At 68.5% G+C, this 54910-nt stretch carries 58 protein-coding genes and 5 pseudogenes; 31 read left to right on the top strand and 32 right to left on the bottom strand.

Annotation, left to right across the window (positions count from 1 at the left end; translation table 11 throughout):
- The coding region (locus ACGFI8_RS44045) for a WhiB family transcriptional regulator (protein ID WP_392814059.1) at positions 1 to 191 on the top strand (191 nt) is incomplete at its 5' end.
- A 154-nt stretch (positions 192 to 345) separates the two neighbouring features.
- On the opposite strand, the pseudogene ACGFI8_RS44040 reads toward ACGFI8_RS44045, so the two are convergent.
- Positions 346 to 1002: pseudogene (locus tag ACGFI8_RS44040) on the bottom strand (ISNCY family transposase); the annotation flags it as partial.
- 184 nt (positions 1003 to 1186) lie between these two features.
- Here ACGFI8_RS44040 and ACGFI8_RS44035 point away from each other — a divergent pair.
- Positions 1187 to 1381, top strand: a complete 195-nt coding sequence (locus tag ACGFI8_RS44035) for a hypothetical protein (RefSeq protein ID WP_392814056.1) — start codon at positions 1187 to 1189, stop codon at positions 1379 to 1381.
- Between the two features lie 211 nt (positions 1382 to 1592).
- Here the strand turns inward: ACGFI8_RS44035 and ACGFI8_RS44030 are convergent, their stop codons facing one another.
- From ACGFI8_RS44030 to ACGFI8_RS44020, 3 genes are all read right to left on the bottom strand, one after another.
- Positions 1593 to 2078: a hypothetical protein gene (locus tag ACGFI8_RS44030; protein ID WP_392814053.1), complete on the bottom strand. Its 486-nt coding sequence runs from the start codon at positions 2076 to 2078 to the stop codon at positions 1593 to 1595.
- A gap of 395 nt (positions 2079 to 2473) precedes the next feature.
- On the bottom strand, positions 2474 to 3979 hold the full coding sequence (locus tag ACGFI8_RS44025; protein ID WP_392814051.1) for an FAD-dependent oxidoreductase: 1506 nt from the start codon (positions 3977 to 3979) through the stop codon (positions 2474 to 2476).
- Complete coding sequence (locus ACGFI8_RS44020) at positions 3976 to 4389, bottom strand: hypothetical protein (RefSeq protein WP_392814049.1); 414 nt, start codon at positions 4387 to 4389, stop codon at positions 3976 to 3978. Before ACGFI8_RS44020 ends, ACGFI8_RS44025 begins: the two co-directional genes overlap by 4 nt.
- Before the next feature lie 366 nt (positions 4390 to 4755).
- Here ACGFI8_RS44020 and ACGFI8_RS44015 point away from each other — a divergent pair, with 366 nt between their 5' ends.
- Positions 4756 to 5385 (top strand): VOC family protein, encoded by a 630-nt coding sequence (locus tag ACGFI8_RS44015; protein WP_392814046.1) that lies wholly within the window; start codon positions 4756 to 4758, stop codon positions 5383 to 5385.
- A gap of 183 nt (positions 5386 to 5568) precedes the next feature.
- Here the strand turns inward: ACGFI8_RS44015 and ACGFI8_RS44010 are convergent.
- Together ACGFI8_RS44010 and ACGFI8_RS44005 are read right to left on the bottom strand one after the other, a co-directional pair.
- A pseudogene (locus tag ACGFI8_RS44010) lies at positions 5569 to 5700 on the bottom strand (fumarylacetoacetate hydrolase family protein); the annotation flags it as partial.
- A 172-nt stretch (positions 5701 to 5872) separates the two neighbouring features.
- Positions 5873 to 6139 (bottom strand): hypothetical protein, encoded by a 267-nt coding sequence (locus ACGFI8_RS44005; RefSeq protein WP_392814043.1) that lies wholly within the window; start codon positions 6137 to 6139, stop codon positions 5873 to 5875.
- A 530-nt stretch (positions 6140 to 6669) separates the two neighbouring features.
- On the opposite strand from ACGFI8_RS44005, the gene ACGFI8_RS44000 reads away from it, so the two are divergent.
- Together ACGFI8_RS44000 and ACGFI8_RS43995 are read left to right on the top strand one after the other, a co-directional pair.
- On the top strand, positions 6670 to 9366 hold the full coding sequence (locus ACGFI8_RS44000; RefSeq protein ID WP_392814041.1) for an AAA family ATPase: 2697 nt from the start codon (positions 6670 to 6672) through the stop codon (positions 9364 to 9366).
- 54 nt (positions 9367 to 9420) lie between these two features.
- Positions 9421 to 9546: a hypothetical protein gene (locus ACGFI8_RS43995; protein ID WP_392814038.1), complete on the top strand. Its 126-nt coding sequence runs from the start codon at positions 9421 to 9423 to the stop codon at positions 9544 to 9546.
- 7 nt (positions 9547 to 9553) lie between these two features.
- Here ACGFI8_RS43995 and ACGFI8_RS43990 read toward each other — a convergent pair whose 3' ends face one another.
- Entirely contained in the window at positions 9554 to 9889 is a 336-nt protein-coding gene (locus ACGFI8_RS43990) for a hypothetical protein (RefSeq protein ID WP_392814035.1), read from the bottom strand.
- A 229-nt stretch (positions 9890 to 10118) separates the two neighbouring features.
- On the opposite strand from ACGFI8_RS43990, the gene ACGFI8_RS43985 reads away from it, so the two are divergent.
- The 4 genes from ACGFI8_RS43985 to ACGFI8_RS43970 all read left to right on the top strand — a co-directional run bounded on the left by ACGFI8_RS43985 (position 10119) and on the right by ACGFI8_RS43970 (position 14388).
- On the top strand, positions 10119 to 11591 hold the full coding sequence (locus ACGFI8_RS43985; RefSeq protein ID WP_392814033.1) for an amidase: 1473 nt from the start codon (positions 10119 to 10121) through the stop codon (positions 11589 to 11591).
- An 841-nt stretch (positions 11592 to 12432) separates the two neighbouring features.
- A complete protein-coding gene (locus tag ACGFI8_RS43980) occupies positions 12433 to 12618 on the top strand; it encodes a hypothetical protein (RefSeq protein ID WP_392814030.1) in 186 nt (61 codons plus the stop codon).
- 118 nt (positions 12619 to 12736) lie between these two features.
- Positions 12737 to 13285, top strand: a complete 549-nt coding sequence (locus ACGFI8_RS43975; RefSeq protein ID WP_392814027.1) for a hypothetical protein — start codon at positions 12737 to 12739, stop codon at positions 13283 to 13285.
- Positions 13286 to 13503: 218 nt separating this feature from the next.
- A complete protein-coding gene (locus tag ACGFI8_RS43970) occupies positions 13504 to 14388 on the top strand; it encodes a hypothetical protein (RefSeq protein WP_392814024.1) in 885 nt (294 codons plus the stop codon).
- On the opposite strand, the gene ACGFI8_RS43965 is transcribed toward ACGFI8_RS43970, so the two are convergent.
- From ACGFI8_RS43965 to ACGFI8_RS43955, 3 genes are read right to left on the bottom strand one after another with little or no spacing between them, the layout of a single operon-like run.
- The gene (locus tag ACGFI8_RS43965) at positions 14288 to 15217 is read right to left on the bottom strand and encodes an IS4 family transposase (RefSeq protein WP_392814022.1); all 930 of its coding nucleotides are present in this window, start codon (positions 15215 to 15217) and stop codon (positions 14288 to 14290) included. The two genes, ACGFI8_RS43970 and ACGFI8_RS43965, sit on opposite strands and share 101 nt — an antisense overlap.
- Positions 15178 to 15765 carry an IS630 family transposase gene (locus tag ACGFI8_RS43960; RefSeq protein WP_392814020.1) on the bottom strand — a complete coding sequence of 196 codons (588 nt, stop codon included), beginning with the start codon at positions 15763 to 15765 and terminating at the stop codon, positions 15178 to 15180. Before ACGFI8_RS43960 ends, ACGFI8_RS43965 begins: the two co-directional genes overlap by 40 nt.
- Positions 15666 to 16181, bottom strand: a complete 516-nt coding sequence (locus ACGFI8_RS43955) for a winged helix-turn-helix domain-containing protein (protein ID WP_392814017.1) — start codon at positions 16179 to 16181, stop codon at positions 15666 to 15668. The genes ACGFI8_RS43960 and ACGFI8_RS43955 overlap by 100 nt, the downstream gene beginning before the upstream one ends.
- A 262-nt stretch (positions 16182 to 16443) precedes the next feature.
- Here ACGFI8_RS43955 and ACGFI8_RS43950 point away from each other — a divergent pair, with 262 nt between their 5' ends.
- Positions 16444 to 17895 (top strand): NF041680 family putative transposase, encoded by a 1452-nt coding sequence (locus ACGFI8_RS43950; protein WP_392814014.1) that lies wholly within the window; start codon positions 16444 to 16446, stop codon positions 17893 to 17895.
- Positions 17896 to 18028: 133 nt separating this feature from the next.
- On the opposite strand, the gene ACGFI8_RS43945 is transcribed toward ACGFI8_RS43950, so the two are convergent.
- Positions 18029 to 18703, bottom strand: coding sequence for a GntR family transcriptional regulator (locus ACGFI8_RS43945; RefSeq protein ID WP_392814012.1), 675 nt, complete (start codon positions 18701 to 18703; stop codon positions 18029 to 18031).
- 185 nt (positions 18704 to 18888) lie between these two features.
- On the opposite strand from ACGFI8_RS43945, the gene ACGFI8_RS43940 reads away from it, so the two are divergent.
- The 7 genes and pseudogenes from ACGFI8_RS43940 to ACGFI8_RS43910 all read left to right on the top strand — a co-directional run bounded on the left by ACGFI8_RS43940 (position 18889) and on the right by ACGFI8_RS43910 (position 28401).
- On the top strand, positions 18889 to 21675 hold the full coding sequence (locus ACGFI8_RS43940) for an AAA family ATPase (protein ID WP_392814009.1): 2787 nt from the start codon (positions 18889 to 18891) through the stop codon (positions 21673 to 21675).
- 762 nt (positions 21676 to 22437) lie between these two features.
- Entirely contained in the window at positions 22438 to 23952 is a 1515-nt protein-coding gene (locus ACGFI8_RS43935; RefSeq protein ID WP_392814006.1) for a recombinase family protein, read from the top strand.
- A 758-nt stretch (positions 23953 to 24710) separates the two neighbouring features.
- Positions 24711 to 25907 (top strand): hypothetical protein, encoded by a 1197-nt coding sequence (locus ACGFI8_RS43930; protein WP_392814004.1) that lies wholly within the window; start codon positions 24711 to 24713, stop codon positions 25905 to 25907.
- A 116-nt stretch (positions 25908 to 26023) separates the two neighbouring features.
- Positions 26024 to 26476, top strand: a complete 453-nt coding sequence (locus ACGFI8_RS43925; protein ID WP_392814003.1) for a hypothetical protein — start codon at positions 26024 to 26026, stop codon at positions 26474 to 26476.
- Between the two features lie 361 nt (positions 26477 to 26837).
- The gene (locus ACGFI8_RS43920; RefSeq protein WP_392814001.1) at positions 26838 to 27347 is read left to right on the top strand and encodes a hypothetical protein; all 510 of its coding nucleotides are present in this window, start codon (positions 26838 to 26840) and stop codon (positions 27345 to 27347) included.
- 245 nt (positions 27348 to 27592) lie between these two features.
- Positions 27593 to 27931, top strand: a pseudogene (locus tag ACGFI8_RS43915) (IS6 family transposase); the annotation flags it as partial.
- Between the two features lie 290 nt (positions 27932 to 28221).
- A complete protein-coding gene (locus ACGFI8_RS43910; RefSeq protein WP_392814068.1) occupies positions 28222 to 28401 on the top strand; it encodes a hypothetical protein in 180 nt (59 codons plus the stop codon).
- A gap of 237 nt (positions 28402 to 28638) precedes the next feature.
- On the opposite strand, the pseudogene ACGFI8_RS43905 reads toward ACGFI8_RS43910, so the two are convergent.
- Positions 28639 to 29046, bottom strand: a pseudogene (locus ACGFI8_RS43905) (hypothetical protein); the annotation flags it as partial.
- Between the two features lie 63 nt (positions 29047 to 29109).
- On the opposite strand from ACGFI8_RS43905, the gene ACGFI8_RS43900 reads away from it, so the two are divergent.
- The gene (locus ACGFI8_RS43900) at positions 29110 to 29799 is read left to right on the top strand and encodes an IS6 family transposase (RefSeq protein WP_392814066.1); all 690 of its coding nucleotides are present in this window, start codon (positions 29110 to 29112) and stop codon (positions 29797 to 29799) included.
- A 414-nt stretch (positions 29800 to 30213) separates the two neighbouring features.
- On the opposite strand, the gene ACGFI8_RS43895 is transcribed toward ACGFI8_RS43900, so the two are convergent.
- Positions 30214 to 30516 carry a DUF4193 domain-containing protein gene (locus ACGFI8_RS43895; protein ID WP_392813998.1) on the bottom strand — a complete coding sequence of 101 codons (303 nt, stop codon included), beginning with the start codon at positions 30514 to 30516 and terminating at the stop codon, positions 30214 to 30216.
- Between the two features lie 675 nt (positions 30517 to 31191).
- Between ACGFI8_RS43895 and ACGFI8_RS43890 the strand changes: the two genes are divergently transcribed.
- The gene (locus tag ACGFI8_RS43890) at positions 31192 to 31416 is read left to right on the top strand and encodes a hypothetical protein (protein ID WP_392813996.1); all 225 of its coding nucleotides are present in this window, start codon (positions 31192 to 31194) and stop codon (positions 31414 to 31416) included.
- Between the two features lie 803 nt (positions 31417 to 32219).
- Here ACGFI8_RS43890 and ACGFI8_RS43885 read toward each other — a convergent pair.
- The 3 genes from ACGFI8_RS43885 to ACGFI8_RS43875 are packed head-to-tail and all read right to left on the bottom strand — an operon-like array spanning position 32220 to position 33645.
- The gene (locus tag ACGFI8_RS43885; RefSeq protein ID WP_392813994.1) at positions 32220 to 32453 is read right to left on the bottom strand and encodes an integrase; all 234 of its coding nucleotides are present in this window, start codon (positions 32451 to 32453) and stop codon (positions 32220 to 32222) included.
- Positions 32426 to 32731: a hypothetical protein gene (locus ACGFI8_RS43880; RefSeq protein WP_392813992.1), complete on the bottom strand. Its 306-nt coding sequence runs from the start codon at positions 32729 to 32731 to the stop codon at positions 32426 to 32428. The genes ACGFI8_RS43885 and ACGFI8_RS43880 overlap by 28 nt, the downstream gene beginning before the upstream one ends.
- A gap of 53 nt (positions 32732 to 32784) precedes the next feature.
- Positions 32785 to 33645, bottom strand: a complete 861-nt coding sequence (locus tag ACGFI8_RS43875) for a helix-turn-helix transcriptional regulator (protein WP_392813989.1) — start codon at positions 33643 to 33645, stop codon at positions 32785 to 32787.
- Between the two features lie 316 nt (positions 33646 to 33961).
- Between ACGFI8_RS43875 and ACGFI8_RS43870 the strand changes: the two genes are divergently transcribed.
- On the top strand, positions 33962 to 34936 hold the full coding sequence (locus ACGFI8_RS43870) for an SDR family oxidoreductase (protein ID WP_392813986.1): 975 nt from the start codon (positions 33962 to 33964) through the stop codon (positions 34934 to 34936).
- A 109-nt stretch (positions 34937 to 35045) separates the two neighbouring features.
- Here ACGFI8_RS43870 and ACGFI8_RS43865 read toward each other — a convergent pair whose 3' ends face one another.
- Together ACGFI8_RS43865 and ACGFI8_RS43860 are read right to left on the bottom strand one after the other, a co-directional pair.
- Positions 35046 to 35201: a DUF6131 family protein gene (locus tag ACGFI8_RS43865; protein WP_392813983.1), complete on the bottom strand. Its 156-nt coding sequence runs from the start codon at positions 35199 to 35201 to the stop codon at positions 35046 to 35048.
- Positions 35202 to 35683: 482 nt separating this feature from the next.
- On the bottom strand, positions 35684 to 36082 hold the full coding sequence (locus ACGFI8_RS43860; RefSeq protein WP_392813981.1) for a VOC family protein: 399 nt from the start codon (positions 36080 to 36082) through the stop codon (positions 35684 to 35686).
- Positions 36083 to 36182: 100 nt separating this feature from the next.
- Between ACGFI8_RS43860 and ACGFI8_RS43855 the strand changes: the two genes are divergently transcribed.
- On the top strand, positions 36183 to 37157 hold the full coding sequence (locus tag ACGFI8_RS43855; protein ID WP_392813979.1) for a helix-turn-helix transcriptional regulator: 975 nt from the start codon (positions 36183 to 36185) through the stop codon (positions 37155 to 37157).
- Positions 37158 to 37355: 198 nt separating this feature from the next.
- Entirely contained in the window at positions 37356 to 38087 is a 732-nt protein-coding gene (locus ACGFI8_RS43850; RefSeq protein WP_392813977.1) for an ISAs1 family transposase, read from the top strand.
- 272 nt (positions 38088 to 38359) lie between these two features.
- Here the strand turns inward: ACGFI8_RS43850 and ACGFI8_RS43845 are convergent, their stop codons facing one another.
- A complete protein-coding gene (locus ACGFI8_RS43845; RefSeq protein ID WP_392813975.1) occupies positions 38360 to 39244 on the bottom strand; it encodes a S41 family peptidase in 885 nt (294 codons plus the stop codon).
- A gap of 25 nt (positions 39245 to 39269) precedes the next feature.
- On the bottom strand, positions 39270 to 39521 hold the full coding sequence (locus tag ACGFI8_RS43840) for a hypothetical protein (RefSeq protein WP_392813973.1): 252 nt from the start codon (positions 39519 to 39521) through the stop codon (positions 39270 to 39272).
- 398 nt (positions 39522 to 39919) lie between these two features.
- Between ACGFI8_RS43840 and ACGFI8_RS43835 the strand changes: the two genes are divergently transcribed.
- Positions 39920 to 40201, top strand: a complete 282-nt coding sequence (locus tag ACGFI8_RS43835) for a MerR family DNA-binding transcriptional regulator (protein WP_392813970.1) — start codon at positions 39920 to 39922, stop codon at positions 40199 to 40201.
- A gap of 303 nt (positions 40202 to 40504) precedes the next feature.
- Here the strand turns inward: ACGFI8_RS43835 and ACGFI8_RS43830 are convergent, their stop codons facing one another.
- The 3 genes from ACGFI8_RS43830 to ACGFI8_RS43820 are packed head-to-tail and all read right to left on the bottom strand — an operon-like array spanning position 40505 to position 43006.
- Positions 40505 to 42130 (bottom strand): amidase, encoded by a 1626-nt coding sequence (locus ACGFI8_RS43830; protein WP_392813968.1) that lies wholly within the window; start codon positions 42128 to 42130, stop codon positions 40505 to 40507.
- Positions 42127 to 42414, bottom strand: a complete 288-nt coding sequence (locus ACGFI8_RS43825; RefSeq protein ID WP_392814063.1) for a hypothetical protein — start codon at positions 42412 to 42414, stop codon at positions 42127 to 42129. Before ACGFI8_RS43825 ends, ACGFI8_RS43830 begins: the two co-directional genes overlap by 4 nt.
- Positions 42314 to 43006 (bottom strand): hypothetical protein, encoded by a 693-nt coding sequence (locus ACGFI8_RS43820; protein ID WP_392813965.1) that lies wholly within the window; start codon positions 43004 to 43006, stop codon positions 42314 to 42316. The genes ACGFI8_RS43825 and ACGFI8_RS43820 overlap by 101 nt, the downstream gene beginning before the upstream one ends.
- Before the next feature lie 333 nt (positions 43007 to 43339).
- On the opposite strand from ACGFI8_RS43820, the gene ACGFI8_RS43815 reads away from it, so the two are divergent.
- Positions 43340 to 44083: an SDR family oxidoreductase gene (locus tag ACGFI8_RS43815; protein WP_392813962.1), complete on the top strand. Its 744-nt coding sequence runs from the start codon at positions 43340 to 43342 to the stop codon at positions 44081 to 44083.
- A gap of 574 nt (positions 44084 to 44657) precedes the next feature.
- Here ACGFI8_RS43815 and ACGFI8_RS43810 read toward each other — a convergent pair.
- Positions 44658 to 45224 carry a hypothetical protein gene (locus tag ACGFI8_RS43810; RefSeq protein ID WP_392813960.1) on the bottom strand — a complete coding sequence of 189 codons (567 nt, stop codon included), beginning with the start codon at positions 45222 to 45224 and terminating at the stop codon, positions 44658 to 44660.
- Entirely contained in the window at positions 45217 to 45405 is a 189-nt protein-coding gene (locus ACGFI8_RS43805) for a hypothetical protein (protein WP_392813957.1), read from the bottom strand. The genes ACGFI8_RS43810 and ACGFI8_RS43805 overlap by 8 nt, the downstream gene beginning before the upstream one ends.
- A 193-nt stretch (positions 45406 to 45598) precedes the next feature.
- On the opposite strand from ACGFI8_RS43805, the gene ACGFI8_RS43800 reads away from it, so the two are divergent.
- Positions 45599 to 46093 (top strand): DUF1772 domain-containing protein, encoded by a 495-nt coding sequence (locus tag ACGFI8_RS43800; protein WP_392813954.1) that lies wholly within the window; start codon positions 45599 to 45601, stop codon positions 46091 to 46093.
- Positions 46094 to 46671: 578 nt separating this feature from the next.
- Here the strand turns inward: ACGFI8_RS43800 and ACGFI8_RS43795 are convergent.
- On the bottom strand, positions 46672 to 47631 hold the full coding sequence (locus ACGFI8_RS43795; protein WP_392813951.1) for an alpha-amylase family glycosyl hydrolase: 960 nt from the start codon (positions 47629 to 47631) through the stop codon (positions 46672 to 46674).
- A 33-nt stretch (positions 47632 to 47664) separates the two neighbouring features.
- On the bottom strand, positions 47665 to 48246 hold the full coding sequence (locus ACGFI8_RS43790) for a TetR/AcrR family transcriptional regulator (RefSeq protein WP_392814061.1): 582 nt from the start codon (positions 48244 to 48246) through the stop codon (positions 47665 to 47667).
- Positions 48247 to 48339: 93 nt separating this feature from the next.
- Between ACGFI8_RS43790 and ACGFI8_RS43785 the strand changes: the two genes are divergently transcribed.
- The 3 genes from ACGFI8_RS43785 (at position 48340) to ACGFI8_RS43775 (ending at position 50021) form a co-directional block, all read left to right on the top strand.
- Entirely contained in the window at positions 48340 to 48678 is a 339-nt protein-coding gene (locus tag ACGFI8_RS43785; protein ID WP_392813948.1) for a rhodanese-like domain-containing protein, read from the top strand.
- Positions 48679 to 48886: 208 nt separating this feature from the next.
- Complete coding sequence (locus ACGFI8_RS43780; RefSeq protein WP_392813945.1) at positions 48887 to 49432, top strand: hypothetical protein; 546 nt, start codon at positions 48887 to 48889, stop codon at positions 49430 to 49432.
- An 85-nt stretch (positions 49433 to 49517) separates the two neighbouring features.
- Positions 49518 to 50021: a hypothetical protein gene (locus tag ACGFI8_RS43775; protein ID WP_392813943.1), complete on the top strand. Its 504-nt coding sequence runs from the start codon at positions 49518 to 49520 to the stop codon at positions 50019 to 50021.
- A gap of 118 nt (positions 50022 to 50139) precedes the next feature.
- Here ACGFI8_RS43775 and ACGFI8_RS43770 read toward each other — a convergent pair whose 3' ends face one another.
- From ACGFI8_RS43770 to ACGFI8_RS43760, 3 genes are all read right to left on the bottom strand, one after another.
- Positions 50140 to 50544 (bottom strand): NUDIX domain-containing protein, encoded by a 405-nt coding sequence (locus ACGFI8_RS43770; protein WP_259858240.1) that lies wholly within the window; start codon positions 50542 to 50544, stop codon positions 50140 to 50142.
- An 84-nt stretch (positions 50545 to 50628) separates the two neighbouring features.
- A complete protein-coding gene (locus tag ACGFI8_RS43765; protein ID WP_392813940.1) occupies positions 50629 to 50958 on the bottom strand; it encodes a hypothetical protein in 330 nt (109 codons plus the stop codon).
- 103 nt (positions 50959 to 51061) lie between these two features.
- On the bottom strand, positions 51062 to 51538 hold the full coding sequence (locus ACGFI8_RS43760; protein ID WP_392813938.1) for a hypothetical protein: 477 nt from the start codon (positions 51536 to 51538) through the stop codon (positions 51062 to 51064).
- A 74-nt stretch (positions 51539 to 51612) separates the two neighbouring features.
- On the opposite strand from ACGFI8_RS43760, the gene ACGFI8_RS43755 reads away from it, so the two are divergent.
- Together ACGFI8_RS43755 and ACGFI8_RS43750 are read left to right on the top strand one after the other, a co-directional pair.
- On the top strand, positions 51613 to 51918 hold the full coding sequence (locus ACGFI8_RS43755; protein WP_392813935.1) for a hypothetical protein: 306 nt from the start codon (positions 51613 to 51615) through the stop codon (positions 51916 to 51918).
- Between the two features lie 270 nt (positions 51919 to 52188).
- On the top strand, positions 52189 to 52485 hold the full coding sequence (locus ACGFI8_RS43750) for a hypothetical protein (protein WP_392813934.1): 297 nt from the start codon (positions 52189 to 52191) through the stop codon (positions 52483 to 52485).
- Between the two features lie 31 nt (positions 52486 to 52516).
- On the opposite strand, the gene ACGFI8_RS43745 is transcribed toward ACGFI8_RS43750, so the two are convergent.
- Positions 52517 to 52885, bottom strand: coding sequence for a hypothetical protein (locus tag ACGFI8_RS43745; RefSeq protein WP_392813931.1), 369 nt, complete (start codon positions 52883 to 52885; stop codon positions 52517 to 52519).
- A gap of 315 nt (positions 52886 to 53200) precedes the next feature.
- Between ACGFI8_RS43745 and ACGFI8_RS43740 the strand changes: the two genes are divergently transcribed.
- Positions 53201 to 54004 (top strand): class I SAM-dependent methyltransferase, encoded by an 804-nt coding sequence (locus ACGFI8_RS43740; protein ID WP_392813928.1) that lies wholly within the window; start codon positions 53201 to 53203, stop codon positions 54002 to 54004.
- Positions 54005 to 54138: 134 nt separating this feature from the next.
- Here ACGFI8_RS43740 and ACGFI8_RS43735 read toward each other — a convergent pair.
- Positions 54139 to 54910: pseudogene (locus ACGFI8_RS43735) on the bottom strand (hypothetical protein); the annotation flags it as partial.

The raw sequence follows: 54910 nt of genomic DNA, 5'->3' as shown, positions 1-54910 counted from the left end.
TCTATCCGCTGCCGAATGACGAGGTGGCCGCGGCGCGGGCGCTGCTGGTGTGCGCGCAATGTCCTATCCGTGCCAGGTGCCGGCGGTACGCCATAGGTAACCGCGAACCGTACGGCATCTGGGGTGGCATGACCGAGCAGCAACGGGCTGCACTCCTGCGACGCCGTCCCGCCGCCAGTCAGCGCCGTTGACACCCGCGTGTCCTGATTCGTTCCCCCAGCGATGTGTCGCCCGGGTGGCTGAGCCAGCGCCAACCGGGCGAACCGCTAACCCGGTTGTTGCTCGTGGGCCTGGCGGGCGGTGCCGGGTCTGCCTTTGCGGGGTATCGCCACGGTTTCATGCCGGGTAGCCGCGGTCCGTGGCCATCGCACCCGGCGGTCGTCCGGTGCGGTCGGTGATCCGCTCGACCGCGGGCGCCAGTTGCGGGCGGTCCGGTGGGTTGCCTGCCTCGACGGTGTGGTCCAGGACGATGCCGTCCTCATTGTCGACGACCTGCGCCTTGTAGCCGAACTCGACGGGCCTGGCCGGCCTTTCGCGATCGGGCGGGCGTCGGGATCGTGCAGGCTGACCAGGCGGGTCGCCGAGTCGGGCGTACCGCCGGCCAACCGGATCCGCGCCTGGGCGACCACCCGGTCGGTGCGCTCGATGATGACCGCCAGTTCGTTGACGGCGCGACGTAGCCGCCCTCTGGCCCGCCCGGTCACCCGCCGCACGGCGCGGCGGGCGTTGCGCAGCACCACCCGCGCCTCGACCGCGCTGCGGCAGGCCAGCCCGGTCAGTTCGGCGGTGATCCGTGCGACGGTGGCCTGTGCTTCCTCGCGGGCCTGCGCGCCACGCAGCCGCAGATGCGCCTCGATTGCCCGGACCCGCGCGGGTGCGGTCCCGAAACGGCGTGCGCGACGCGACGCCCACCGCTCGGATCCGGCGCACGAGACCGGACATGCGCCGCACCGTCCGGGCCAGGAGTCCGCTGTCGGTGGGGTAGTCAACGTTCGCCGACAGCTCCGCGGGCAGCCGTAGAACACCTCCGGCAGCACCGACTCCCATAACGACGGCTGCACGTTCCGCGTCCGCAGCATGACCGCAATCCCTTGCGTGCCAACGACTTCCTGTCACTCGTCATTGTGGCAGCCAGGCGTGCCCGGCACAGCCGGACACGCCGCTACTTTTCAGGTCGAAGTAAATATTGATCAAGGCCGTGGCCGCGGGCCCCACTGGCCAACAGCTCGCCGATGCGCTGCGCGAGCAGATCCGCATCTGGGACCGCGACCGGACAGCCCAACCCACCATCACCGTCTACCTGGCCGATGTCCGACGACCAGCTCCGAGACGTGCCACCATCGACAAGACGTGCATCCGCATGATCGTGTCCTACTACTGAGACCTGGGATCAGCGGGTCCTGGTGCGGTCCGGGACGTGCGTCGGGTCCGACCGGACGGCCACGTCCAATCCGAGACGGATCGGACCGTCCACCTGCGTCATGCTATCCATGGCGACCGGCTCCTTTCCGGTGTGGCCCATCCGCCTCAGCGTGGATGACCCACGAGATCAACCACCAGGAGCGGAACTGGAGCCGGCCCCTTCATCATGCCTAGACGAGCTCGCGGAGAACCGGCTGCGGCGCGCGGTGGAAGGTCGGGTAGGCGAAGTGCATGTTCGCTAGCGTGCTGATCGGGACCTCGGCGTGGATCGCGGTGACGATCGCGGAGAGCACCTCGCCGCCCATGCTGCCGACCACGGTGCCGCCGATCAGCACGGCCTTGTCGGCGTCCGCGACCAGCTTGATCGGGCCGGGCTCCTCGGCGATCCAGCCGCGGCTGCCCAGGTCGCCGGTCGCCGTCCTGGCGTTGACGCCAGCCCGGCCCGGCCGCGTACCGCCGTCCGGGCCGCGCGGCCTCGGGTCGAGACGGCGCCGCGACTTGCCCCGAGCTCGGCCGCGGCTAGCCCCCCGGGCAAGCCTCGAGCTCGGCCGCGGCTTGCCCGGGGGCTTGCTGCTGGTCGAGGTGGAGCGGCACGCCCTGGGCGCCCGGCTGGTCCGGGTCGACGGCCTGCCGGGCACGGCCGGCGGCCATCGCATGGCGGAGTACCTCGCGCGCCATCTCACGGCCCTGTCCCTCGACCCGGCCGAGGTGGTCCTGATCGGCGACTCGGTCGGCGACGCGGCGCGGTCGGTGGGCGCGTCCGCGCCGCGTCGCCGTCCTCTACGCCGGCGGCTTCACCGACATCGCCCTGCTGCGGGCGACGTCGGTGAAGCCGGTGGCATCCTCCCTGGCCGAGGCCCGTCGGCCTCGCGTCGACCCACTGAGTCGCGGCTCTCCGGAGCGGTGAAGCCGAGTTTTCCGTGATCATGGAGACTTCTGGTAGCGCTCCACTACGGTTTCTCTCCGTGATCACGGCGAACATGATGGTCGGCCGGCCGCCGGTTCGGGTGGCCTTCCCCACAGGAAGCCGGCAGGCCCAGCGGGCCTTGGATCAGGCGTTCGTCAGCTCGCGCTGCGAGGTGCTGATCTCGATCTTGCGCGGGCGGGCCTTCTCGGTGACCGGGATGCTCAGGGTGAGCACGCCCGTGTCGTAGCTGGCCTGGAGGCGGTCGGTGTCCAGGGCGTCGCCGAGGACCAGGCGGCGGGTGACGGTGCCGGTGGCGCGCTCGGTGATGACGCGGCGGACGCCCTCGCGCTGGGCGCGGGTGCGCTCGGCGCGCACGGTGAGCACGTTGCGGTCGACGGTGGCGTCGATCGTGGCCGGGTCCACGCCGGGCAGGTCGATCTCGACGTAGAACGTGTCGCCGTCGCGGTAGGCGTCCAGCGGCGCGGCCGCGCGGACGGCCGGCCCGCCGAAGAACTGGTCGAACGCGTCACCGCCCCGTTCCGGACGGCCCCGTTCCCGCGCGGCCGCCTCGCTGAGCCCCACCGAGCCCACCTCGGGCGCGGTGAAGGTGACTCGGCCGACCGCGCGGTAGTCCGCCCACGGGCCGTCCACCCCGGTCAGGTCCCGGATCACCACGTCCGCCTGGTACATCGACATGTGCGTGAACGCGCCCTTGCCGGTGATGTCGCCGATCGCCCAGACACCCTCGGCCACCCGCATCCGCTCGTCCGGGTCGAGCACCCGCGCCTCGGGGTCCAGACCGAGGTGCTCCAGGCCAAGGTCCTGCAGGTTGTTGCGCCGGCCGGCCGCGACCAGCAGCTGCTCGGCGGTGACGGTGCCGTCGGCGAGCACGACCCGGAACCCGTTGGGGCCGTGCTCGACCTGCTGGGCCCGCGCGCCGGCGAGCACGGTGATGCCGGCCGCGTCGAACGCTCTTTGCACCGCCTCGGAGGATTCTGGCTCCTCCATCGCGAGGATCCGCGGGGATGCCTCGATAACGGTCACCTCGACCCCGAAGGTCGCGAACACCTGGGCCAGCTCGCACCCGATCGCACCGCCGCCCAGGATTGCGAGTGAGGCTGGGAGCTCGGTCAGCTGGACCATGTCCCGGTTGGTCGAATACGGCGTTTCGGCGAGGCCGGGTACCGGTGGCGCGGCGGGGGAGGTGCCGGTGTTCAGCACGATCCCGCGCCGGGCGACGTACGACGTGATCGAGCCGTCGGGACCGGTGACGGTGACCGTGCTTGGCGCGGTGATCCGGCCGCGTCCGCGGGCGAAGGTGCCGCCGGCGTCGATCAGGCGGTCCACCGCCACCTGGTCGTTCCAGTCGTCGGTGGCCTCGTTGCGGATCCGGTCCGCGACCGGCTTCCAATCCGGGGTCACCACTGACGTACCTGTGTGGCGCTCCACCAGCCGGCCCTCGCGGAGCTTTTCGGCCGCGGTGACCATCATCTTGGTCGGGATGCAGCCGTAGTAGGGACACTCACCGCCAACCAGCCGCTGGTCGACCCCGACCACCTGCAGACCGGCCTTGGCCAGGCTGCCGGCCACGTGCTCCCCACCCGGGCCCAGGCCCACGACAACGACATCGCACTCGATCGCATCGCTCATGGACGCAGCCACCCATTCAGGCCCGGACGCGTCGCCTGTTCCGGCGGACTGGAGCGACCGCCGGCAGCCGTGCGCATCAGGTCGCCGTCGAAGTCGATGTCGTCGATCGAGCCTTCGGCCCGGGTGGCATTGCCGGCGGACTGGTGGGGGTATCTGGCCCAGTTGTCCTCGATGTCCCTCGTCGCGCCGTTGCACAGCAGCAGGGTCGACTCGGTCGCGGCCCGGCGGTCCGCCTGCCGAAATCGGTCGAGATCCAGTTCTCCGCAGCGTAGCGCGACCCCTGTGTCGGGCCACCGCTCCAGCGCATCCGTGTTGCCGAAGCCTTCCTCCACGGCCACAGCCACCAGCCCCTTGCTTCTCGCGGGCCGAGCGGGTCGGGCCCGGACGCCGAATCGTCGTGATCTGGTCATGCCGGTCTCCTCGCCTCACCGCGCACGAGCGTGCGCTGCCCTCACCATCGCGCCGCTAACCCCCCGATCGCGCCCGTGGGCCTACGGGGCAGAACCCTGGTTCTGGACGGCCGGGCATCACCCGTGCGCCAAGCAGGGCGGTGCCGACGCTGGACGAGGTCGCTGGCCGGCAGGGGTTGACCTCGCTCGTGCGTGTCCGATTCGTCCGGTGCCCGGGAGGGCAGTCGATGGAGACCAGGGTCTCTCCCTGGTGTGACCAGGTGGCCGCCGGAGCAATCATCGGCGATGACGGCGACCTGCTGGTGCAGACGAAGGAGACTCATGAACGACACTGCAACGATTACCGAGACCGATACCATGGCCATCATGAAAACCGACCTCAAGCTCGAGGCCGTGGTGATCCCGGTGAGCGACGTCGGTCGGTCGAAGAGGTTCTACGAGGACCTGGGCTGGCGTCTCGACGCCGACTTCGGCTTCGACAACGGCTTCCGGGTCGTTCAGTTCACGCCTCCGGGATCGCCGGCGTCGATCCAGTTCGGCAGCAGGATCACCGTGCAGGCCCCGGGTACCGCCGAGGGCATCTACCTGGTGGTCTCGGACATCCAGGCCGCGCACGACGAGCTCGTGAACCTGGGCGTGGGCGTCAGCGACGTGTTCCACCCCGACGCCCCGGGCGCCCAGTTCGGTCAGATCGCCGACGGACAGACCGGCGGACCGGCGAAGGACCGCGCCAGCTACGGGTCCTTCGCCACCTTCCGTGACCCCGACGGCAACAGCTTCCTGCTCCAGGAGGTCACCACGCGGATCCCCGGTCGCGTGGATACGGGCGCGATCGAGTACGCGTCGTTGAGCGACCTGGTCGGTGCGCTCAAGCGGGCGGCGGCCGCGCACGGCAAGCACGAGGTTCGCAACGGCGGTGAGCTCGACGAGAACTGGCCGGAGTGGTATGCGGCGTACATGGTCGCCGAAAACCACGGCGAGCAGCTCCCGGAGTGACCGACAGTCCACCGAGGCGGCATGATTTCTCGCCCGCCCTCGGTGGCCGGTCGGCGGAGACCAACGAGGTGGCCGCAAGCGTGGGGGACGACGCACCCCGGCCACCTCGCTGATCCGCCTGCACACACCGCCGCGCGGGAGGCCCGGCCTATGCGCGGGCCACCACGGGCATCGTGAGTCCCCTACCTGGGGAATCGTCAGCACCACGGTATCGCCGGGCACGATCTGCCCGACGCCCTCGGGTGTGCCCGTCGCGATGATGTCGCCGGGCTGCAGCGTCATCTCCTCCGAGTACACGGAGATGAAGCCGTCCATCGACTTGCGGAAGGAGCGGTCCTCGTCGGCGCGCAGGGTGATGTCGAGCAGCGGCGTGTAGCCGAAGACGTGATCCAGTGCTTCGGCCTCGGACACGCGCGCGGTTGTGCGGCCGATATCACGCCCAGCTCGCCTTCGTAGTCGAAGCGACGGTCCGGCCACGGCAGCTCGATCACGCCGGCACACGTTGGCCGTTGACGACCGTGTACGCACCGTCGCCCTCGGTGAACCTGAGGGCGCTGGGCGTGTGCCGGTGCGGCGGGGCGACCTCCCCGGGGAGCGCCAGCTGCATCGCCGTCCAGAGCGAGTCGGGCGCACCGGTGCGCTGGTCGGGGCGCAAACGGGGGTTGCGGGACCCGAGCACGCGGCGCAGCGCGTCCTCCAGCGGAACGACCTCGCCGGCCCTGCGGGTGCCGAAAACCCTATCCGGGCAGGTCAAGCGGCGTGTTCGTACTCGTGGAGGAGTCCGCCGATGCGATCGCGACGGCGGATGTTGAGGTGCGTGATCGTGCTGGGGATCGGTGATCGGGGCGGGCAGCGGGTGTAGGGGGTCGAGCGTTGTTGATGCCGTAGTGCTGGCGATGAGCGTTGTCGACGCGGTGGCGGCCCAACCGGGTGCTCAGGGCGGCCCGCCACCGTGCCAGCCGAGCGGACCGCCTTCGCCGGCCACCACCTGCAGGCCGAGTACGGCGGGCGTCCGGTGTTCCCCGCAGGCGGTATCGCCCTGGGCATCCGAAAGCCCCTCCCTCGCTATCGGGGCGCGCTAACCCTCTTCTGTGTGCCTGGCCATACCCAGGTCCTTGTCAGCCCATCTTCGACCAGCGAGAATGGCTGGCGTCAGCAAGGCTGATCATGGTGGCTTTCAGCCCGGAACGGGAGTTCCCGTACGTCACCAGCTCGGCCTAAGTGTCGACTTGTCCGGGATCAGGAGCGCTGGGTGACGTGCCCGTCAACACCGAAACTGCCGCGTTGCGGGGGCGTCGAGGGGAGCAGGAGACGCTCGACCGGCTGATGCGTGACGTCCGCGCCGGGCAGAGCCGGGTGCTCGTCCTGCGCGGCGAGGCCGGAGCTGGCAAGACAGCCCTGCTGGACTACCTGACCGGGCAGGCACCGGCGGGCCGCGTGGTACGGGCGGCCGGGGTGGAGCCCGAGTCCGAGATCGCGCACGCCGCTCTGCAGCAGATCTGTGCGCCGCTGCTGGTCCACCTCGACCGGCTGCCCGGTCCGCAGCGCGCCGCGCTCGCCACCGCCTTCGGGTTCAGTGCCGGCGAGCCGCCGGAGGCGCTGATCCTCGGGCTGGCCGTGCTGGGGCTGCTCGCCGAGGCTGCGTCGGAGCAGCCGCTGGTCTGTGTCGTGGACGACGTGCAGTGGCTGGACCGGATGTCCGAGCTGATCCTCACCTTCGTCGCCCGGCGGCTGGATGCCGAGTCGGTCGCGCTGGTCTTCGGCGCGCGCAGCCCCGGTGACGAGGGGATCCTCGACGGGCTGCCGGAGTTGCGTGTCGAGGGCCTGGCGGACGCGGACGCCCGGGACCTGCTGGACTCCGTGCTCCCCGGGCCGGTGGACTCCCGGGTACGCGACCGGATCGTCGCGGAGACGCGCGGTAATCCGCTCGCCCTGCTCGAGCTGCCGCGTGGCCTCACGGCCGCGGAACTGGCGTTCGGTTTCGGCGGGCGCAGCACGACGCCGCTGGTGAGCCGGGTGGAGCAGGGCTTCCAGCGGCGCGTTGCCGGGCTGCCTGCGGAAACCCGCACGCTCCTGCTCACCGCCGCGGTCGAACCGGTCGGCGACGTGCCGCTGCTGTGGCGCGCGGTCGAGCGGCTGGGTGTCGGGATGGACGCCGCCGCACCGGCGGAGGTCGCGGGCCTGATCGAGATCGGTACCCGGGTGCGGTTCCGGCACCCGCTGGTCCGGTCGGCCTGCCGGCGCTCCGCCGGGCCCACCGAACTGCGCGCTGTGCACCGGGCGCTGGCCGAGATGACCGATCCCCAGCAGGACCCGGACCGGCGTGCCTGGCACCGGGCGCACGCGGCGCTGGGACCGGATGAAGAGGTCGCCGCCGAACTGGAGCAGTCGGCCGACCGGGCGACGGCCCGTGGCGGCCGGGTGGCCGCCGCCGCATTCCTCACCCGCGCGGCCGAGCTCACCCCCGATCCCGCCAAGCGTGCCGGGCGTACTCTGGCCGCCGCCGAGGCCCGCCTCGCCGCTGGCGCCTTCGGCGAGGTGCCGGACCTGCTGGCCGCCGCCGAACTGGGTCCGCTGGACCCAGTCCAGCAGGCCCGAGTGGAACGGCTACGCGCCAAGGCCGCGTTCGCGGTCAACGCCGGACGGGCGGCGGTACCGCCGCTGCTGGCGGCCGCGCGCCGCCTGGAGGCGCTCGACCCCGCCGCGGCTCGGGAGACCTACCTGGCGGCGATCGGCGCGGCCGTGAACGCCGGGCGGCTCGGCGGCGACGACCTGCGCCGCGCGGCCGAGGCGGCCCGAGATGTCGCGCCGGGCGAAGAACCGGCCGGTCTGCTCCTCGCCGGCCTCACGGCATGGGTGTTGGAAGGGCACGCGGCGGCGGTACCGCTGTTCACCCGTGGCCTGACCGCGGTCACCGCCGACAACGATGTGGACCTGGCCTGGCTGACCGGGTTGGTCGTGCACGAGGTGTGGGACGACGCGGCGTTCCAGACCCGGACCGAACAAGCCGTCAGGTACGCCCGCCAGACCGGCATGCTGTCGCTCCTGCCGTCCGCGCTCACCTTCCGCGCCACCGCGCTGGTCCTGACCGGCCATTTCGCCGACGCGTCGGATCTGCTCGACGAGGCCGAGGCCCTCGGCAACGTCACCGGCTCGTCCCCGAATCCGACTAGCGCCGTCATTCTGGCCGCTTACCGGGGACGCGAGGAGCCGGCTCTGGAACTCAACGACGCGTTGGTACGCGATGCCGAGTCCCATGGCCTGGGGTGGTTGCACGCCGTCGCCAGCTACAGCAGAGCGTTGCTGTTCAACGGGCTCGGCCGGTACGCGGCCGCGTTGGAGGCAGGGCTGGAGGGGGTCCGGTACGAGGACCTCGCTGTCGTGCAGTGGACGCTCGGGGAGCTGGTCGAAGCCGCCGTCCGCGCCGGTGAGCACAGCGTCGCGGTGCAGGCTCGTGACCGCCTCGTCGCCCGTACCGAAGTCGTCGACACGAGCTGGGCGCGCGGTGCCCACGCACTCGCGGACGCGCTCGCCGGGCCGCCCGAACGCGCCGAGGAGTACTACCGCGAAGCGATCGAGCAGTTCTCCGCGACGCGGATTCGCGTGCAGACCGCGCGCGCCCGCCTGCTCTACGGCGAATGGCTGCGCCGCAAGGGGCGGCGCGGCGACGCGCGGGACCAGCTGCGCGCCGCGCATGAGGCGTTCACCACGACGGGTGCCGAGGCCTTTGCCGAGCGCGCTGCGCGGGAGCTGGCCGCCACCGGCGAGACGGTGCGCAAGCGGACCTCGGGGGTACGCAAGGAGCTGACCCCCCAGGAGGCGCAGATAGCGCGTCTGGCCGTGGCAGGGCGTACGAATCCGGAGATCGGCGCGGTGCTGTTCCTCAGTCCGCGTACCGTCGAATGGCACCTGCGCAAGACCTTCGCCAAGCTGGGCATCAGCTCCCGCCGCGAACTCGCCTCCGCCCTGCAAGACCGGTGACCCGGGGGAGTGCCCGCGGTGTGCCCAGGGTGCTTTCCTGGGGCGCAGCCCCGGATGTCCCCGGTGAGGGTGGTGGGCACGAAACGTCCACTGATCATTCTGATGGCCTCGGCGGTACCGGTGGCAGCGGCGCTGGTGCCGATGGCCGCCAACGCCGCCGCCCGCGACCCTGCTGGCTAATTGATGTTTATGCAGCCAGGGCCAGTTCCAGGCGGGGCAGGTGGCTTGTGCGGGTGCGGTCGATGGGTAGGCCGTGGAACCAGGCATCCAGGCGGATCAGGTTGAACGCGATGGCGCTGTAGACGTGTTCGAGGTGGGTTTTGGCCAGGCCGCGGTAGCGGGCGTGGCGGGCGACGGCTTGGCGGATGGTGCCCTTGACACCAAACGCCAACTTGGCCGGCGGCACCCCCACGACGACCGTCCACAGGAACCAGTCGGTGAACTCGTCGTCGACGAACAGGTCCTGCAACCGATACCGCATCAACATCGCAGGCGTGCCCTTCGGGCTCGCCGCCCACGCCACCCGAGCCGTCTCCACCGGAACATCCGGACCCGAAACCGACCCATCGGCATACTGCTATCTCAACATCAAGGCACCTGCAGCCCCGGTAGCGAGGCGCCCGAAACCGATCAAGCAGCCAAGATCACCAACAGCATCCAGACTTTGCGCCTGAGCCACCTTCACGCGGCCACGGACACCCCCGAAGGTTGGCTGGCCCCACGCTCTGGCAAGGGATACGATGACGGGCGCCATGGACCTGGACGAGGTAACGATCGAGAGCATCAGAGCGCGCTTGCTCGGTGGGGACGTCACCAGTTCCGAGCTAGTAGAGGCGTATCTTGCTCGCATTCATGCCAGCGACAAGGCGGGGCCCCGGCTCAACGCAATAGCTACCATCAATCCCAGAGCGCTCGAAGAGGCGGCTGAGGCCGACCGTCAACTCAGGGCGACCGGAACTCTCACAGGTCCCCTGCACGGGGTCCCGGTCGTTCTCAAGGACAACGTCGAGACCGCAGGCATCAGAACGGCTTTCGGAACCGAGGCGGCAGCAAACAACGTTCCCAGTAGCGACGCATTCGTGGTGAAGCGTCTCCGGGTGGCAGGCGCGATCATTCTCGCTAAAAGTACGATGGCCGATTTCGGAGCCTCCTGGTTCTCGACCTCATCGCTAAGTGGCTTGACGCGGAACCCCTATGCTCTCGACCGAGACTCCGGGGGTTCAAGCAGTGGTACTGCGGCGGCTGTCGCGGCGAACTTCGCCGCAGTAGGAGTGGGTGGGGACACCGGTGGCTCAATCCGGTTGCCTGCATCCTTCTGCAATTTGGTGGGCCTCAGGGTGACGCCAGGGCTGATCAGTCGGGTGGGGATCGCTCCACTGGTGTTCGAGCAAGACACAGCGGGCCCATTGGCGCGATCGGTCCGCGACGCCGCCATACTCCTGGACGCTTTGGTCGGCTACGATCCTCAAGATTCACTCAGCGTGAACGGCCGTGAGCGACAGCGGCCATACGCAGAGATGCCTACGGGCGGCTTGGATGGCCTGCGTCTGGGGATTCTGACGCAACTTGTGGAGGGGCCAAACAGTTCCTCTGAAGTCATACGGGTCTTCTGGGAAGTAACGAAGACGCTCCAGGTAGAGGGCGCTCACCCGGTGTACCTCCAGGTGCCAGAACTGGAATCAGCGCTGGAGACGACGTCCTTGTACCTCGCCAGGTCACGAGCCGACCTGGATGGCTTCATTGCTTCGCGACCAGGGATTGAAGCTGAGAACGTTCATCAGATATATGAGCAGGGCCGATATCACGCTGCGCTCGACTTATTCGAAGCTATTGCAACAAGCGAAAACTCCGGCATACATGGCTCCGATTATGAGGCTCGCGCTGGTGCTCAAGTTCGCTTGCGAGACGGCATCATCGACCTGATGGACCGCAACCATGTTCACGTCCTGGCCTTCCCCGACGTTCAGGTGCCGCCGCCGCTGCATTCCGACGTCACTTCCAGACGATGGAATTCGCTCCACTATCCAACGAACACGGTTCTCGCGGCACAGACTGGTCTGCCAGCGCTTTCCGTTCCCATGGGCTTCACTCGCGCGGGGCTTCCCGTAGGGCTTGAACTCGTCGCGCGGCCGCTTCAAGAACACCTCTTGCTACGAGCTGGGCTAGCTGTTGAGACCAGGTTGGGTGCACGGCGGCGCCCAAATCTCGGTTCACAGGGCGACTGAATCAGCGAGCATAGGGCCCCGGTGCGGACTGGCCGAGAGCGGACCGCTTTCTCGATGACTTGGCGATCACTGTCGCGACTCTTCGGCCGGTCCGGGCACGCACCGCTGAAAATCGGCTCGATCGGGGGTGCCCATTCACGGGTAGGGGGCTGACCTGCGCGTCCGTTGAAGACCGAGGCCTGGTCGGCTGGCGTGTCGGATTGACTCTGGTCGGTGTACTGAGAACATTGTCGTGTGTCCACCGTGGAGCCACCGAGCTACGAGCAGTTGGCGCTGTTCGTGGTCGAGCTCACGGGCCGGTTGAACGAGGCGACGGCACGGCTGGATGAGGCTACTGCGCGGATCGCGGCGTTGGGGGGCGGAGGTCGCCGCGCTGCGAGCCCGGCTGGGTAAGGACTCCACCAATTCGTCGCAGCCGCCGTCGGTGGGTCCGCCCGGGTCGAAGGCGGAGCGCAGGGCGGCCACGTCGCAGCGGGTGCGTTAAAAGGATCGCCGCCGTGGCGGGCAGCCCGGCCGTCCGGGCTCGGGGCTTACCCCGACTCAGGATCCGGACGGCACCCGGCAGGTTGAGTCGGCTGTTGAGTGCTCCGGCTGTGTCGCGGATCTGGTGGAGCACGGTGCCGACGCGGGGGCGACGTGGGCGCAGGTATGGGATCTCAAGCCGATCGAGTTGGAGAAGGTCCACTATGTGCTACCCAAGCGACGCTGTGCCTGTTGCTGGAACCACCGCCACCGTCCCATACGCGACGGCCGGGTCGGTGGCCTACGGGCCGAACGTGAACGCCGCGGCGATCCTGCTGTCCTTGCAGGGCAACGTCCCGTCGAAGCGACCGCGAGACTGATGGCCGCGCTGCTCGAGGTACTGGTCTCGGCCGGGTTCGTCGCCCGCGCGCACGAACGCTTCGCCGACCTGCTGGCCGCTGGCGGGTTCGAGGAGGCGATGATCGCCGCACTGCGGGCCGAGGCGGTGTTGTGCGGCGACCAGACCCCCGTCAATGTCGCGTCCAACGTGGACAGCTTCGGGTAGGCGGCTGCGGCTGTCCCGCACGTGGTCATCGTGCGCACCCCCGACGAGCGGCTGGTCTGGTACAAGGAGATTCGGTTCGCACCTCCGAGCGGATCGCGGCGATGGGCATCTTCGACGGTTGGCACGGCAGCTCGTGCGCGACGACTACGCCGGCTGGTACCAGGTCGACGACGCCCTCGCCGGAGTCCAGCAATGTTCGGCTCATCTGATCCGCCACCTCCAGGGTGTGCTCGACCTCGATCCGCAGGTGCAGCTGTGGGCCGGGCAGGTCCAGAATCCTCTGCGCGATGCCACCACGTTCGTCCGGGCCGCCATGGCCGCCGGCCGGCCCATCGACGCCGAGAAGCTGGCGAATGCGCGCTGGCGCTACGACCAGGGCGTGCTGGTCGGGATCTCCATCAACCTGTCGCTGCCCTGGCACAAGGGCAACCGCCCGGGCCTGGTCCTGGCCCGCCGGCTCAAGGACGAGGTCGACCAGGTCTGGCTGCTACACCACGAAGAAAACCGCCCGCCTGATCACCGGGCCGCTGGGCGCCCACTACACGCTGATGTTGAAGGGGAACCAGCCGATGGCCCCGCGGGCCGCGCACAGGCTGCTGGCCGGCACCGTCACCGAGTTCATCGACAGCATGGACGTCACCGGCGACCGGGGACACGGGCGTACTGAACGCCGGACACTGCGCGTCGCGCCCTGCGACGACACGTTGTTTCCCGGCGCCCGGCAAGCCCGAGTTCCGCAGTTCGTAGGCACACGAGCGCAAGGCGCGCTGTGTTGTGCCTGGTGGAAGGTCTGTCGAGCGGGTTCGGTGTGTTCGGAGCGTCGAAAGTGTAGTAACACGACTCGGAATTGAGGTCTTGTGCTACCAGGGTGGATGCGGTTGGGTCGTGGGCATGTTCCTGCGGTTCACGTCGCGGACGAACGTCGACGGCAGTGTGGTGCGCTACGTGGCCCTGGCGCACAACCGGCGCGTCGACGGGCGGGTCAAGCCCGACGTGCTGATGAACCTCGGCCGGGCCGACCAGGTCGACGTCGCCGGGCTGCGGCGGCTCGCGGCCTCGATCAACCGGCACTACGGCGACGCCGACGGCGGTGATCCGGGCGCCGAGGCCGGCGCCGTGACCGGTGCGGCGCCGCTGGAAGTGATCGACGCCCGTACAATCGGCTCGGTATGGCTGCTGGAACAGCTGTGGCAGCGCCTCGACGTCGGCGCCGCGGTCCGCGCGGCCACCGACGCGCGGCGGTTCACCACGAACATGGAGCGGGTCCTGTTCGCGCTGGTCGCCAACCGGGCGGTCGCACCGATGAGCGAGCTGTCCGCTGCCGAATGGGTCCGTGAGGACGCCGCCGTCCCCGGACTGTCCACGATGGACGACGACCACGCCTACCGGGCGATGGACCTGCTCGTCGACGCCGACACCACCGGCCGGCTCCAGGAGTCGGTGTTCTTCGCCGTGGCCAACCTGCTCAACCTCGAAGTCGACCTGCTGTTCTTCGACACCACCTCCACCTACTTCGAACGCGACGACGAAGACGACGGCGATGACGCGTTCCGCCGCTACGGCCACTCCAAGGACCACCGCCACGATCTGCCGCAGATCGTCATCGGCCTGGCTGTGACCAAGGAAGGCATCCCGGTGCGCTGCTGGTGCTGGCCCAATGCCGTTGCCTTTACAGCGGTCGACGGTGGATTGTGGGGCCAAAGTTGGGATCGCTCCTGGTCCCACGCATCTTGGCGGTCTTCGTCGGATAAGGCGTTGTGCGCCGCTTGATGGCGCGGGGGTAACTGCGCGGCCGACGGTCCGGGTTGGGCTTGGCCGCCAATCTGGCAGCAACGTGTTCTGCTGCGCGGTGCCGCTGTGCGGGTCGAGGCGCGGCGACCATGCTGCGGCGAACGAGGTGTTGTGCGCGGCGAAACGACATTCGCTGTGGATCGAACGACCGGTTCGCTCCGGTCGCGGCATGCTGTATCAGGTCCCTGGTCAGGTGATGGACGGTCAGGTGGGCCCAGATCTCCTGCCGTATCCCGTCAGGCCGAGCCGAGCGCAGCACGCCTTGGGGTCCACATTGGACGGTCTTGACCTCGGCGAATACGCCCTCGGACTCCCACCGTTCGTGATACAGGGCGGCGAGCTCCGCAGCGGGTGCGGTTTCAGGATCGAGCAGGGATGTGGCCAGCCGATAGACCTCGTCACTGCCGTCGAGGGTGTACTCGATCACCCGGACCGTGATGGCGCTGGGCACGCTCTTGCCCTCCCGGCGCAGCGCTGCTGCCGTGTGCTTGTCCAGTCGAACCCGAGCCAGATAGCTCCCGTCGTCCAGTACTGCGTGCGGTTTCTTGGCGACGGTCTTCTTCAGCCGCCACAGGAGCTGCGCTCCGGCTTCGACGAAGGCGTTCCACAGTGGAACACCGAGCATGTTGCGGTCGGCCAGCACGAGCGTGCCCGGTCCAGCCGAGCCGGCCAAGTTCATGGCCAACGTTGTTTCGCCCTGCTGACGGCCCCCTATCGCGGCGTCGACCAGGGCGTGCGTGCCGCACTCGACCAGCGCATGATGGTTCGTCAGAGACGTAGGCCGGTGTGGTCGAGGAAGTTGAAGCACAGGTCGTAGCTGCTGCCGATGCGGTGCAGGCCGGTGTGTGCAGCGGTGTCGGCTTCGCTGATGTGTTCGGGGCAGAGGTTGGCCAGTTCGGTGGCTTTGAGGTTGCCCCAGACCGGTTCCATGGGGTTGAGGTCGTGGGCGTAGCCGGGCAGTGGCTCGACGTGCAGCCAGTGTTGGGTGGCCAGCCAGGCTTTCATGTCTTTCGACCGGTGGGCGGGCAGCCCGTCCCAGATCAGGATGACGGGTTTGCCGCGCAGATGCTTGCGCAGCTCAGTGAGGAACGCGATGAGGCTTTCGGTGTTGTAGCTGCCCGGCTTGGTCTGGAAGATCAGCTTGGCCCGGCTGCGGTCGGGCCGGTAGGCCAGGACACCGGCCATGGACATCCGCGACCAGGAGAACCGGTGCCGCAGCACGGGTGTCTGCCCACGTGGCGCCCAGGTCCCACGGACTACGGGCAGCAGCGAGAATCCGCTCTCGTCCTGGAAACAGATCCAGGCGCCGCGTCGTCGAGCCCCCTTTTGATCCTGGGCCAGTCCCGCTTGGCCCATGCCTCGATCGCCGCGTCATCGCGTTCCACCGCCCGCCGCGCCGGCCGCTGCCGGGTCCAGCCCAGCCGTTGACGCAGGATCAGCCAGGTCTGCGACAGCGTGTACGGCACCCCGGTCATCCGCTCGATCACCTCGGCGACCCGGGCCAGGGTCCACAGGTCGGTGCCGAACCCGTTGGCCTTCGGCCCTTCCAGCAGCGCCGTCTCCACCTCGGCCAGCTGCTTGTCGGACAGCCGCGGAGTGCGGCCCAGCCGTTCGGCACCGGCCAGGGCGTCGCGGCCGCCGTTCTGCCACGCCTTATGCCACCGCGACGCGGTCTGCGCCGACACCCCCAACTCAACGACCACGTCCGCCTGCCGCCGACCGGCCTCGAACAACTCCACCGCCCGCATCCGCCGTTCCCGCAACGCATCCACGTCACGACCTGGATCACGACGCGGGCTCGTCGACCGTACGGCAGGAGGCATGGCCATGATTGTCTTACCCAACAACGGCATCGACCCGCAGCGACTCACCGAAAAATCGAAAGATCTTTAAGCTTGAGATTTAACCAACGGCCCGGACGATTGGAAGATCGTCCGGGCCGTTTCGGTGTGTCGTAAGGACATGGGTACGGCCACCCGTGATCATTCGGAGTGCTGAAGCTTCGAAGGATGCGGGGTGGCCGTGGGGCCTACTATGCCAGGTTTGAAGGCCGTGGTGGCAGCAGATGCCTCGGTGTGTCGTGCGGCATTGGTCGCGTTCCGGGCCGGGTTACATGCGAGCTTCAACAGACGCGCGGACGCGTTGTTCGAGCTCGTGGATGCGGTGCTGACCGCCGAGGGTCCGGTGGACTCCCTCGTGGAACTGTCACAGGAGAAGGTGTTTCGGCGTGGGCACGGGGCGTTGTACGACGCGCTGGCCTGTGGTGATCTCGATGTTGAACAGCTGGCCGGGCTGATCGCGTCGTCGTGGCAGCCCGCCGACGACGGCCCGGTGAAGATCGCGGTGGATACCTCGGCGTGGCCACGGCCGGACGCAGTCACCTCGCCGGGACTGTGCCACTGTTACACCGCGTGCCGTTGCGACGGATCCCGCAAGACAATTCCGGGCTGGCCGTTCTCCTTCGCCGCCGGGTTGGAGTGGGGTGCCTCATCGTGGACCGCGTTGCTGGACGCGGTGCGTGTCGGCCCCGACGACGACGCGACGGTGGTGACGGTCGCCCAGATCGCCGACGTGCTCACCCGCCTGGACACAGCCGGGACGCTCACGCGGCGGCCCGCTCCAGTGTTCACGTTCGACTCCGGATACGACCTGACCCGCATCACCTACCTCACCGAACGCGACGGTCTGGGCGTGCAGATCCTGGGCCGGGTGCGCAGCGACCGGGTGTTCTACGCATCCGCACCCAAGGGACGCAGAGACGGCCGGCCGGGCCGGCCCCGCAAGCACGGCTACCGGTTCGAACTGTCCAAGCCGGCATCGCTTCCGGCGCCCGGTCAGCGGCTGTGTGGGCAGAGCCCGCGATACGGCGAGGTGATGGTCAGCGCGTGGCAGGGACTGCACCAGAAACTGTCCAGACAGGCCGGGTGGACCGGCTTCGAGGGAGTCCTGCCGGTCGTGCCTGGCACAGTGATCCGCATCCAGGTCGAGCGGCTGCCCGGCAACCGGGCGCCGGAAGACTTGTGGCTGTGGCATACCGCACCACCGGGCACCGTCTTCGACCTCGATCTGCTGTGGAAGACCTACCTCCGCCGGTTCGATCTGGAACACACCTTCCGGCTGCTCAAGTCCACCCTGGGCTGGACCGCCCCGCAGATCCGTACTCCGCAACAGGGCGAACGCTGGACATGGCTGATCCTGGCCGCGCACGCCCAGCTGCGGCTGGCGAAGACCCTCACGACCGACCTGCGCCGTCCCTGGGAGAAGACGATCCCCGCCGGGCGGTCGATGACCCCTGGACGGGTCCGCCGGGGTTTCCGTAACCTACGCCGGCATCTGAGCACTCCGGCCGGTAGGCCGAAAACGACCACCCCTGGTCCCGGCCGTCCCGAGGGCAGCACCCGGCCCCCACGAACCCGCTACCCAGTCGGCAAGAAGAAGTCCACAGTGGACATATCGAAATCCAGCAAACAGCAGCTCAAGGGTTAAAACTCAAGCTAAAACTCAAGCTAACAAACCATAACCAAACCGAACACTCCCGAACAACGCCGGGGCCGTGCCCCAGTACTGGCCTGGCAGCTCGCCTTCACCAACGTCTTCGACGCCACCCGCCGGCCATGGCTCACTCAGGATCCTTGGCCTTTTTGGCCTTCGTGAAACCAGCCCGTACCCCTTGCTCGGTAATATCGAAGTGGTTGTTGAGTTCTTCTACCACCGCTGTGACGTCTTCCTGCGAGAACGCGTCCGCCAAGGCGCGGTGCAGCTGGAGGGTGGCCTCGGGGGTTGCGTACGTTGCAACAAATAGCCTGACGTAACGTTCGGCTGCCGTCCAAAGAGGCTCGAGCACACGCCGCGTCCAAGTATTGGCACCTGGTTCGACCAGGGCCCAATGAAAGTCCGAGTGCCGTTCCCAGTACTCAGGTCGGCTCGGGTCACCGGCGACAGCTTCGAAGGCAGAGAACGCCTCTTCGACACGGGCGATCGACGCGCGGGAACCGCGTTCGCGGGCAAGCCTTACGGTGGGCAATTCGATCATGCGTCGCAACTCATAGATCGCCGCGAGATCGTCCAGGTTCACGCCGGCCACAACCGGCGTACGCCGCGCCCGTACGACGATCAGCCCCTCACCTTCGAGTTGCCGAATCGCCTCCCTGATGGGGATGTGGCTTACACCCAGCCCTTGTTGAAGATCCCGCACCCGCACCGGCTCTCCGGGCTGGAGATCACCACTGAGGATCGCGCCACGAAGGCGGGCGGCAGCCACCTCTACGAGGCTCGCACTGTTGATGAGTTCCATGGCGCACCAATCATAGGCCATCGCTTGACAGATACAGACTATATCTTATATCAATCTCCTAGGTGTAGCGCACCCCACATCTGCCAAGGGGAGGCACCCATGTCAGCAAAGCAGTACAGAGCAGGTCGGAGGCCTGGAGCCCGTGCGATCGGGGCGCCGGCTGTAAGCAATCTGGAGGAGCTGCCATGAACCACTACCACCTGCTCGGGCGGTCCGGGCTGCGCGTGAACCGGCTGGCACTGGGCACGATGAACCTAGACACCGCGGGTCCGGCGCTGCGCGGCCGACGGCGCGAGCGCGACACGCTCGACCGCTTGCTGCGGGACGTCCGCGCCGGGCACAGCCGGGTGCTGGTGTTGCGGGGCGAGGCGGGCGCCGGCAAAACCGCACTGCTGGACTACCTGACCGAGCACGCGCCAGCCAGCCGCGTGACCCGGGCGGCCGGGGTGGAGCCGGAGTCCGAGATCGCGTACTCCGCCCTGCAGCAACTCTGCGCGCCGCTGCTGGGCCACCTTGACCGGCTGCCGGAGCCGCAACGTGCCGCGCTCGCCACCGCCTTCGGGCTGAGCCCCGGCAACCCACCGGAGGTGCTGCTCATCGGGCTCGCCGTGCTCGGACTGTTCGCCGAGGTCGCGTTGGAACAGCCGCTGGTCTGCGTTGTGGACGACGTGCAGTGGCTGGACCGGATGTCCGAGGTAGTTCTCACCTTCGTCGCCCGCCGACTGAATGGCGAATCGGTCGCGCTGGTCTTCGCCTCACGCAGCCCGGGGGACGAGCGCATTCTCGACGACCTGCCGGAGCTGCGCGTCGACGGGCTGTCCGACGCGGACGCGCGGGCGCTGCTGGACTCCGTGCTGCCTGATCCGATCGACGCCCGCGTACGCGACCGCATCGTCGCCGAGACGCGCGGCAACCCGCTCGCCCTACTTGAGCTGCCGCGCGGCCTTACGCCGGCGGAGCTGGCGTTCGGGTTCGGCGCGCAGGGCACAGCGTCGCTGGTGAGCCGGGTGGAGGAGGGCTTTCAGCGACGTATCGCCGCGCTGCCGGCGGATACCCGCCGGCTGCTGCTCACCGCCGCTGTTGAGCCGATCGGTGACGTGCCGCTGTTGTGGCGCGCGCTCGAGTGGCTGGGCATCGGGCCCGACGCCGCCGCGCCCGCGGAAGCCGCGGGATTGGTCGAGCTGGGCACCCGGGTCCGGTTCCGGCACCCGCTGGTGCGCTCGGCCAGCTGGCGCTCGGGCGAGGCCGCCGAGCTGCGCGAGGTGCACCGTGCGCTCGCCGAGGTGACCGATCCTGAGCAGGACCCCGACCGCCGTGCTTGGCATCGGGCGCACGCCACGGTGGGACCGGACGAGGAGGTCGCCAGCGAACTGCAGCGGTCGGCCGGCCGACCGCTGGCCCGTGGCGGCCGGTCCGCGGCCGCATCCTTCCTCGAGCGCGCTGTCGAGCTCACCCCGGACCCGAAGCGGCGCGCCGCGCGTGCTCTGGCCGCCGCGCGTGCCCGATTCGCCGCGGGCGCCCCCGCCCAGGTGCTGGCCCTGCTGGCCGCTGCCGAGCTGGGTCCGCTCGACCGGTTGCAGCGCGCCGGGGTGGAGCGTTTGCGGGCGCAGGTCGCCTTCGCGCTCAACCCCGGACGGGCGGCTGGCCCGCCGCTGCTCGCGGCCGCCCGCCGGCTCGAGGCGCTGGATCTCCCCGCGGCGCAGGAGACCTACCTCTCGGCGTTGGGTGCTGCTGTGCACGCTGGCCGGCTCGGCAGCGACGACCTCCGCCGGGCCGCCGAGGCCGCCCGCGGCATGCCCGCCGACGAGGACGTGGCCGGTCTGTTCCTGGCCGGCCTTGCGGCGTGGGGCCTGGACGGCTACGCGCTTGCCATTCCGCTTCTCCGCCGGGCCCTGGACGCGCTCACCGCGAATGAGGATCTGCCCCTTCTGTGGCTGGCCGGGCCGGTCGCGCAGGAGGTGTGGGACGACGCGGCCTGGCACCGGCTCACCGAGCAAGCGGTCGGCTTCGCCCGCACCACCGGCGCGCTGTCGTTCTTGCCCACGGCGCTGGTGTCCCGCGCAAGCGCACTGCTGTTCGCGGGCCGGTTCGCCGACGCCTCGGGTCTGCTCGACGAGGCCGGCGCCCTCGGACAGGCCACCGGCTCGGCCGCACATCCGTTCGCCTCGCTCGCGCTGGCCGCTCACCGCGGCCGGAAGCTCCCGGCACTGGAGCTGATCGAGGCCACTGTCAAGGATGCCAACGCGCGCGGCGAGGGCTGGCTGCTCGGCCTGGCCGGCTACACCAAGGCGGTGCTGTCCAACGGGCTCGGCCACTATCCGGCCGCACTGGAGGCCGCTCGGCAGGCGGCCGAGTACGAGGACCTTGCCGTGTTCAACTGGACGCTCGGCGAGCTGGTCGAGGCAGCCGCGCGCGTCGGGGAGCGCGCCGTGGCGGCGGAGGCACGCGAGCGTCTGGCGGAGCGGACCGGCGTCGCCGGGACGGACTGGGCTTTCGGCGCCCAGGCCCTCGCGGACGCGCTCGCCGGAGCTACCGAGAAGGCCGAGGAGCGGTACCGCGAGGCGATCGAGCGGCTCGCCGCCAGCCGGATCGGGCTGCAACTGGCCCGGGCGCGCCTGCTCTACGGCGAATGGCTGCGCCGGGAGAACCGGCGCCGCGACGCCCGGATCCAGCTCCGCACTGCCCACGAGGCGTTCACCACGATGGGGGCGGAGGGCTTCGCCGCACGGGCCGGCCGGGAGCTGGTTGCCGCCGGCGAGACCGTCCGCAAGCGGACCCTCGGCGTATGGGACGACCTCACCTCGCAGGAAGCGCAGAGCGCGCGCCTGGCCGCGGCGGGGCACACCAATCCCGAGATCGGCGCCGTGCTGTTCCTCAGCCCACGTACCGTCGAGTGGCACCTGAGCAAGGTCTTCACCAAGCTGGGCATCAGCTCGCGCCGCGAGCTGGCCGGGGCACTGCGCGACCGGTGACCCAGGGCCACGAGCAGCCGGCGACCGCAGCGGATGCGGCGGATGCTGCCGCGGTTCCCGTGGATGAGACGGCCAAGCGTCCCCGTAGAACGAAGACGACGCGGCGGGTGTTGACCCCGCGTCGGTGTCGCAGTTGGTGGCTCAGGCCCGCGAACAGGGGCTGCAGTTGTCCGGCGAGGGGTGGCTGCTGCAGCAGTTGACCAAGCGGTCGCTCGCTCGAGGGACGCCCTGTGTTTGCTGCGGCACGCCGCAGTAGACGGGGCCTCCGGCCCTGTCGGACGAGCCCGGAGGTCCTCACACAACTTGACGTCGACCATGAGCACCGACCGGCTGGGTCCCCTCGCACGCGTTGCGACGGCCGTGGCTGCGGGACGACCCGGCTCGACCCGCAGGCGGGCCTGCCGGACCCGCGCCCGCAGACGCTCTTGACGCTGATGGGCATGGCGCGGTCGTGACCCCTCTCGCGGAGTCGTGCCAACGGGCGGATGCCATTACCTGCGACCGGCCGGCACGCCGGTGACCACGTCGCGGTCCCGGCCGGACGGGGGCTTTCGGCCCTGTCCGGGTAGGTTTCGGTGTCGGCATGCTCTTGCTGTACCAGGCGGTACGCGTAGTGGGTGCCGCGGTGCCGCTCGTGGAAGTCGCGGTCGGGTGTTCCTGGCCGGCTTCGCGATGCGATTCGGGCTTGCCCGACTACGAGCGGCGCGCCGGCTCCCATTGTGCTCCGTTTCTTGGTGGTGCTGACGTGGTTCGGAGCGTGAGGTGTCAGTCGACTCCGATGTAGACGGCGATGATCTGCTGACGCGATGGATGAGCGAGGCGCGTCCCGCTGGGCGGATACGTCGGCGGTCGCTGGATGTCGTCGGCGGCCTGCGGTTCGCGTTCTATGGGCGGGTGTCGACCGCGGATTTCCAGGAGCGTGAGTCGTCGCGGCGGTGGCAGCGGGACGCGGCCGAGGAGTTGATCGTGGGGCACGGTCGGATCGTTGCGGAGTACTTCGATACGTCGCGGAGTCGGCGGTTGTCGTGGCCGGATCGGCCGCAGGCGGCGGCGTTGCTGGAGCGGTTCGCTGACCCGGACCGTGGTTTCGATGCGGTGGTGGTGGGGGAGTACGAGCGGGCGTTCTGCGGCACGCAGCTGTTGTCGTTGCTGCCACAGTTCGAGGCTCACGGGGTGCAGCTGTGGTTGCCGGAGGCGCACGGCCCGTTGGATTTTGGTGATGCGTCGCATCGGGCGTTGGTGATGCTGCTGGGTGCGCAGTCGAAGCGGGAGGTGTTGCGGGCGCGGTGGCGGGCGTTGCAGGCGATGCGGGGTCAGGCTCGCGACGAGGGTCGGTTCCTCGGTGGCCGGCCGTTGTACGGGTATCGGCTGGTTGACGCCGGGCCGCATCCGAACCCGATGCATGCGAAGTGGGGGAGAAGGTTGCAGCGGTACGACCCGGATCCGGTGACCGCGCCGACGGTGCGGTGGATCTTCGCGCAGCGGCTCACCGGCCGCAGCGTGTCGAGCATCGCCGCCGAGCTCAACCGTAAGGGCGTGCCGTGCCCGTCGCGGGTCGACCCAGCGCGCAACTCGCACCGGGCCGGGACCGCATGGGGGTTGACGACCGTGCGGGCGATCCTGATGAACGCGAGGTACACCGGCCGGCAGGTGTGGAACCGCCAACCCGCCCATCACACGCCGCCGCACCTGCCCGGGTCGCTCAAACCCAGCGGTGGGCCGCCGCCAACCAATGGGTGGTGTCCAAGCGGATCGCGCATCCGCCGCTGGTGTCGGAGCGGGACTTTGTCGCCGTACAGGCGGTACGGGCGCTGCCGACGCCACGGGCCGGTCGCCACTATCAGTTTTGCGGGCCTGTTGCGGTGCCGGCTGTGTCGGCGGCGGCTGGAGTCGTGCTGGTCACATGGTCGGCCTGCCTACCGCTGCCAGCACGGCCACGCGAGCGTGAAGCCGACCGAGCGGACGCCGACGCAACCTCTACGTGCGCGAAGACCAGTTGGTCGAGCTGATCCGGGTACTGCTCGCCGACAGCGGCGCGGCTGCCACGGCAACGCTGCCACCCCGGCAGCTCGCCGACCATCTTCGCCAGCAAGGGCTTGTCGTGACCTGCGGCGAGGCCGGATGCTCGCTCGATCCGGCGGCTCTGGTCTGACCCGCTATGCCCGATTCGCCGCCGGGCAGGGAGTTAACGTGTCGAAGTCTGACACGCACCAAACGCCCACACCGCTGATCTTGAGCGATGTGCTGCGTCTGGACGTCGACCGCCATGGCATCTGACGAGGGCGGCCGGTTGCTGCGGCATCCCGGGGTCGCGGCTGTTGAACGACATCGAATCTTCAGTTGAAGGTCCCCCGGGCGCTGGAACTCGGGGTCGCCGGCGAAGTGTCGTGGCGTTCACTCTGCCGGCGGTGGTCGCGCAGCTGATGCGTGGCTGAGATCAGACCACTACCTACACGTAGGGCGGCGAAGAAGTCAACGCCGGTAGTCCTGGTTTGCGTCGTGGTCGTGGCCGATCTTGCAATTCCTGGCAGGCCCTACGGAGCGACGTGCAGCCGCTGCAGGGCGAGCCGTGCGACCTTGTCGAGCAGGCCCGGTTGGGCGGCGGCGTCGGTCAGAGGGTTGATCAAAATCTGGATGAAGATGACGCCGTCCGGCTGGTAGGCCAGTCAATGCACGCACATCTGCACCCCGCGGTCGGGGGTGAGCATCCCGATCACGTTGGCAGGCTCCTCGCCGTAATGGCCCGCCAGGTTCTGGCCGTACAACTCGGGGTGCTCCTTGTCGCTTGCACGCGCCGCGGCGAGGCTCTGCCACTCGGCGGTCGTCGGTCCAGCGCCATGGCGGGGCCAGGTGGAACGCCTCGCGGTCGGGCGGCGGCTTCATCTCGAACGGCGCGCCGAGTGCGTCCCCGCGGAGAGTCCGGTCAGGCTGTCGTCGGCGGCGCGGAAATCCACCCGCCGAAGATAGTCGATGACGGTCGGGAACTCTTCCGCCACTTGGTGACTCATGGGGGTATGAAGCGACGGGAAGTACTGATGCTGTTCGCACTGTCGGGCGCATCGGCGTGTACGGCACCTTCCGGTAAGCCGTCACCTTCGCCTTCGCCGGGCGAGCTGCTACTCGTCCGGCGCTCGGACGGCCTGGCCGTGCTCGACACCGGCACGGGTCGCCAGGTCGCCGGCGGGGCCGTGGTCACCAGCGGGCCGCCCGCCGCGGCGCGGCTCGTGACGCGCGAGGCCGATGGGCGGGTGGTCGTGCGTGATGGACGTACCGGCGCCATCGTCACGGCGGCGGCGATCCAGGGCGATCTGCGGCTCGCGGCGGTCGCGCCCGACGCCGCGCTCGTCGCATTGGTCGGCGGCGACCCGCTCGGGCGCAAGGAGACCACGGTCGTCGTCGCCGGACCCGCCGGGGAGCAGTACCGCCTCACGGTGCCCGGATTCGTCGAGCCGGAGGCCTTCAACTTCGGCGGCAGCTCGCTGTTCGTCCTGGACATGCTGCCGCCGGAGCATCCCGACCGGTACCGCGTCCGCTGCCTCGATCTGCAGAGTGGCCGGCTCAATGCGCTGAACCTGCCTGGGGAGAACGCCGGGATCAAGGTCCTCGTCCCCACGGGCGCCGAGGAGGAGATGCGCGGGCAGGGGCGGCAGGCGGTCTTCGACCCGGACCGGAACCGCTTGTTCACCCTCTACAGCCACCAGCCCGACCACCAGCACGTCCGTGACCTGCTCAACCCCGGGGCGCGGGACAGCAAGCCCGACGTGCACGCGTTCGTGCACACCCTGAACGTCGCCGACGGCTGGGCGGTCTGCGTCGACCTGCCCGGGCAGTTCGGCACCGGGCCGGCCGAGGGGCTGACGATCGCGCGCAGCCGGAACGAGGTGTGGACCGCGGACGCCGGCGTCGGGTCGCTCGTGCAGATCGAGCCGAGCGCGCTGGTCGTGAACTACGAGCTGGCATTTCCGGCGACCCCGGGCAAGGCCGCGTTGTGGGCCGACGTCGACGACGTGCTGCTCGCAGTCGGGCGCTCGGTCCGGCACTTCGAGTCGCCCGCGAAGCGGCTCGTCGCGGAGTGGCCGCTGCCGGGGGCGGCACTCGGCGTGGCGGCTTCGAAGCAGCATGTGTACGTCGGGCAGGCCGACGGCGTGTTGCGGCTGGACCGCGTCACCGGTCAGGTCACCGCGCAGCTGCCGGTTGCGGGCCTGACCGGCGTCGAGCGAATCGTGGGCTGAGATACGGGGCGGGAAACGTCGTACCCACGCGGTAGGTAGCCCGCGTGGATCGCACCTTCCAAGTTGACCTGCACCATCGCCCGGTTCAAGGTTCACAAACCCGAAGGACCCCCGTGGTGCGGCACTATGACCAGGTGACGTCCGAGCCCAACCCTGTCGACAGAGACGATCGCCCGGTCATCGCCGTCAACGATCGTGGGCTGATGCTCGGCCTCGACGCCGAGGGCACCTGGATCATTTGGAACGAGGACGACACCGTCTGGCCACTGCACACCGTGTGGCTCGCCTACGACCATCTGATGTGGCTCATGCCCCTACTGCAAAAGCCACCGGAGGTCGTCATGGACGCCATCTGCGGCGCCGAGGCCGGCAGCGGACTGATGCCAGCAGTGCTGCGGTACGCGCTGGGCTGCTGGAGCTACCACTGGGCCGGGCTCGCACTGGCTCGAAGCCGGATACCCATCGACCGGACTCCTCGACGCGCTCCAAGCGCTGAAGGACTCCACCCGACAACCCAAACCCGTGCGACACCGGGCCCTTCGCTTGTGGCGTACGGCAACGGCCCCTAACTTGGATGCCGGAAGATCGTCTAGCCGGAGCTGTCACACATCAAGTGACACTGATCCGTAACGGATCAACTGGAGCCCGACCTCCGGGTGAGGCGCTGTTCGTACAGGTGTTCGATACGCTGCGTGTCTCGAACAGTCAACTTGATTTCTTCCGTGGCGAATCAGGACCGCTGGGAGCCAGGGTTTACTGGAAGGGTGCGAAGATCTATAACGTCCCCGGTGGTGGCAATGACTATCGTCTACTGGTTAAGGATGATGGGACGATCGGTTGGGTTGGGCCGAAGGGGGGCCTGGAAGGAGAAGGTCACGACTATAACAAGATCTTTACCTATCGACCCTCTTGTTAGAAATGGATTCGTCGGTGGATGTTCAAGAGATCACGTCCTCACTGGCCGCGGCGGGTATTGTTGTCATAAATTTCACGTGGAATTCTTCAAGGATTCCTGCTGCTGCAGCCTGGATGATTTCCGCCTGCTCCGCTGAGGATGGTCGGCTTGATGAGGTATTTGACTTAAGTGATCCCCGGCTCATCGAGAATGCGAACGCCGCCTGGTGGCGCCTGGCAACAGAGTATCGGCTTTTCGACGAACGCCATGAATTCCTGTTGTCGGTCGGTCCGACGGATGGGGAGATCCCAGCGTCGCCGCATTGGGCACGAGTCCGTTTGCATGACGACTGGGATATTTTAGGCCGCGGCGCGGCAAAAGGGGTTCTTGGTGGCCCGCCCGGCCATCCCGGATTCGTGATGCTCTCGCTCGACGGGGGAGTCGCGGTGGGCGGCGATACGTGGGACGATTCGATCAGCATCATCGTGCTGCCTGATCCGTTCAATGCAAGCGCCATTCGAAGAGGCATGGGACTTTTTGACTGAGCCGAGGTTCATACCGGATCTCCGCGAGTTTCGTTGCTGACCATCATCGCTGCGAGCGTGTGACTGGATGGGTGGTCGGCCGGCTTCGGTGTCCGTTGTGGACGGTGCTAGGTTGACGGATCTTGTCCGCCGAGTCGTCGCTGCCGTCGTATGACGACCTGGTCGCGCGGGCTCCGTTGCATTGGGCATTGGCGTGATCGAGGCACGCTTGATCTGGGACGCCGTCGACCCTTCGTCGCCCGTGGCTGCCTCCGAAGTCGGCGTTCGCTGGGTTCCGGTTCCCACCGGCGATGATGGTGCTGGCCGTGCGCTGGTACCTGCGCTATGGCTTGTCGTACCGCGACGTGGAGGAGTTGCTGGTCGAGCGTGGCGTGGAGGTCGACCACGTCACGGTCTTCCGGTGGGTACAGCGGTTCACCCCGCTACTGACCGACGCCGCCCAGTTCTGCCGCCACGCACCCGGCGACAGGTGGCATGTCGATGAGACGTACGTCAGGGTCAACGGGGCGTGGCGGTACGTGCACCGGGCTGTCGACCAGTACGGGCAGGTCATCGACGTGCTGGTCTCGGCGCCGCTCGAACAGCTCACGCCTACGGTCATCGTCGCCGGTATCGAAGACCCAGTGCTGCTCGGCGAGCTGGCGGGTGGTCGGGGGAGGCAGGATGCTCCCGGCGGGGCCGGTATCTCCGGCGGTGGGACCGACGCGAGCTCCGTAACACCGAAGGCCGGTTGCCGGCCGGCACGGTGGCCGACGGCCTCTCCACCGACCCGCAACGCATGATCCGTGCGCTGGTCCGGGCCGGCATTCTCCGCCAGGCCAGGTGAGCGTTCGGCGCGCGGCCCGGCCGGGCCCGGGGCGCGGTCAGGAGGTTGGTGCAGGTCGTCGTGCCGGTACGGCACCCCCGGGCCGCGGCCGACGTGTCGCCGGCCTGCAGGTCGCTGGCGGTGACACTGCACGCCGACCACGACGCCATGCCGGACCTGGACCGCCTCGCCGACGCTATCCCGACCGCGCTGGCCGCCCTGACCGATGCGATCTACCGAGCATCCTGACCGACCTTTGCGCCATGAGGCGCGCGCTACCGCGTACGGTACGGCATCAGGCTGCGCCGCAGCGCCAGCCCGAGCCGGTCGGCGCGCACGTGCAGCTCGTCGCGGGGGTCCAGGGGTAGCCCGAGCATTTTCATTGCGGCCTGCAGGGCGAGGTCCTCGCGCCTGCTCCTCGAACGCGACCTCGCGGGCCACCACATCCGGCGCCGGGTCGGCGACGCCGCCGATGCCGTGCAGCAGCAGCTTGGTGTAGATGCGGGTGCTGTCCGCCGACTCCGGCTGAGCGAAGAACAGGATGGTCTTCACCGCTCCGGCATCGAGCTCCTCGAGGCGTAGCATCAGCTGGAACGGCGCCCGGTGCACGTAGGTGGCCCGACGCCGCTGCCGGACCGGGCGCACGCCCGCCGCGACGCCTGGGTCCTCGGGGTTGTCGAACCACTGCTCCTGCACACTGCGGCAGCCGCCAGGCTCGAGCCGCACATCGTACGCCTCCACCTCCCGCTGCTCGCTCGCCCCGAAGGTCGCGGCGTGTACGAAGGGGAAGTGCGCTACGTCGAGGAAGTTGTCGGCCACGATGCCGGCGCACGCGCGGGTCCGCGCCGGCGGCAGCCACGCCCGGCGTAGGCGGTGTCCTCGGCTCCGTTGCATTGAGCGTTGGCATGATCGAGGCACGCTTGACCGGTGAAGCTGTCGACCCTTCGTCGCCCGTGGCTGCCTCCGAAGTCGGCGTTCGCTGGATTCCGGTTCCCACCGGAGGTGATCGTGGTGGCCGTGCGCTGGTACCTGCGCTACGGCCTGTCGTACCGCGACGTCGAGGAGCTGCTAGTCGAGCGTGGCGTGGAGGTCGATCACGTCACGGTCTTCCGGTGGGTACAGCGGTTCACGCCGCTGCTGGCCGACGCCGCCCGGTTCTGCCGCCATTCACCCGGCAATAGGTGGCATGTCGATGAGACGTACATCAGGGTCAACGGGGTGTGGCGGTACGTGTACCGGGCGCTCGACCAGTACGGTCAGGTCATCGACGTGCTGGTCTCGGCGCGCCGTGATGCCGGCGCGGCCCAGCGGTTCTTCCGACGGACGCTGTTGACGTTAAAGGTGACACCCGATGAGGTCGTCACCGACGCCGCCGCGGTCTACCCCGGCGTGCTGGATGAGCTGATCCCGCAGGCGTGGCACCATGTCGAGCGGTATGCCAACAATCCGATCGAGGCCGATCACAGCCGGCTCAAGCAGCGGCTGAGACCGATGCGCGGACTACGAACCGACAACACAGCACAAGTGATCCTCGCCGGACACGCGTTCATGCAGGACCTCCGCCGCGGACACTACGAACTCGCCGTCGACGCCCCGCCCGCTCTCCGCGTCGCCGTTGCGTTCGCCGAACTCGCCCAAGCGATCTGACCGCGGACCCGACACGGGTCAACCGCGTCCGCCGATCCCACAACGCAACGGCGCCCAGCGCTCGACCTCCGCGCCCGTGGCCTGGTTAACTTCGTAAGGCCCGTATGCCCAATGGGGTGATGCCGCTGCAACGTTTCCAAGATCGTGACGGGTTCCCTGCTCCCACGCGGCGCTATACGGTCAGAGTGTGAGAATCGAGCGCCATTGGTGGAACGGGAACCTGAGTCCGCGTGAGCGTCGTGACGTGTACATCTGCACTGACGGCCAACGATGGGAAGTAGTAGCGCAGGTCGGCGGCACGTCGGGCCGGTCGAAGGTGCATCCCTGTCCGGGTCGGGCGTCTGCGGAGATCCTCGCCAACGCGTGGCTGGGTGGTCGTCCGGAGTGGCGGGAGCTGGCGCCTGACGGTTGGCGTCAAGAGCACTCCTGGCAGACATCCTGACCGTTGGGCCGCGCGGCGAGCTGACTGCGGTGGTGCACCAGGAAGCAGCGTGTGCATCGGAACTCGTCCGGCTGCATTGGCAGGACCGCCACGGTCAGTTCTTCTTCGGACAGGTCGGCGCCGGGCAACTCGAAGTCTTCGGTCGGCACCGCCTCGTCGGGGTCGACGCTCGGTGACTGCGCTGCCGTGCGGCGCGCCGCGAGGGCCTCCAGGCTGTCGTCCTCAATCTCGACCGCGGGTCGGCGCGGTGCGTCGTAGTCGATGGGCTTGCTCATGGTGGCGGCCTCCCCGGCTCGATCCATGGTGTAACAACGGTAGACCGCGCGGGTCATGTCCGGTGCTCAAGAGTATGGATCGTCCGCCTGGTGGCACGGGTCCTGGTCGGGTCCGCGCCCTCGCCGCGCTGCTCGACACGTCGCGTACGGTTACCCGTGGCTGGTTGCGCAGGTCGGGCCCGTACGCCGACGGGACTTCTCGTTCGGCGGCGGCAGTCTGTGGTTGCGGGGCAGGACGGGGCTGTGCGGCCACGCCGGGCCGCCACGGCCGGTGGCTCGCCGCGGTAACCCGCCGCCGGGAGCTGCGTCGCCAGCGGCGACGTGCCGAGCGTCGCTCGTTGCCCCGCGGCTGGGTTCTTCCACAGCTCGATCATCCCGTGGCGCGGCGCGGCCGCTCAGTCCGCTACCCACCACTCTGCCGGCGGCGCGGGGTTCTGCTACAACCGGACAATCCCCTGGACCGAGCTCCGCGACGCCAGTCGTCTCATTTGCGCGCTTGGTGATGGTGTACTGGTTCGGTACACACCCTCGGCTGCTGTGGCTGACACGCTCGTTTCCCGGTGGAGTGATCGAGCGTTAGCCTCTCGGCGCCAGCGTTCAAGGAAGCCGACTGCGACCAGCGCACTGTGGTCACCAACGGCCGTGGATCATGCTCCGAGATGGACAAGGGAGGCCATGGTGAAGATCGTGCTCCGCGTCCGGCTCACCGGCGGCGATCACATGGACATTACATACGAGGACCCCGACGCCCTCGACGCAGACGAGCTCGTTGAGCGCATCATCTCCACGCTTGCGCAGGACTCGGGTGTGCTTCGCAGCGAGCATGGGGACCGGCTAGTAGTGCTCTACGGCCGAGGCGTTGCCGCCATTGAGGTGGCGCCGCGCGGCGCTGTCTTGTGACAGACATCGCCGCTACGGCCTCGACACGGCCGCGGCATCCCTCCGGCGGGATGCTCTCAAGCGGGCCGAGCACCACTTTCTGAATCCGCGGCCTACCTCCTCGGCCGGGGCGCCGACCCCAACTGGATACCCGGCTGGGAAGACCTGACGTCCCGTGACGGCGCGACGCGCAGCGACGGCGCCGACCTGGTCCACTGGCAATCCGCCGTCTCACCGTCGCCCTCGCCGCCGTGCTCGCCCTGGCCGGCTGCGGTCCCGACGCGGACCCGGTCAAGCAGGACAACCTGGTCGGGCCGGTCGTGTCCGAAAGCCCAAGCCAGAGCGCATCACCGAGCCCATCGCCGGAGGCGACCAGCTACGGATCAGAAGGTTAGGGGTTCGAGTCCCTTTGGGAACGCAAGGTCATCAGGCGGTTGAGCTGCGGAGACGCAGACCAACCGCCTGATGATTTCCGTCCACTGTGGACCTGATGTGTTCCAAATGTGTTCCGCTGTTTCGGAAGGGTCCAGGTCGGCCCATACTGGCGGGCGCTGGTCCGTGCCGGTCAATCTTGATCTTGAGGACGGCTGAGCCGGTAGACTCGCTGACGATCGACACTGGGTCACCTCTGACTTCGATCGACGATGTCGGCGCCGCGGAGATCATCTTTCCGCCAGCCGCATGGCGATCCGATACCTTGGACGGGAACCGATAGGCAGGCCGGTTGGCCAGCTCATGATCAAGCTTGATGGCACATCGCCCGCTGCTCGGGGCGGGTGCGCTCCACTCGGCCCTGTACCTGCCGAGAATGCCATCCGGGCAGGTCAGGCGGCATGCTCGTACTCGCGAAGGATGCCGCCAAGGCGGTCACGTCGGTGGATATTCAGGTGGGCGAGCCGATCCGGGTCGGTGATCGGTTTGGGCAGCGGCGTGAGTGGCCGGGCGTTCGCGATGCCCTGGTGCGGGCGGTGGGTGTTGTAGAAGATCTCGTACTCGCGCAGCGCGTGCAGCAGATGTCGCTGGCTCCAGATCAGCGTCCGGTCGAGTAGCTCGCGCATGAGGTCCGCACCCACCGCTCCATCACAGCATTCATGCGGGGAACACCGACGCCGCTGCGGACGACCGTGATCCCGGCGTCGGCGAGGATGGCGTCGAACAGGGCCGGGTACTTGCCGTCCCGGTCGCGGATCAGGTACTTCACCTGGCATCCTGCATCCTCGATGTCCATCACGAGGTTGCGGGCGGCCTGTGTCACCCAGGCGGCGGTCGGGTGCGCGGTCGCGCCGAGGATGCGGATGCGGCGGCTGGCGTGCTCGATGACCGCGAGGACGTACATCCGGGCGGCTTCGGGCTCTTGTGGCGGAGAACCAGGATCTCGACGTCTTCAAGTTACGCATCTGAAGGCGTCTGCAGCATGATGTGCTGGGTTCCGATGACGGAGAGAAGCTGGAGTTTCTCGTAGCTTTCGGTGCCGGGGGCGGCGGTGTAGACGAGAAGGTGGTGGGACTGTTCGGGGTCGAGAAGTGTCTGGCAGGTGAGTTCGAGGGCGCCGAGCTCGGGGTGCATGAAGCGTTTGGCGCCGCTGTAGCCGACGCCGACTTCGTGTTCGTTCCAGACGGTGCGGAATTCTTCGCTGCAGGCGAGCAGGCGGTGTTGGAGGTGGGCGGCCCATGAGTTGGGTCCGCGGAGTGTGACCGTTTTGCGTAGCCCGGAGGCGAAGACGCGGGAGTGCAGCGCGTGGTCGTCGGGGTGGTACAGGGCCCGGCTGGCCGGGTCGGTGAACCACCGGTAGCCGATGCTGCGGGCTGGGCCGGTGTATCGGGTGAGGTCGCCGGTGAGAGCGACGCCGAGCGGGGTCTGTCGGAGGGTCTCGCCGAGCTCGGTGACGATCTCGGCCGGGGTGTCGGTGAGCCGGTCGAAGATGCGGAGCAGGCCGGGACTGATGTGTTCGCTGGTCGCGCCTCTCGTGGGAGGGTTGTGCCCGGCGAGGCGGAACAGGTGGTCGCGTTCGTCGAGGGACAGATGCAGACCCTGCGCGATCGAGGCGATCATCTGCTCGGAGGGGTGGGGTCCGCGCTCGCGCTCGAGCCGGCTGTAATAGTCGGTGGAGATGTGACAGAGCGCGGCGACTTCTTCGCGGCGCAAACCGGTGGTTCTGCGCCGTTGACCGCGTGGGAGACCGACGTCTTCGGGTTGAAGTGACTCTCGACGGCGACGCAGGAACTCGGCGAGCCCGGCTCGGTCGATCATGGCTGCTGCCTCCCAGTTCACCGGTTCTGTTTCGTTCTACCACCGGTGCCTGAGCGCAACCTCGGATTGTCGATCCCACTTTGCGGCCGGCGTGGTCCGGGCAGCCTCGGATTGACAGGCCGTGGATAACCCTGCGGCGCGGGTGCAGCCTGAGATCGCATCCACTTTCTCGAGGAATTGGCACATGGCCAGTCGCTGCCGGCGTGTTCACCCGCGTGGCATTCGGCCGCTCGGCGGCCGTTCGGGCACCTTTCGTCGGCGACCTGGCCGCCTCCATCCGCGGTGGAATCGATCAAGAGAAACTAGGAGTAGCCACATGGCGCGCACACAGCCGGACATCACCGTTCCCGACCTGTCGGGGAAGCTCGCAGTGGTCACCGGCGCCAGCGACGGCGTCGGACTGGGCCTGGCGACCCGTCTCGCCGCCGCTGGTGCGGAGGTCGTCATGCCCGTCCGCAACCGCCGGAAGGGCGAAGCAGCGGTCGCGAAGATCAAGCAGCAGCATCCGAAAGCCGCCGTGTCCCTGCGGGACCTCGACCTGTCGTCGCTGAGCTCGGTTGCCGCGCTGGGCGCCGCACTGCGCAGCGAGGACCGCCCGATCCACATCCTCATCAACAACGCCGGCGTGATGACTCCACCGGACCGGCAGACGACCGCGGAGGGGTTCGAGCTGCAGTTCGGCAGCAACCACCTGGGTCACTTCGCGCTCGTCTCCCACCTGCTGCCCCTGTTGCGGGCGGGACGCGCGCGCGTTACCTCGCAGCTCAGTATCGCCGCGAACGAGAACGCCATCAACTGGGACGACCTGAACTGGGAACGGTCCTACAACGGCCGCCGCGCGTACAGCCAGTCCAAGATCGCGTTCGGCCTGTTCGGGCTCGAGCTGGATCGGCGCAGCCAGGCCGCGGGCTGGGGGATCACCAGCAACATTTCCCACCCCGGCGTCGCCCCCACCAGTCTTCTGGCCGCGCGTCCCGAGATGGGCCGGACAAAAGACACCACCGGCGTACGCCTGATCCGCACGCTCTCCCGCCGCGGCATCCTCGTCGGCACGGTCGAGACGGCGGTGCTTCCGGCCCTGTACGCCGCTACCTCCGCGGACGCACGCGGTGCGCGTTTCTACGGTCCCAGCGGTCTCGGGCACTTGTCCGGTGCGCCCGCCGAACAGGCCGTCTACTCCCGGCTTCGCAGCGAGGACGACGCGCAGCGCATCTGGCGGATTTCCGAGAACCTCACCCACGCGTCCTTCCCGGCTGAGCCGTCCATGACCGATCCGAAGAGCGGCAGGTGAGCGACTGACCGCACCGCGGCTGACGTGTTTTGTATGCGCCTGCGCGCAGCCGTCACATCGGCCATCAGCCCGTAGCTGGTAGCGCATCACCGCGCCGGATACCGGCTGATTACCAGTAGTGCCGGTGTCCAGCGACCGGGTGTCCCACCGCACCGAGGATGAACAGCACTGCCCCGACCACCAGCAGGATCACGCCGATGGCCGTCAGGATCGTGATGTGCACGAACAAGCCGAGCAGGAGCAGGATGACGCCGAGGATGAGCATCGTGGCCTCCAGAGCCGAACGGCCAAACCTGGTCTCTACCCTGTCCGTCCACCGCTAACCGGTACCGCGGTCGGCCTCGATCCGCGACGATTCCATGTCCGTGCAAGGTCCGTTTCCCCGGTCGCCGGACAGGGCGATTGCGTAGTCGGTAGGCGCATGCCTTGAGCTGGTGACCAGTGGGCGGATCCACTGTGGAAGCGCAAGGGACGGTGAGGCGGTATCGGTGATCATGGAGTTGCGACGCTCACGACACCGGAAGAGACCTCACCCGCCGATGGCATCGGCCCTTATCCCTGTACTGGCTCTAGCTGAACCCGGCCCTGACGTGCCCTGCCAACTGGTCACCGAGGGTGAACAGAACGGGTTGCTGCCATCGCGCCGCACAACGACCGAACGGCGCCGCGCAGACCCGCCCCGCGACAGCCACGTTCGTGGACAGACTCCCCTGCCCATCGGCCGACGCCGGGTCTGTGCCGGCCCGGTCAGCGGCTGAACTTTGCGATCGCCTCGGGGGTCACTGGGGTGAAGAAGTTGACCATGTTGCCGTCGGGGTCGCGGAACAGCAGGGCCCGGTTGCCCCACGGCATCGTCGTGGGGACGTTCACGAAGTCCTCCACCACGCTCTGCAGGTCCTCGTAGAGCGCGTCCACGTCGTCCACGAGGAACTCGATGATCGCGGTGTGGTTGTCGGCCGGGCGGGCCGAACCGGGCGCGAACAGCGGGACCGTGCGGGTGCTGCCGATCGCCAGCGTGCCGTGGGCGGTCCGCACCTCGGCGAAGTCCTCGTTGCCCCAGACCGCCTGCACACCCGTGACCTTCTCGTAGAAGCCGACGAGGCGGTTGATGTCGCCGGTGATAACGCGGATCGAGACGAAGTCCATGGTTCTCTCCTTGCTCAGTAGGTCCGTATTGCCCGTCGAAATCCAGGCTAGGACGAATACTGGACAGAAACGGTCCAGTATTGTCGGTAGAGTTCGGCGCATGGTGCGACCGACGGCTCAGGTGCTCACGCTGCTCGAACTCCTACAGTCCGGCGGCACCCGGACGATGGCCGAGCTCGCCGACCGCCTCGGTGTCGAACCGCGCACCGTGCGGCGATATGTGGACCATCTGATCGACCTCGACGTGCCGGTCGAGTCGGTGCGCGGCCGCTACGGCGGGTACCGGCTCGCCGCCGGCTATCGTCTGCCGCCGCTCATGCTGAGCGACGACGAAGCGCTGGCCGTGCTGCTTGGCCTGGTTGCCGGCCGGCGCGCCGGGTTGGCGACGACAACGGGTACGGGCACGGCGAGCGAAACGGCCACCGCGAAGATCCGTCGCGTCCTGCCGTCGCGGATCGCGGATCGGCTGGACGCCGTACTCGAATCCCTCGCCTTCACCGCCGAGCCCGGCGACTTTCCCACGCCACAGACGGGTGTCCTGCTCACCGTGGCCGACGCGGTCCGCCACCACCGGCCGATCTCGATCCAATACACCTCGGGTCGCGGCCGGAGCAGCGCCCGCACGCTGCATCCGTTCGGGCTGGTCAACCACGCGGGCCGGTGGTACGTCACGGGTGCCGATCCGGAGGTCGGCGAGGATCGGACCTTCCGGCTCGACCGCATCGCCGACGCGAGGACGCTGCCCGGTTCGTTCGAGCCGCCCGCCGGACTCGAGCCCGCGGAGCGCCTTCTCACCTCGATGGCGCGGGCGCCGTACCGGCATGAGGTGACGCTGCGGATTCAGGGGACGCTCGAGCAGGTCCGCAAGCGGCTACCGGCCAGCGTCGCCGAGGTACGGGACGGTGCGGACGAGGGCTGGCAATGTGTGGAGATCCGGGCGGAGAATCTGGACTGGCTGCCCGCGGTGCTCGCCGCGCTCGACCTGCCGTTCGTCATCGAGCGCCCGGACGAGCTGCGCGACCGCGTCGTCGCGCTCGCCGACCGGCTGGCGACCTCGGGACGGAAACTGTCGTAGCGGTCGCTCGGTAAGCCGGTTGGGCTATTGCCTAGTTGCGCGGCAAGTTGCTGACTTGGGCCTGTGTGGACAGTCCGGGGTGGTAGGAGGTGAGGCGGGTGTGGCCGTCTCGATGATCATGGAGTTGCTGAGACCCTCACGACTCCGAGCAAGGACCACACCCGCTGATGTCATCTTCGCTGATCGACGCTGTCCGCCTTGACCCGACCTGCGGCATCGACGCACCGGCCCATCTGCAGGGCAACGAGCACCAGGATCTGCTGCAGGCACTGGCCGCGGTTCCCGACCCGCGGCACCGCCGCGGGGTGCGCTACCGGCTGGCCAGCCTCCTGGCCGTGGCGGTGTGCCCAGGTCGGCCATGCCCACGCCGTGCACGCCCGCGGCGGGCAGTTGATGGTCACTGTGAAGGCCAACCAGCCCACCCTGCACGCCCTACTCAAACAGCTGCCGTGGGCGCAGGTCCCGGTCGGGCACCGCACCCGCAGCCGCGGTCACGGCCGCCGGGAGACCCGCACCGTCAAAGCGCTCACCGTGGCCACGCCAGGCGGGCTGGGGTTCCCGCACGCCCAGCAGGCGGTACGGATCACCCGTACCCGCAGCGTCGTCGGCGCCAAGACCACCCGCGAGACCGTGTACCTGATCGTCACGCTCCCCGCGGCAGATGCGCAGCCCGACCAACTCGGCGACTGGGCCCGCCGCGAATGGCAGATCGAAAACCAGCTGCACTGGGTACGGGATGTGACCTTTGACGAAGACGCCCGCCAAGCCCGCACCGGCAACGGCCCCGCCGTCGCCGCCGTACTCCGCAACACCGCCATCGGCTACCACCGCAGCAACGGCGAACCCAACATCGCCCGCGCCACCAGACGCGCCAACCGCCGCCCCCACGACCTGATCAACGCCGTGACCAGCACACCGAGAACGCAATAGCCCTGCGTGCTTTGCCCACTCCACTCGCCGATCCCGACGAGATCAATCGCATACGTGTTCGCCGACGCGACCGCCTCGGCGGCATCTTTGTACGAGTACGAGTACGCCGTCTGAGCTGCACGGACGGGCTTATCGGCAAGCGCAACTTCGGCCGCCTTCGACGCGATGCCGAGCCTGCACGGCGAGTTGCTCGACGACCCCGCCAGCTGGGCGTACTGACACAACCCCTCAGCCTGATCTGATCAGCGCGGCGTAGCGCAGAGCCTTTCTCCTCACTCCGCCCGGCGGATCCAGTCTGCGGCCGCCGCGAGCGGGTCGGTGCCGCCGGGGTCGTCGGGCTGGAGGGGGCCGCGGTAGACGGTGCGATGGCGGTCGGCGAAGTACGCGACCGTGAGATGCATCCGGGTGCCGTCGCGCAGGAGGTGGGACTCGTTGGCGCTGGTCATTCCGGCTGTCGGCGTGCCGAAGGTGCGCACGCCCGGCCGGCCGCGGAACGCCACCGCGACCGCCTCGGCGGAGCTCGCGGTGGCGGTGTCGGTGAGGACCGCGACCGGACCGGGCGTTCGTGGGCCGGTGGAGCGGGCCAGTTTCCGGCCGGCGAGCAGGATCCGGCCCTTCCGGAGGGTCCAGGTCTGGACCGGTCCGCCCGGTGGCACGAAGTGGCCGAGGACGCCGTCGGGGAGCAGCGGTGCGACGACGGCGAGCATCGGCCACATGTTGCCGCCTTGGTTGCCGCGCAAGTCGACGATCCAGCCCGCCGGTGGGGTTGGTCTCGTCGCAGCCAGTTCCCGGATGATGCGGCCGCCGGTGTCGCGATAGCCGCGGTGGTCGCCGCCGCAGCCGTGCAGCCGGAGATGGCCGACGCCGTCGACGAGCCCACCGCTGGGCAGTTCGGGGGTACGGCCGGTGTGGACGGTGCGGGGCGGGCGGAGTCCGCTGTGCGGGCCGCCGGCGTGTCGCAGCACGGCGGCGATCGTCTCGTGGGTGTCGGCGTATGCGACGGCTCCGGCGCACCGGGCGATGGCGTCCGCGCGGACCGCGGGCCAGTCCAGGTCCGTGCGGTACAGCGCGCTGCCCTCGATGATCCCCAGGGCGTGCAGAAGGTATCGCCGGACCCTTCGTCGCGCCAGCCGCTCCAATGCGCCGGTGACCTTCACGATGCCTCGAGCGTACCCGCGGAGGTCAGCCTGCCAGCGCGGTCACGCCGGTGACGGCGATGACGGCGGCGGACAGGATCGGCGGCCAGCGCAGCACCTGGCCGACGAGCAGCCGGCATGAGTGCCGGACCTTGGCTGGCACAACGTGTCCCTGGCCGTCGATCGTGAGGACACCGTCGGTGTCCGCGGTGACGATCAGCAGCCCGGAGCGTTCCCGCATGTGCAGCCGGGTGCCGGGCGACCAGCCGCGCCGCCGCGTCAGCGCCCGGTCCGGCACTTGTACACGGGATTCTTCGTCCTGACCGTCACCACCGTGCCCGCCCAAGATCCGTAGTCATGGATCACCGGCCACATCGCACAGGTGGTGCGTCACGCCGTACCACGGCGGGGCCTCAATGGGTTATGGCGGTTGTCCTCGGCGGCGATCGGAGCGCTCGGTGCCCACTCTCTCGGAACATGACGGCCTCGATCTGCTGATCCACTGGATGAGCCAGGCACGCCCGGCAGGGCGCCCGCGTCGGCGGCGGCCCGATGCGGTCGGCGGGTTGCGGTTCGCGTTTACGGGCGGGTGTCCACGGCCGACTTTCAGGGACCCGTTTCGTCGCGACAGTGGCAGCGGGACCTGGCCGAGGACCTCACTGACGGCAAAGTGGCCTCTCCTGTGACAGGTGTCCGGTGCTTGATGTGCAGCGGGGAATCGCAGCGTCTGGCGTAGGTTTCGGGCTTGACCTTGGAGTGTGGTCCAACGTTTACGGTTGCTGTGTGAGTACCACGAGGGCGCCGGCGGGTGGGCTGCGTGTCTCCGAGCTGGCTGCGACGGTCGATGTCAATCCGAACACTGTCCGCTATTACGAGCGGGCGGGTTTGTTGCCGCCGCCAGCGCGGACTCCGGCTGGGTATCGGGTGTACGACGCCGGGCGACGCCGTCGGGGGCAAACGTGCGGACCCGCTCGATGACCTGGTCGTCGTCGCCGACCGGAGGAGTTGGTGCAGGCCGGCACCGCCAGCGTCGAGCTTGAATTCCGCTCCCGCGGCAGGTAGCACGCCCATGTCCAGGTCGACGGCTTCGCCGGCGGCGGCGTCCAGGAGGACGGTCTCCGGCCGCGGCGGCCAGGAGGAGTGCGCCTCCCCCTGAGCCGGCGGATTCGAAGAAGGTCCGGAGGATCTGGAGTTCCTTGGTGCGTCAATCTTCCAGCGGCGAGCCGTCCGGACGGATCCCGTCAGTACTGGTCGCGTCCGCGTGTTCTGCGCCGGACACCATCACAGGGTGGGCAGGGTAGACAGGAAGAGCGGAGCCCTTCGCGCATGCGTCGCCTGTTCGTACGCGTAGGCCATGGAGATGAGCGTGGGTTCGCTGAACGGGCCGGCGAAGAAGTTGATGCCGATGGGTAGCGTGTTGGTGTGGTCGAAGCCGGCCGGCACCGTCACATCCGGGTAACCGGCGATCGCGGCCGGTCCTGCGCCTGAGGTTGGATTGGTTGGATTGTCGCCGGTCTGCAGGGTGGTCAACCAGGCCGGGCCGGTGGTCGGCGCCAGAAGGGCGTCGAGGTGATTGTCTGCCAGTGCGGTGTCGATGGCGGTACGGGCAGCCGTCGTGGCGGTCGTCCTCGCCTGTACGTATGAGGGATCGGTCAGGTCGCCGCTGGTCGACTGGGAGACCTCGAAGATCTCCTGCTGGAAGTACGGCATCTCGGTGTCGGCGTGTTGGTTGTTGAAGTCGATCAGGCCGGCCAGGTCGGCGGGATGCTGCCCCGGTGTGTTTGCCAGGTAGGCGTTGATCTCGTGTTTGAACTCGAAAATCAGCGCGAAGGGCTGTGCTTGGAAGGCGGCGTCGACGCCGCTGAGGTCCACGTTGTCGACGACGGTCGCTCCTAGCGACCGCAGCCGGGCGATCGTCGCCGCGAGTACAACGTCGGCGTCAGGGTTGTGGCCACCACCGCGCCAGACTCCGATCCGCTTGCCCTGGAGGGCGGTGGGACTGAGCGCGGACACATAGTTGCGGCCCACGTACGGCGCGGCGGGCAAGGTTGCCGGGTCCCGTGAGTCGACGCTCTGGATGACCGACAGCACGGCGGCGGCGTCGGTGGCGTTGCGCGTCACCGGCCCGGCGGTGTCCTGCTGTGCCGAGATAGGAATCAGCCCTGCCCGGCTCACCAGGCCGACCGTCGGCTTGATGGCTACATCGCCGTTGACACTGCCCGGGCACATCAGCGAGCCGAAGGTCTCCGTCCCGATCGCGACGGTGGTGAGATTGGCGGCGACGGCAACCGCCGATCCGCTGCTGGATCCGCACGGGTTGCGGTCGAGAACGTATGGGTTGTTGGTCTGGCCGCCGCGGGCACTCCAGCCGCTGGAGGAGTGAATCGATCGGAAGTTAGCCCACTCCGACATGTTCGCCTTGCCCAGGATCACGGCGCCGGCCGCCCTCAGCCGCTGTACCAGCGTCGCATCGCGGGACGGCCTGTCACGCAGCAGGGCAAATGAGCCCGCGGTGGTGTGCTCCGAGTCCGCAGTATCGACGTTGTCCTTGAGCAGTACCGGGATTCCGTCCAATGGACCCCGCGATCCGTAGCGCAGGCGGTGCGCATCGCTCGCGATTGCCTCGACGAGGGCGTTCGGATTGACTTCCAACACGGCGTGCAAGGTCGGGTTGAGCGTGCGGATGCGGGCGACGTAGAAGGCGGTCAGCGCAACCGAACTGAGCCGGAGCGCGTTCATGTCCTCCTGCAGGGACAGCACTGTCGCCTTGTCCAGGTCCACGCCATTGAGGACAGGGGCGGCGATCGGTGGGGTTGATGCCTCGGCAGGGGCCGGTATGGCCGTTCCCACCAACGCAAGGGCGGCGGCCAGCAAGGCGGAGGCGGAGGCTCGGGTGAGTCGCTTCATGAGGAAAGACATAACGTGATGGCTGTCGATAAGCAACCAGGGGATCGCCTATTGCCGCCGGCCGACAAATTCGTTAAATGAGAGCACTCGAACTCCGTCTTGGCCGAGCCCTCGTGCCATTCGTTGAACGAGGTGATGGAGACCCACGTCGGCTTGGTGGCGAGGGCGTTGGTCCTTTGCCGGTCATAGGTGGCGCCGTTGTCGCGGCCCAGGGTCGGTGTGGTGTTGCCCGGCGATGCCCGGTCGTCGATGTACCCCGGGCCCACGGACGGTGCCCAGACCAGCCCGTTCGCCCGGCAGTAGTCGGCGATGGCGGCCCACCCCTCGGTTGCCGTGCGCCGCGTCCCGGTAGAACGCCGGGCTCGAGCCGTAGCGGGAGTTGATGTAGTTGATGTCGGCGACGGTCGACGCGTCGGTCCGCCCACCGTACGGCTCGAGGTGCCAGGCGACTTTGATGCCGTGGCGGCCGGCCGAATCGAGGACACGGGCCGCCAGGGTGTCCGGCTGTGAGCCCTGGCCCCACCAGCTGTAGACGATGACCCCGGCACCGGCCCGCCCGATCCAGGCCATCTGCTGGTGGATCGTCGCGGAATCGCCCGAGTCGTACGCGCCGAGGGTCGGGTAGAGATCCGCGCCGAGGAACTGGGGTGGAACATGACCGCCCTGGTCCCAGTGCAGGTACCTGCCCTGTCCCGCGGGGTTGCCGTACCACGGGTAGTAGAAGATGTGGACGTCGGTCGACAGCGGTGCCGGGGCGGCGGAGAGCGCCGCGACCTCCGGCAGGGCCACCGCCGAAGCCGACGGCAATTTCACGACCACCATCGCGGTGACCAACAGCGCGAGCCCCGTGACAAACGCTGTGACGCGCCTGAACATGCGTGCTCCTTACCGGACCGGAACGCGGGCCGCCCTCCGGCTCGCGCGCTCCACATCGGGTTCGACACGGGCAAGCGGCTACGGATACATCCGTGCCCTGCAACGAAAGCCACGCGCTGAACATTCACGGCCGGTAGGCATGGAAACTGCTCTTTTCCACGGCGCGAGGTGCGTCTATCGTATGGCGGGGATCACACATTCGCGTGGCAGCGCTGTGCTCCGACCGGCCGGACCGCTTGAGCGTCCCGGGTTGCGATTGCGACGCGGTGCTGGCACAGCGCCATGCGGATGGTCGGCGAACTGACGTGACGAACCGGCGGGTGGAGCGGACGCATGGCGGAACGACTGGATGGGACGGTCGCCCTGGTCACGGGCGCGAGCAGCGGCATAGGTGCGGCGACGGCACGGCGACTCACCGCGCTCGGCGCGACCGTTGCGGCGGTGGCACGCCGCAAGGACCGCCTCGACGACCTCGTCGCCGAGGGCGGCGCCGCGCTGGCGATCGAGGCCGACCTCACCGATCGAGCTCAGGCCGAGCACGCCGTCCAAGCCGTCATCGACGCCCACGGACGCCTCGACATCCTGGTGAACAACGCCGGCCTCATGCTGCTCGGCACCGTCGAAGCAGGCGACCCCGACCAGTGGGACCGGATGGTGCAGATCAACGTCCTGGGCCAGTTGTACGTCACCCGGGCGGCCACGCCACACCTGCTCGCCGCCGCCGAACAGGAGCCGCGGCGGGTCGCCGACCTGATCAACATCAGCTCCAGCGCCGGCCACCAGGCCTATGCCATCAACGGCGTCTACGCCCTGACGAAGTTCGGCCTCAACGGGTTCACCGAGTCGCTCCGGCAAGAATTCGCGCCGCGGAACGTCCGAGTCCACGGCATCGCACCGGGCGGGGTCGACACGGAGTTGTTCAGCCACAACAGCCAGCCGATCCAGGACGCGGTCCTCGCCGTCGACTTCGAGCTGCTGCACGCCGACGACATCGCCGACACGGTCGAGTTCGTCGTCACCCGGCCCCGGCGCGCGTCGGTCAACAGCATTTGGATCGGCCCGACCCGCCAACTCTGAGGGCCGTCGGGGCCGCCTTCCGGCCACCGGGTATCCGCCCGGCTGGGGACACGCGCCGTCCGGCCCGGGGGTACGCGCGCCCTCCGGGCGTACCCCCGGAGGGGCGCTGTTGCGTTGGGGGATCGATGGACGCGTTGAACTCGTCCTCGTTCCGAGGTGCCGGATGCCGGTGTTCAAGCGAGCGGGTGACCACTCGTGTGTCCGCCAGTGGGTGCTGCGAGTGGGTGGGGTTGGCCCGGTGGTGTCGGTGTGTCCGGCATAGGCTCGGGCGACGCCGTATCCGAAGTTCCGCTCCACCCAGGTCAATGTCGTGTGACGGAGCCAATGGGTGGTGATGCCGTGGGCGGCGACCCACGGCAGGTGCTGGCCGATGCGGTGCCAGAGGTGGTCGTAGCGGCGGTTGGTCAGCGGTTGGCCGTTGCGGTATCGCAGGAGGCTGGGGGTGGGCAGGGCCGCGCCGCGGAAACGGGCGTGGTCGGCGAGACGGGGGCCAGGTGGAGGCTGATCGGCTGCCATCGGACGGTGCCGCCTTTCTCGCGCAGCAGGAGCAGGCCGCGGTCGGTGTCGAGATCCTTCAGGCGGAGGTTGGTGCGCCGCCGCGCCGGGCGGCGGTCTCGGTGTGCAGGCGGAGCAGGAGAGCGTCGATGATGGCGTCGTTGCCGGTGGTCCGTGCGACGAGGTTGATCTCGGTGAGCTCGTCCGGTGTCAGTGCTCGTCGGGTGCTGGGCAGCCGCCGAGGCTTGCTCACTCGGTGGGCAGGGCTGTCGGTGAGGTCGATGAGGCCGTCAGCGATGGCCCGGTTGTAGTAGGCGCGGGCGGCGGCGACGAGCAGTTCGCCGGCGTGCCGGCCGTTGCGGCTGTTGCGCCGGGACTGAGCGCCGGCGGTGACCTGCTGCCGCAGGGCCTGGATGTCGCTGGCGGCGATCGTATCGATCGGCCGGTCGTGCCAGGCTGTGGCCATTCGCTGCCAGTAGCTGCCATAGGCGCGCCGGGCGGCCGGACCGGCGGCGGCGACCACGCGCGGGAGGTACTCGCCAAACGTCGGCCTTGCTGGTTGTGCGTCGTGTTGTAGGTCGGCGAGGGTGACGCCGAGGTCGGCGAGCAGCGACCAGGTGGTGGCGAGCCGGTCCGGGTCAGCCATGACCGCCACCTGCTCGACGGGTGTGCAGCTCGGCGAGCATCCGTGCCACCGTCCGTGCCGGGTGGATCGTCAGGACGCCGCAGCCGAGGTCGGCGACCAGGACTACCGGTTCGCCGGTGGCGATCGCACACAGCTGGCGCGCCGCGGCGGGGATGGCGAGTGCGCCGCGGGTGCCGACCATGTGCCGGCCGGAGGTCGCGGACCGGATCAGCGTCCGCTACACCATGCGCCTCACGAGCAGCGAACTCGGCGTACACCTCGGCGATCGTCACAGCTCCGTGATGGACCTCGGGGCGCCATCGCAGACGCACGGACATGCGGTTGAGGCTCTCAGCTATGGCAGTCTCGGGCGCCGGTTGGGTTGACTTGAGGACATGGCAGTACCGCATGCTTCTGACTCGACGGCCAGCGCCGCGCTCGGGGTCGCCGTGGGCGCGACGGGGTTGATGGCCGGCCTCTTCGGCGTGTTCGACGTCGCCGTGATGCCGGCGCTGGCCGAGGCCGACGACCACGACTTCGTCACGACCATGCGCCGCATCAACCGCGCCATCGAGAATCCGGTGTTCGGTGTCGCGTACGTCGGTGCGCTCGTTGCGCCGGGAGCCGCGGCGGTCCTGCTGCGGCGCGCCGGCCACCGGCGGGCGGCGCGGTGGGCGGCCGGGGCGCTGGCCTGTTACGGTGCGGCGGTGGCGGTCACGTCGGCGGTCAACCTGCCGCTCAACGCGCGGCTCGCCCGTGAGGGTGATCCGAGGTCGGCGCGGCAAGGGTTTGAGCGTCGGTGGAACAGGGCGAACAGCGCCCGCACGGTGGCGTCGACGGCCGCGGTCGCCTGCCTGGCGCGCGCATTGACGGTCATGCGCCGTTCGTAGACTGATGCCGGACGCCCAGTTGCGGCCGAGTCCGCCGCACGCCGCTGGACTGCTCGGCATCCCCGCCGATGCCGCCCGCCGGTGCTACGGCGTGGACCGCCGCCTGGTTCCGTGAGTCACACGACGGCCCAGTGTTCATCGACGCCGTCCACACCCTCGCCGACACACTCTGCGGCGAGCGGCAGGTCCCGCGGCCGCGACGACGAGCGGCAGGTAGTCCTCGAACACGGGTCGTGGTGGTCGGGCAGCGGCCGGCCGACCGAGACGCGGAGCCTCCGCTACGAAGTGGTCTCGTCACAGATCGACTTCGTCCGGGTCGCCTCCGTTAGGCGCGGCGCAACGCCTCGGTGCGATGCTCGGGCGGCGTCCAGCTCGCCCCACCGCGCCCGGGCGAGCGCCAAAACGCCCAGGCCCGGCTGTGCCGAGCCGGAGGTATTTCGTCGCGCGGCTGCGCGCCGACGGCCGGTTGGGCGCGCTTTCGGCAAGGGCAGTGGCGCATCGGGCGTCAGGTGAGGCCGGGGCAGGTCAACGTGGGTACGACGTGCGAAATGGAGCCGGGAGCCGCCAAGCGCGTAGCGTCAGGTGCGCCGGCCAAGGATGAGCACGCCTCCGCCGTCCAGCGCTGCCGGTGCGGTCCCGGCGCCGTCGCCGAAGAGCACCTGCAGCCCTGGCTTCAGTGGTGGCAACGGGCGTGCCTGGTCGCTGACGTTCACGGCGACGATGACGCTGGCCGGTCCGGTGCCGCGCCGGCGGACCAGTAGGCCGTCGCTGGCGTGGACGATCTCGTCGGCTCCGCTGAGCAGTTCGGGCTGGGCGCGGCGCAGTGTGAGCAGTTCGCGGGTGGTTTCGAGGATTGAGTTGTTCCACGCCTGCGGGTCCCAGGGCATGCAGCCCCGGCAACCGGGGTCGTTCTGGCCGGCCATGCCGACCTCGTCGCCGTAGTACAGCATCGGTACGCCGGGGGAGGTGATGGGCAGGGCCTGCGCCTTGCGCACGCGGCGCGTGTCGCCGCCGCACCGGGTGAGTAGGCGCTCGGTGTCGTGGCTGCCGAGTAGGTTGAGCATGCCGGGCACGGCGGCCGGCGGGAGTGCGGTCCACAGGTCACGCACGCCGTCGGCGAACTGCGCGGGGGTGAGTTTGCGGTCTGCCACCAGGCCGAGGATGAGATCGCGCAGCGGGTAGTTCATAGCCCCGTCGGCGGTGTCACCGCGGACCCAGTCGGTTGCCACCTGCCAGTACTCGGCGACGATGTACAGGTCGTCGTCGATGCCCTTGGCGAGTTCGCGGAAGCGCCGCCAGAAGTGCTGGTTCATGAAGTACGGCACGTCGAGTCGCCAGCCGTCGATGCCCTCCGCGGTCCATCGCCGGGTGACGTCGAACAGGTGGGCCCGTACCTCGGGGTTGTGGACGTTCCACTTGGGCAGGTAGTAGGCCCCGCCGCAGGTGGCGTAGTCGAACCGTTCTGGGTCGACGACGACCGGCAGGTCCTCGACGTAGAACCAGTTGACGTATGGCGAGTCGGCGCCGCGCGCGACCACGTCCTGGAACGCCCAATGTCCAATGCGGCAGATTCAGGCGGTCAGAGCGTCGACGAGGTCCAGCATGGCGCGGCGCACCCGGGTGTGGCCCAGTTCGGCAGCCACAGCGTGGACGTGTTCGGCGGCGAGCGCGGCGAGAACGGTGTGTGCGTCGGCCTGCGGATCGTCGCGACCGGACAGCAGCAGTGAGACGTGACGGTGCCAGAACCGGTATGCACCGATCCGGTAGCGCGCACCAGGGGAAGCGGTCTCCGACATTCGTACCAGTGGCAGGTGGGCCAGCAGGTAGTCGAGATAGGCGGCCACGAACGCCCGGAGCCGTTCACGCGGGGTCGGGTCATCATCGGGCTTACCCGGTCCCAGCGGCGCCGAGCCGAACAGGATCGCCTCCTGCAGGGTGCGCTCCTGTTCGTCAAGCAGCGCGACGGCCAGTCCCGCTTTGTCCCCGAACCGGCGAAACAGTGTGCCCTTGCCGACTCCCGCGGCGGCGGCGATCGCGTCCATGGACACTGCATCGACGCCGTGTTGGCGGAAGAGCGCAGCCGCCGCGTCCAGCACGATGGCCCGGTTGCGGGCCGCGTCGGCCCGCTCGGTGGGGGGTGAGGTGCGCAACATCAGCAGCTCGTCCGCCGGACTCGCAGAAACGGACCGCGGTCCGGTAATGTCTTGGGACACAACCGGACTATAGTCCGATCTCCTGGAGGTGCCATGACCACCCTTATCACCCGCGAACAGCTGCATGCCGAGATCGAGGCCGGCGTCGTCACCGTAGTTGACGCACTCGGCGGCGACTACTACGCCAAGCAGCACCTGCCAGGCGCCATCCCGCTCGTCGAGGACGACGTCGCAGACCGCGCCAGCACGCTCCTGCCGGACCGGGCCGCCCCGATCGTGACCTACTGCTCCAACCCGGCCTGCCCGAACAGTCAACGAGTGGCCGACAAGCTCACCGCCCTCGGCTACACCAACGTACGCAAGTACCGCGAGGGCATCGAGGACTGGGCGGCGGCCGGTCTACCCACCGAATCTGGCCAACTCACCGGCTGACCTACCCCAGCTGTGCGGGAAGGCCCGGTCCCGTCCCCGGCCTTCCCGCCCGACTGGTACGCCATCGACAGCCTCTGAGCCAGCTCAAGATCCGCAGCTGACCAACGCGGACCCGCACTCCGCCGATGTCCGCAGACGTCCTGTCATCGGCCATGAGCGTGGTAGCGAGGACGAGGTCATCGGGATCCGGTGTCTCTTCCCGGCGGCGATGGCACGCCCGGCCGTCTGTTCTGGGCAGCAGGCGGGCTATTGCCGCGTCCCTGTCTGGCAGGGTCGGGTGAGAGCGGTGCCTGGCGGCGACAGAACAGAGGAAGCGATCATGGCTGCCGCCATCCTGGCGAAGGTTGCCCGTGATGCTGAGATGGTTCGCTTGGACGCGCTGCACCCCGGCTATGGTTTTGCCCAGAACAAGGGCTATGGTGCGCCGGCGATTGCGGCTCTGGACGCGCTTGGCGTCTGCCGACCGCATCGCCGTACGCGCCTGTCCGATCTCTCTTGGGCTGACGGCCTATTGGCGCGCCCCGAACTGCTCGCCGCCACCCTGATCTGCCGCAAGTTGAGCGCTACGGACCGTCGCCGCCATCGAGTCAAGCGGCATCCGGTCGTGCCGATGACAGGGCGTCTGCGGGGTGTTCCACGAGTGAGTGCGCCGGACAGGGCTGCGTCGAGGTGTCTGGTGCCAGTTCGACATGCCGCGAACCGCGCGCAGCGAGTGTCACGTCAGGGTTTGAGTGGCATTCCAGTGGCGCCCTGATTGGTTGTGGAGGTCCAGTTCAAGTCGCTCATGCCTGCCGACGTCGCGGGTGGCTTGCTTTGACAAACTTGCTTACCATCCGACCGTGAATTCCGTAGCGTCGACCGCGACCGAAGTCATGCAAGGCTGGGGTTCCGTCGTCGGAGCCCTATTTTCGGCTTTCGCCACGATTGTCACCCTGATGCTCTACCGCCACGAGGTGCGGACTAATCGACTTGAACGCCAGGACACTGAGGCCGCGCAGGCGCGGATGATCGCTCTTCGCGTGGAGTCGGAGTCGGTTCAGGCGGGGCAGATGACCGTCTTGAAGTGCACCTGCATGAACTACAGCAGCATGCCTATCACGGATGTTCGCATGACGGCGGTCCGCAGTGGGGAGGCGCCTGGCAGCGCGAATCCCCGCATGCGGGCCATGCTCGGCCCCAACGATCAATGGGACGAGATATGGAACGCGGGCGAGGTTACATGGCGGCCGACCGGCAACTCGATTGAGCTGCTGGATGTACAGCTTTCCCTGGATTTCATCGACGCTGCTGGGCGCCAGTGGACCAGAGTCGGCCAAGAGCGACCCCGGAGGGTCTTCTCGTAGTGCGCTCTCATGCCGCGCGGCGGTAGACGCGAACGTCGTTACGCTCCGTGGCCGCGAGTCGGTTGAGCCGAACCGCGGCGTGGGGTACACGCTCGTGCCGATGACAGCGCGTTGAAGTTCAGGCGCGGGCACCCCGCATCGCTTCCACTATCGCCGTGCCTACGAGTTCGTGGGCGACCGGAGGCAACTCCTCAGGCCGGAACCAACGGATCTCGTCATGTTCATCGGGAGCGACGTTTGTCGGTGTCCCCTCCCACTCGCCGACAAGCCAGGCGCTGAGGCGTACGGGTTCGCCTTCGCGGCCTGCGTCCAGCCGACACAGATGGATCGCGGAGCCTGTTGCTATCCGCACGCCCAGTTCCTCGTGCATCTCCCTGGTGAGCGCAGCCAGCTCTGTCTCGCCTGTCTCGATGTGTCCGCCGGGCAGATCCCACACGCCTGGGTAGGCGCGGCGGTTCGGACTTCGATGGACGAGTAGGACTCGACCTTCGCGAACCAGCGCCGCGACAACGACCTCGTGCATGGGCGGGATTATGGCATGACCATCCGACCAAGAACGTCCGCAACTGCCGCGATGCGCTCGAAGGCACCCTCAAACCGTCGCGGGTTACGGCTTGGGCGTGAACGTTGCCGTGATCTCGCGTTCGGGTGGCCCGTTGTAGTAGGAGATCGAAAAGTTCTGTTGGTCGGAGGCCAGCTCGAGGACGACCGTTATTTCCTGCTCATCGGGAAGGCAAAGCAGAAACAGGGGATCCAGATCGCACAGCCAGGCAAACGCCTCGACGTCGGCCTCGGTGTCGAGATGGACGCGGCCGGTGCCGATCGTGGTGCGCTCCGCCGTGGCAGGTTCGAGCGCAACCGTGACGTCGTAGGCGGCAAGGCAGGTGGAGTCGTTGGCCCACCACTCGAGTCGGGCCGGTCCCAGAAAGTGACCCACACCAGCAGTCTCGCAGCCGCTCCGGTGTGTTCCGACGGCAGGTGCCTGGGCGGGACGACCAATCGCGGTGCTCACGCCGCGAGGTGCTCGTCGCGACAGTGGTTCATGGCGTGTCGATCGCCTTCGTGATGACGTTGCGTCGGCGCGGGCACCGCTGCTGACAATGGCCGGCCGCGAGCAGTTCGGCGCGGAGATCTTCTGGGACGCTCGGATGATGGACCATGTCGTGCAGGAAGCCGTTGGACTGTGCGGCCGCAGGCACTTGCCCTCCGTTGGCACGCCAGCGCAGCGCAATCTCGGGAAGAGTAAGGGCGTACGAGGCGCACCCCCGGACTGCCTCGTCCCGGTCCTGGGCGAGTCGTTCCAGTGCATCGCGGGGCGTATGGAAGTTGCGAGCCACCCAGACGCGGACCGGACGGACATCGTCGTCGGCGAGGGCACGAAGCCGATCCGCGGAGGTGGCCGGGTTCCGCGCCTCAAGCACACGCGCGTAGCCGAGCATGCGTTCAGCCCGCGTTCTGATCTGCCGCCGCACCACGAAATCATCCTGCCAAAAGATCACAACGCGGCTTCCGCTCATGCCGCCTTCCGCGCGCCACGGGGCCATGCATGTAGAGGGCCGCTGGGCGTCCGAGTCGGCGATAAGCTTCCGTCGTGCCCGATGTCGCAGAGCTTGAAGCCCTGATACGGCGACTGACCGAGGCAGCACGGCCGATGGTGGCTGGTGGGGCGAGCCCGGACCAGGTGGCGCGGCACCTGCTGCTGCGTGGCGGCCCGCCGATCGCCGTGATCAAAGCTGTCGCCGACGCGACCGGCACAGAGCTGGCCGATGCCAAGTGGATCGTGCACCGCAACCTCGACCCAGCCGTTCGCGCTGCCGCGGAAGATCTGTGGGACGACCTTCTCAACGCCATCCATGACTCGCCGAAGGCGCTCATCGACCCGGACTCATCGCCCTGAACCAGCCGCGAGCACCGTCCTCGTAACGACCAGGATGCACGCTCAGGTTGCCGATGGCGGGAGAGCGCTCGCTTGATCGGGTGCACGCACGTGCCGCGATGCACGCACGGCGGCAGTCACAGACAGTGGCGCTGGCGCGGCCGTCGTTCAAGTCGCCAACAACGGTAGTCCACACCGGCTACTACTTCCGCCGACTCCGCCGCGACAAGACATGGAGGAGCCGCGCTCCGACGGGCGTAGTCATGATCAGCGGTCGGGTCATACTGAGCTGTGACCTCGATCAACGGCTGGGTATACGAGGACAACCTGATCCGGTTTCTGGCGCAACTCAGTTACTACATCGGATACCAGTATGACGAACTCGACGAAGCCGCGCTGACGGGCGCCCTTGAGCAGACCGACGACGAGTCGGCCGACGCCTGGTTCTCGTACCCCCTTGCGGGAACTCGGTACTTGACCGTCTCGTTGGCCAGGGCCGTCGGCGGCAGCGAGGTCAGCGTTCGAGTGGACGGCGACATCGATCCCATCCTGTCTGCTCGAATCGAGACCTTGTTCGATCTGCTTTAGCCCTTCGAGCCCCACCTGTTTCGGCGCACGCTCAAGCCGCAGGTCGCTCGCTACGGATTGGCACGGCTGGCTGCTCGGCCGGCGCGCCGTCTTGCTGTCGTACTGGCGGGTACGCGGTCGCGTAGTCGGCCAAATGGTCGAGGACGGCGAGGCTCAGTTCGGCCAGGTCATAAAAAGTCAGGTTGGTGACGTCGGCCCGCAGCAACGTCGCAAGGCGGCGATGTTTGCGGTCGCGGAAGAAGACCGGATGATTTTCAGGTTTCCTTCCCGCCGCGACCTGGGCACGCCAAGCGGCCAGACTCTTCGGATCCACCGGGCCGCGCAGGCCGTCGAGCTCGTTGGCGTAAAGGGAGCCGGCCAGCTTGCGGCCCGCACCCCGGCGCGTCACCGTCAGCCTCATCCACCGGCCTGGGCCGCAGGACGACCTGGTCGAGGGGAACCCGCTGGCGGTGCAGGAAGAACTGCCCGCCAGCGGGTGCCCGCCAGCGGTGGCCCGCGCCGACCCGTGCCGGATCGCCCGATCGAAGGCGACCGCGTCGGCCCACTCGGCCGGGCTGGCGGCCTTCAGTCGGGCCCAGAAACCGTCGTCGTGGTACGGGCACGCTATTGCGAATTTCCGGTAACGATCGGCAGGCGGGCGAGCGGCTGGACCCTGCCGTGCCTGGCATCGAGAATTGGGTGCCTGCCGTAGGAGCTGCGCTCGTACTCTCTGTTGGTGAGCGATAGCAATGACTACGTGAGGTTGCGAGCGACCTTCAATGAGGACGCTGCCCGGTATGACCGTGCCCGCCCTCGATACCCAGTGCAGATGTTTGATGATCTCGCTGCGGCCGGGGTAGCGCCTGGGGCAAGGGTGCTGGAGATCGGCTGTGGCACTGGGCAGGCGACCGTGCCGTTGGCCGAGCGGGGCTACCGCATCGTGGCTGTCGAGTTGGGCACGGACATGGCGGCTGTGGCTCGGCGAAATCTTGCCGCGTTCGACGCGGTGGAGGTCGTTACGGCGGCGTTCGAGGAGTGGCCCTTGCCCGGTGAACCGTTCGACGTGGTGTTCTCCGCTACCGCGTTTCACTGGATCGACCCCGCGGTGCGGGTGTCGAAGTCTGCTGACGCTTTGCGTCTCGGTGGCCTGCTGGCCACCGTGGGAACCCACCACATCGCTGGCGGCACCTGGACCGAGGCATTCTTCGTTGAGATCCAGAAGTGCTACGAGCGCTTCGATCCGTCGACCCCACCGGGCCTGCGTCTTGAGACTGCTCGTGACATCGTCGAAGACGATCGGGAGCTCACCTCGTCGGGGCGATTCGGGCCTGCGAAGTTCTACCGATACGAGTGGGAGCTGCCGTACTCGACAGCTGACTACCTGGATCTGCTGTTGACCTACTCCGGACACCGTGCCTTGCCGGACGTGCAGCGGAGCGCACTGCTGAACTCCATCGCGCGGCTGATCGACGTGGACTACGGGGGTCAAATTGTCAAGCGCTACCTGACTGAGCTGAGGATCGCCCAACGAGTCCGGTGAATCGCTTCGATCAGTGGCGGTTGGTTTCAGCAGAGCGCCCGTGCCCCCGCTGGGGAGCTGATTGAAGGGCAACAATGGCGCCCCGTGCAGGTCGGCCGCACGGGGCGTCCGAGATTCTGTGGGCAGCGCTCCCGTCACGGAGGGCCCTCCCGGAGGCTGGCGCGCAGGGCGGTGAGCGGAATGAAGGCCGCGCCGTTGCCGAGTTCGTTCGGTGTCGGGCCGGATGGAGTTGCGACGTCGGCGAGTCGGTTGGCGAGGGCGGTCAGGGCCTCTCGGTCGCCTTCGAGTGCGGCGCGTTCGTCGTCGGTGAGGTCGAGTTGCTCGAGCATTTGATCGATCCCGTCTTTGACGGCCAGGAGTTGGCCGGCGTTGGACTGTTTGGGCAGGTAGAAGGAGCACTTGGCGCAGGCGAGCCGGTGTGGGCACTTGGCGAAGAAGTCGTAGCTGCAGTAGCCGTCGCCAAGGTCGTAGTACTTCCAGGGCTGCTCGCCGCCGGCGGCCGTGCCGGTGAGGATGGACTCGCGGTCGATGAGGACCTGGATGGTGCGGACGTCATCTACGGCGCGCCCGTACGCGATGATGGTGTTCGGTGCTCGGCCGATGTTGGCGTAGAACTGCAGCCATCGGTGGGCATGTTCATGCCCGTCCACCAGGGGAAACTTGTCCCAAGGAATCTCGATCATGGTCGAGAACGGTAGGCACGCCAGATTCCAAATAAGGCACCCCAGGCAGGACGACTTGCCGATCCCGGACAGCCCGTGCCGCTCGAGGTAGGCGACGCGGTCGCTGCGCCGCCAGCCGAGCTCCAGCAGCGGGAAGACGTTGCGCATGTAGGCGACGTCGGCGTCGCGGGCGCGGTGGATCTCGTCGACCGAGATGCCGATCGCGATCTCGGCGGCAACCCCG

It is taken from the genome of Dactylosporangium sp. NPDC048998 (assembly GCF_043197855.1).
Classification (GTDB): Bacteria; Actinomycetota; Actinomycetes; order Mycobacteriales; family Micromonosporaceae; genus Dactylosporangium.
Note: the sequence above shows the minus strand (reverse complement) of the source record. Positions and strands in the feature narration are given on the sequence as shown.

Coding starts and splice junctions, on each gene's coding strand:
- ACGFI8_RS43855 (WP_392813979.1), top strand. CDS start 36,183: ATGGTGCGACCGACGGCTCAGGTGCTCACGCTGCTCGAACTCCTACAG.
- ACGFI8_RS43885 (WP_392813994.1), bottom strand. CDS start 32,453: ATGCGCGAGCTACTCGACCGGACGCTGATCTGGAGCCAGCGACATCTG.
- ACGFI8_RS43790 (WP_392814061.1), bottom strand. CDS start 48,246: ATGTTGCGCACCTCACCCCCCACCGAGCGGGCCGACGCGGCCCGCAAC.
- ACGFI8_RS44015 (WP_392814046.1), top strand. CDS start 4,756: ATGAAAACCGACCTCAAGCTCGAGGCCGTGGTGATCCCGGTGAGCGAC.
- ACGFI8_RS43805 (WP_392813957.1), bottom strand. CDS start 45,405: ATGGTCGGCACCCGCGGCGCACTCGCCATCCCCGCCGCGGCGCGCCAG.
- ACGFI8_RS43800 (WP_392813954.1), top strand. CDS start 45,599: ATGGCAGTACCGCATGCTTCTGACTCGACGGCCAGCGCCGCGCTCGGG.
- ACGFI8_RS43870 (WP_392813986.1), top strand. CDS start 33,962: ATGGCGCGCACACAGCCGGACATCACCGTTCCCGACCTGTCGGGGAAG.
- ACGFI8_RS43890 (WP_392813996.1), top strand. CDS start 31,192: ATGGTGAAGATCGTGCTCCGCGTCCGGCTCACCGGCGGCGATCACATG.
- ACGFI8_RS43820 (WP_392813965.1), bottom strand. CDS start 43,006: ATGTTCAGGCGCGTCACAGCGTTTGTCACGGGGCTCGCGCTGTTGGTC.
- ACGFI8_RS44030 (WP_392814053.1), bottom strand. CDS start 2,078: ATGCGATGGCCGCCGGCCGTGCCCGGCAGGCCGTCGACCCGGACCAGC.
- ACGFI8_RS43985 (WP_392814033.1), top strand. CDS start 10,119: ATGGACCTGGACGAGGTAACGATCGAGAGCATCAGAGCGCGCTTGCTC.
- ACGFI8_RS43770 (WP_259858240.1), bottom strand. CDS start 50,544: ATGCACGAGGTCGTTGTCGCGGCGCTGGTTCGCGAAGGTCGAGTCCTA.
- ACGFI8_RS43945 (WP_392814012.1), bottom strand. CDS start 18,703: ATGGAACTCATCAACAGTGCGAGCCTCGTAGAGGTGGCTGCCGCCCGC.
- ACGFI8_RS43940 (WP_392814009.1), top strand. CDS start 18,889: ATGAACCACTACCACCTGCTCGGGCGGTCCGGGCTGCGCGTGAACCGG.
- ACGFI8_RS43760 (WP_392813938.1), bottom strand. CDS start 51,538: ATGAGCGGAAGCCGCGTTGTGATCTTTTGGCAGGATGATTTCGTGGTG.
- ACGFI8_RS44025 (WP_392814051.1), bottom strand. CDS start 3,979: ATGAGCGATGCGATCGAGTGCGATGTCGTTGTCGTGGGCCTGGGCCCG.
- ACGFI8_RS43880 (WP_392813992.1), bottom strand. CDS start 32,731: ATGTACGTCCTCGCGGTCATCGAGCACGCCAGCCGCCGCATCCGCATC.
- ACGFI8_RS43815 (WP_392813962.1), top strand. CDS start 43,340: ATGGCGGAACGACTGGATGGGACGGTCGCCCTGGTCACGGGCGCGAGC.
- ACGFI8_RS43995 (WP_392814038.1), top strand. CDS start 9,421: ATGTCCCCGGTGAGGGTGGTGGGCACGAAACGTCCACTGATCATTCTG.
- ACGFI8_RS43930 (WP_392814004.1), top strand. CDS start 24,711: ATGCTGTTCGCACTGTCGGGCGCATCGGCGTGTACGGCACCTTCCGGT.
- ACGFI8_RS43860 (WP_392813981.1), bottom strand. CDS start 36,082: ATGGACTTCGTCTCGATCCGCGTTATCACCGGCGACATCAACCGCCTC.
- ACGFI8_RS43780 (WP_392813945.1), top strand. CDS start 48,887: ATGGCACGCCCGGCCGTCTGTTCTGGGCAGCAGGCGGGCTATTGCCGC.
- ACGFI8_RS43745 (WP_392813931.1), bottom strand. CDS start 52,885: ATGAGGCTGACGGTGACGCGCCGGGGTGCGGGCCGCAAGCTGGCCGGC.
- ACGFI8_RS43960 (WP_392814020.1), bottom strand. CDS start 15,765: ATGGGCCAAGCGGGACTGGCCCAGGATCAAAAGGGGGCTCGACGACGC.
- ACGFI8_RS43865 (WP_392813983.1), bottom strand. CDS start 35,201: ATGCTCATCCTCGGCGTCATCCTGCTCCTGCTCGGCTTGTTCGTGCAC.
- ACGFI8_RS44020 (WP_392814049.1), bottom strand. CDS start 4,389: ATGACCAGATCACGACGATTCGGCGTCCGGGCCCGACCCGCTCGGCCC.
- ACGFI8_RS43830 (WP_392813968.1), bottom strand. CDS start 42,130: ATGAAGCGACTCACCCGAGCCTCCGCCTCCGCCTTGCTGGCCGCCGCC.
- ACGFI8_RS43810 (WP_392813960.1), bottom strand. CDS start 45,224: ATGGCTGACCCGGACCGGCTCGCCACCACCTGGTCGCTGCTCGCCGAC.
- ACGFI8_RS43980 (WP_392814030.1), top strand. CDS start 12,433: ATGGCCGCGCTGCTCGAGGTACTGGTCTCGGCCGGGTTCGTCGCCCGC.
- ACGFI8_RS43895 (WP_392813998.1), bottom strand. CDS start 30,516: ATGAGCAAGCCCATCGACTACGACGCACCGCGCCGACCCGCGGTCGAG.
- ACGFI8_RS43875 (WP_392813989.1), bottom strand. CDS start 33,645: ATGATCGACCGAGCCGGGCTCGCCGAGTTCCTGCGTCGCCGTCGAGAG.
- ACGFI8_RS43950 (WP_392814014.1), top strand. CDS start 16,444: ATGCCAGGTTTGAAGGCCGTGGTGGCAGCAGATGCCTCGGTGTGTCGT.
- ACGFI8_RS43785 (WP_392813948.1), top strand. CDS start 48,340: ATGACCACCCTTATCACCCGCGAACAGCTGCATGCCGAGATCGAGGCC.